The sequence below is a fragment of the Prosthecobacter sp. genome (assembly GCF_029946185.1).
Lineage (GTDB): Bacteria > Verrucomicrobiota > Verrucomicrobiia > Verrucomicrobiales > Verrucomicrobiaceae > Prosthecobacter.
Genome location: NZ_JAQSEA010000085.1, coordinates 1 through 57,671, shown reverse-complemented (window position 1 = coordinate 57,671; position 57,671 = coordinate 1). Strand labels below are relative to the sequence as shown.

The 57,671-nt window shown below is 59.3% G+C and carries 48 protein-coding genes (1 of these 48 running past the window's edge); 15 read left to right on the top strand and 33 right to left on the bottom strand.

From position 1 onward, the window contains the following. From PSV43_RS06840 to ccsA, 3 genes are all read left to right on the top strand, one after another. Positions 1–414, top strand: partial view of a hypothetical protein gene (locus PSV43_RS06840; RefSeq protein WP_300194858.1) — the 3' portion only. Its footprint begins 264 nt before the window's first position; the window shows 414 of its 678 coding nt (coding positions 265–678); its start codon lies off the left edge, out of view; the stop codon is at positions 412–414. 74 nt (positions 415–488) lie between these two features. Then, on the top strand, positions 489–1,802 hold the full coding sequence (locus tag PSV43_RS06835) for a cytochrome c biogenesis protein ResB (RefSeq protein ID WP_300194856.1): 1,314 nt from the start codon (positions 489–491) through the stop codon (positions 1,800–1,802). A gap of 28 nt (positions 1,803–1,830) precedes the next feature. Further along, entirely contained in the window at positions 1,831–3,873 is a 2,043-nt protein-coding gene (ccsA, locus tag PSV43_RS06830) for a cytochrome c biogenesis protein CcsA (protein WP_300194854.1), read from the top strand. A 242-nt stretch (positions 3,874–4,115) separates the two neighbouring features. On the opposite strand, the gene PSV43_RS06825 is transcribed toward ccsA, so the two are convergent. The 4 genes from PSV43_RS06825 to PSV43_RS06810 all read right to left on the bottom strand — a co-directional run bounded on the left by PSV43_RS06825 (position 4,116) and on the right by PSV43_RS06810 (position 10,801). Next, on the bottom strand, positions 4,116–4,778 hold the full coding sequence (locus PSV43_RS06825) for a sigma-70 family RNA polymerase sigma factor (protein WP_300194852.1): 663 nt from the start codon (positions 4,776–4,778) through the stop codon (positions 4,116–4,118). A 1,005-nt stretch (positions 4,779–5,783) separates the two neighbouring features. Next, entirely contained in the window at positions 5,784–7,220 is a 1,437-nt protein-coding gene (locus PSV43_RS06820; protein WP_300194850.1) for a Gfo/Idh/MocA family oxidoreductase, read from the bottom strand. 108 nt (positions 7,221–7,328) lie between these two features. Beyond that, positions 7,329–9,110 (bottom strand): sulfatase, encoded by a 1,782-nt coding sequence (locus PSV43_RS06815; RefSeq protein WP_300194848.1) that lies wholly within the window; start codon positions 9,108–9,110, stop codon positions 7,329–7,331. Positions 9,111–9,325: 215 nt separating this feature from the next. Then, the gene (locus PSV43_RS06810) at positions 9,326–10,801 is read right to left on the bottom strand and encodes a sulfatase (RefSeq protein ID WP_300194846.1); all 1,476 of its coding nucleotides are present in this window, start codon (positions 10,799–10,801) and stop codon (positions 9,326–9,328) included. Between the two features lie 81 nt (positions 10,802–10,882). On the opposite strand from PSV43_RS06810, the gene PSV43_RS06805 reads away from it, so the two are divergent. Together PSV43_RS06805 and PSV43_RS06800 are read left to right on the top strand one after the other, a co-directional pair. Next, positions 10,883–12,397, top strand: a complete 1,515-nt coding sequence (locus tag PSV43_RS06805; RefSeq protein WP_300194844.1) for a Gfo/Idh/MocA family oxidoreductase — start codon at positions 10,883–10,885, stop codon at positions 12,395–12,397. A gap of 223 nt (positions 12,398–12,620) precedes the next feature. Then, positions 12,621–14,039, top strand: a complete 1,419-nt coding sequence (locus PSV43_RS06800) for a N,N-dimethylformamidase beta subunit family domain-containing protein (protein ID WP_300194842.1) — start codon at positions 12,621–12,623, stop codon at positions 14,037–14,039. A gap of 13 nt (positions 14,040–14,052) precedes the next feature. Here PSV43_RS06800 and PSV43_RS06795 read toward each other — a convergent pair whose 3' ends face one another. The 5 genes from PSV43_RS06795 to PSV43_RS06775 form a co-directional block, all read right to left on the bottom strand. Next, positions 14,053–15,399, bottom strand: coding sequence for a DUF1501 domain-containing protein (locus PSV43_RS06795; RefSeq protein ID WP_300194840.1), 1,347 nt, complete (start codon positions 15,397–15,399; stop codon positions 14,053–14,055). A gap of 15 nt (positions 15,400–15,414) precedes the next feature. Then, positions 15,415–17,367, bottom strand: coding sequence for a DUF1549 and DUF1553 domain-containing protein (locus PSV43_RS06790; protein WP_300194838.1), 1,953 nt, complete (start codon positions 17,365–17,367; stop codon positions 15,415–15,417). A 32-nt stretch (positions 17,368–17,399) separates the two neighbouring features. After that, entirely contained in the window at positions 17,400–18,866 is a 1,467-nt protein-coding gene (locus PSV43_RS06785; protein ID WP_300194836.1) for a pectate lyase, read from the bottom strand. Between the two features lie 216 nt (positions 18,867–19,082). Then, positions 19,083–20,867 (bottom strand): M56 family metallopeptidase, encoded by a 1,785-nt coding sequence (locus PSV43_RS06780; protein ID WP_300194834.1) that lies wholly within the window; start codon positions 20,865–20,867, stop codon positions 19,083–19,085. Between the two features lie 9 nt (positions 20,868–20,876). Further along, positions 20,877–21,281, bottom strand: a complete 405-nt coding sequence (locus PSV43_RS06775; RefSeq protein WP_300194832.1) for a BlaI/MecI/CopY family transcriptional regulator — start codon at positions 21,279–21,281, stop codon at positions 20,877–20,879. A gap of 138 nt (positions 21,282–21,419) precedes the next feature. Between PSV43_RS06775 and murA the strand changes: the two genes are divergently transcribed. The 7 genes from murA (at position 21,420) to PSV43_RS06740 (ending at position 29,570) form a co-directional block, all read left to right on the top strand. Further along, entirely contained in the window at positions 21,420–22,685 is a 1,266-nt protein-coding gene (murA, locus tag PSV43_RS06770) for a UDP-N-acetylglucosamine 1-carboxyvinyltransferase (protein ID WP_300194830.1), read from the top strand. Between the two features lie 191 nt (positions 22,686–22,876). Continuing rightward, entirely contained in the window at positions 22,877–23,782 is a 906-nt protein-coding gene (locus tag PSV43_RS06765) for a TIM barrel protein (RefSeq protein WP_300194828.1), read from the top strand. A gap of 12 nt (positions 23,783–23,794) precedes the next feature. Then, positions 23,795–24,301: a hypothetical protein gene (locus PSV43_RS06760; protein WP_300194826.1), complete on the top strand. Its 507-nt coding sequence runs from the start codon at positions 23,795–23,797 to the stop codon at positions 24,299–24,301. Positions 24,302–24,337: 36 nt separating this feature from the next. Continuing rightward, complete coding sequence (locus tag PSV43_RS06755) at positions 24,338–24,913, top strand: DJ-1/PfpI family protein (protein ID WP_300194824.1); 576 nt, start codon at positions 24,338–24,340, stop codon at positions 24,911–24,913. Between the two features lie 42 nt (positions 24,914–24,955). Beyond that, a complete protein-coding gene (locus tag PSV43_RS06750) occupies positions 24,956–27,049 on the top strand; it encodes a c-type cytochrome (RefSeq protein ID WP_300194822.1) in 2,094 nt (697 codons plus the stop codon). A 164-nt stretch (positions 27,050–27,213) separates the two neighbouring features. Further along, entirely contained in the window at positions 27,214–28,641 is a 1,428-nt protein-coding gene (locus PSV43_RS06745) for a hypothetical protein (protein ID WP_300194820.1), read from the top strand. A gap of 53 nt (positions 28,642–28,694) precedes the next feature. Then, a complete protein-coding gene (locus PSV43_RS06740) occupies positions 28,695–29,570 on the top strand; it encodes a DUF4159 domain-containing protein (RefSeq protein ID WP_300194818.1) in 876 nt (291 codons plus the stop codon). 782 nt (positions 29,571–30,352) lie between these two features. Here PSV43_RS06740 and PSV43_RS06735 read toward each other — a convergent pair. The 21 genes from PSV43_RS06735 to PSV43_RS06635 all read right to left on the bottom strand — a co-directional run bounded on the left by PSV43_RS06735 (position 30,353) and on the right by PSV43_RS06635 (position 51,561). Next, a complete protein-coding gene (locus PSV43_RS06735) occupies positions 30,353–32,416 on the bottom strand; it encodes a hypothetical protein (protein WP_300194816.1) in 2,064 nt (687 codons plus the stop codon). Positions 32,417–32,505: 89 nt separating this feature from the next. After that, complete coding sequence (locus PSV43_RS06730) at positions 32,506–32,724, bottom strand: hypothetical protein (protein WP_300194814.1); 219 nt, start codon at positions 32,722–32,724, stop codon at positions 32,506–32,508. 76 nt (positions 32,725–32,800) lie between these two features. Beyond that, positions 32,801–33,739, bottom strand: a complete 939-nt coding sequence (locus PSV43_RS06725) for a hypothetical protein (RefSeq protein WP_300194812.1) — start codon at positions 33,737–33,739, stop codon at positions 32,801–32,803. Positions 33,740–33,745: 6 nt separating this feature from the next. After that, a complete protein-coding gene (locus PSV43_RS06720) occupies positions 33,746–34,999 on the bottom strand; it encodes a right-handed parallel beta-helix repeat-containing protein (RefSeq protein ID WP_300194810.1) in 1,254 nt (417 codons plus the stop codon). Between the two features lie 16 nt (positions 35,000–35,015). Next, positions 35,016–36,002, bottom strand: coding sequence for a hypothetical protein (locus tag PSV43_RS06715; protein WP_300194808.1), 987 nt, complete (start codon positions 36,000–36,002; stop codon positions 35,016–35,018). A 60-nt stretch (positions 36,003–36,062) separates the two neighbouring features. Beyond that, positions 36,063–36,581 (bottom strand): hypothetical protein, encoded by a 519-nt coding sequence (locus tag PSV43_RS06710; RefSeq protein WP_300194806.1) that lies wholly within the window; start codon positions 36,579–36,581, stop codon positions 36,063–36,065. A gap of 19 nt (positions 36,582–36,600) precedes the next feature. Next, positions 36,601–37,524, bottom strand: coding sequence for a class I SAM-dependent methyltransferase (locus PSV43_RS06705; protein ID WP_300194804.1), 924 nt, complete (start codon positions 37,522–37,524; stop codon positions 36,601–36,603). Between the two features lie 229 nt (positions 37,525–37,753). Beyond that, the gene (locus PSV43_RS06700) at positions 37,754–38,308 is read right to left on the bottom strand and encodes a hypothetical protein (RefSeq protein ID WP_300194802.1); all 555 of its coding nucleotides are present in this window, start codon (positions 38,306–38,308) and stop codon (positions 37,754–37,756) included. Between the two features lie 34 nt (positions 38,309–38,342). Continuing rightward, on the bottom strand, positions 38,343–38,675 hold the full coding sequence (locus tag PSV43_RS06695) for a hypothetical protein (RefSeq protein WP_300194800.1): 333 nt from the start codon (positions 38,673–38,675) through the stop codon (positions 38,343–38,345). Positions 38,676–38,781: 106 nt separating this feature from the next. Continuing rightward, positions 38,782–38,916: a hypothetical protein gene (locus PSV43_RS06690; protein ID WP_300194798.1), complete on the bottom strand. Its 135-nt coding sequence runs from the start codon at positions 38,914–38,916 to the stop codon at positions 38,782–38,784. Between the two features lie 118 nt (positions 38,917–39,034). Further along, entirely contained in the window at positions 39,035–40,162 is a 1,128-nt protein-coding gene (locus tag PSV43_RS06685) for a site-2 protease family protein (protein ID WP_300194796.1), read from the bottom strand. A gap of 24 nt (positions 40,163–40,186) precedes the next feature. Beyond that, positions 40,187–42,850, bottom strand: coding sequence for a glucosidase (locus PSV43_RS06680; RefSeq protein ID WP_300194794.1), 2,664 nt, complete (start codon positions 42,848–42,850; stop codon positions 40,187–40,189). Between the two features lie 15 nt (positions 42,851–42,865). Further along, positions 42,866–43,732: an SDR family oxidoreductase gene (locus tag PSV43_RS06675; protein ID WP_345784653.1), complete on the bottom strand. Its 867-nt coding sequence runs from the start codon at positions 43,730–43,732 to the stop codon at positions 42,866–42,868. Between the two features lie 16 nt (positions 43,733–43,748). Continuing rightward, positions 43,749–44,033: a hypothetical protein gene (locus tag PSV43_RS06670; protein WP_300194790.1), complete on the bottom strand. Its 285-nt coding sequence runs from the start codon at positions 44,031–44,033 to the stop codon at positions 43,749–43,751. A gap of 39 nt (positions 44,034–44,072) precedes the next feature. Next, the gene (locus PSV43_RS06665) at positions 44,073–44,207 is read right to left on the bottom strand and encodes a hypothetical protein (protein ID WP_300194788.1); all 135 of its coding nucleotides are present in this window, start codon (positions 44,205–44,207) and stop codon (positions 44,073–44,075) included. Beyond that, positions 44,204–45,049: a DUF2934 domain-containing protein gene (locus tag PSV43_RS06660; RefSeq protein ID WP_300194786.1), complete on the bottom strand. Its 846-nt coding sequence runs from the start codon at positions 45,047–45,049 to the stop codon at positions 44,204–44,206. The genes PSV43_RS06665 and PSV43_RS06660 overlap by 4 nt, the downstream gene beginning before the upstream one ends. Positions 45,050–45,118: 69 nt before the next feature. Beyond that, positions 45,119–45,790, bottom strand: a complete 672-nt coding sequence (locus tag PSV43_RS06655; RefSeq protein ID WP_300194784.1) for a response regulator transcription factor — start codon at positions 45,788–45,790, stop codon at positions 45,119–45,121. After that, positions 45,768–47,621, bottom strand: coding sequence for a PAS domain S-box protein (locus PSV43_RS06650; RefSeq protein WP_300194782.1), 1,854 nt, complete (start codon positions 47,619–47,621; stop codon positions 45,768–45,770). The genes PSV43_RS06655 and PSV43_RS06650 overlap by 23 nt, the downstream gene beginning before the upstream one ends. An 18-nt stretch (positions 47,622–47,639) precedes the next feature. Further along, entirely contained in the window at positions 47,640–48,545 is a 906-nt protein-coding gene (locus PSV43_RS06645) for a DUF6268 family outer membrane beta-barrel protein (RefSeq protein WP_300194780.1), read from the bottom strand. Between the two features lie 302 nt (positions 48,546–48,847). Next, positions 48,848–50,542, bottom strand: a complete 1,695-nt coding sequence (locus tag PSV43_RS06640; RefSeq protein ID WP_300194778.1) for a PQQ-binding-like beta-propeller repeat protein — start codon at positions 50,540–50,542, stop codon at positions 48,848–48,850. 104 nt (positions 50,543–50,646) lie between these two features. After that, entirely contained in the window at positions 50,647–51,561 is a 915-nt protein-coding gene (locus tag PSV43_RS06635; protein ID WP_300194776.1) for a DUF6268 family outer membrane beta-barrel protein, read from the bottom strand. A 456-nt stretch (positions 51,562–52,017) separates the two neighbouring features. On the opposite strand from PSV43_RS06635, the gene PSV43_RS06630 reads away from it, so the two are divergent. Next, complete coding sequence (locus PSV43_RS06630; RefSeq protein WP_300194774.1) at positions 52,018–52,389, top strand: DoxX family protein; 372 nt, start codon at positions 52,018–52,020, stop codon at positions 52,387–52,389. Positions 52,390–52,402: 13 nt separating this feature from the next. Here PSV43_RS06630 and PSV43_RS06625 read toward each other — a convergent pair whose 3' ends face one another. Next, positions 52,403–52,732, bottom strand: a complete 330-nt coding sequence (locus PSV43_RS06625) for a DoxX family protein (RefSeq protein ID WP_300194772.1) — start codon at positions 52,730–52,732, stop codon at positions 52,403–52,405. Positions 52,733–52,976: 244 nt separating this feature from the next. Here PSV43_RS06625 and PSV43_RS06620 point away from each other — a divergent pair, with 244 nt between their 5' ends. Then, positions 52,977–53,459: a fasciclin domain-containing protein gene (locus PSV43_RS06620; protein WP_300194770.1), complete on the top strand. Its 483-nt coding sequence runs from the start codon at positions 52,977–52,979 to the stop codon at positions 53,457–53,459. A 179-nt stretch (positions 53,460–53,638) separates the two neighbouring features. Then, positions 53,639–54,883: an NAD(P)/FAD-dependent oxidoreductase gene (locus PSV43_RS06615; protein WP_300194768.1), complete on the top strand. Its 1,245-nt coding sequence runs from the start codon at positions 53,639–53,641 to the stop codon at positions 54,881–54,883. Positions 54,884–55,108: 225 nt separating this feature from the next. Here PSV43_RS06615 and PSV43_RS06610 read toward each other — a convergent pair whose 3' ends face one another. Next, the gene (locus PSV43_RS06610; RefSeq protein WP_300194766.1) at positions 55,109–55,480 is read right to left on the bottom strand and encodes an NAD(P)-dependent oxidoreductase; all 372 of its coding nucleotides are present in this window, start codon (positions 55,478–55,480) and stop codon (positions 55,109–55,111) included. Between the two features lie 64 nt (positions 55,481–55,544). Further along, positions 55,545–57,557 (bottom strand): M56 family metallopeptidase, encoded by a 2,013-nt coding sequence (locus PSV43_RS06605; protein WP_300194764.1) that lies wholly within the window; start codon positions 57,555–57,557, stop codon positions 55,545–55,547. Between the last annotated feature and the right edge of the window lie 114 nt (positions 57,558–57,671).

Below are 57,671 nucleotides of genomic sequence, written 5' to 3'. Positions count from 1 at the left end.
ACCACGCCAGACCCCATGGGCATGCGGGTGCTCGACTTGAGATTTGGTCCGAATCAGGAGGGTGAATGCTACATCTCCCTCATGCCCGGCCCTGCGGGTGGTCTGGAGGCCAATGTGAACCGCTGGCGTACGCAGATGGGGCAGCCGCCCTACACGGCGGAAGAAATCGCCAAGCTGCCGACGAAGCCCTTCTTCAATCGCGATGCCTCCTTTGTCGCGTTTGATGGCGACTTCAAAAGCTTCGGTGCCGAGTCTGCCAAGACCGGCTACCGCATGCTCGGCCTGATTCATTCCGCCGATCAGGCCACGATCTTTGTCAAGCTCACCGGCCCCAAGGCTCTGGTGGAGCAAAACGCCGCCGCCTTCGACGCCTTCTGCCAGTCGATCAAACCGAACCTGCCCAAGCAAGAGTAACGAAGCCTGCTGTCCCTGCGCTCGTCATTCATCGTTCTGATTTCGTCATTTCCCAGCCCCCCGCTCTTTCCGTCGTGTCCGACTCATCCAAATCTATCCCCGCGAAAATCTTCGCGTTCTTCTCCAGCTTCGGCCTCGCAACCTCGGTGCTGGCCATGCTGCTGGTGCTCACTTTTCTCGGCACGCTGGAGCAGGCGGAGCACGGCCTCGTCGCAAGTCAGGCACGCTACTTTGAGTCGGCCTTCATTGACCGCATCGACGTAGGCGCCTGCTGGCGCGCTCTCGGCTTCAACGTGTACTGGAACATCGGCGATGTCTCGCTGCCGCTCTACATCGTGCCCGGCGGTTACACGCTCATGTCGCTGCTCTTCGTGAATATGCTGTGCGGCGGCATCGTGCGCATCCGCAAGTCACCGAAGACCATCGGCGTCATCATTTCTCACTTCGCCATTCTCTTCATGATAGCCGCCGGTGCGGTGACGCATAAGTTCGCCATCGAAGGCAGCTTGAACCTGCGCGAAGGCCAGACGGGCGACGAGTTTCAGAGCTTCCATGATCGGGTGATCGAGATCGAAAAATTGCAGACAGATCCCAAGGCCAAACGCAGCGTGCTGGTGATCGATGAAGCGAAATACCGTGATGCCACAGCGGCCGGCCAGGGCCGCACCTTCACCCACGAAAGCCTGCCGTTTGATCTCATCATTGCTGGCTGGAAAAAGAACGCACAGCCCAAGCGCGATGCCAGTGGCAGCCGCGCGGATGCTGTGGACGGCTACTTCATTCAGGAGATGCCTCAGCTGGATAAAGAGGGTGCGGCCATGGCGGATGAGCAACTCGCCAGTGCCTGCATTGCCATCGCGAAAGATAAAAAAGGCGGGGCAGTGCACAATGGCATCCTCTGGGAGTTTGCCGCCGCCCCTTGGACGGTCACGGTCGGCGAGGACAAGTACCTCATCTCTCTGGTGCACCGCACCTACAAGCTGCCCTTCGCCGTGCGGCTGGATGAGGCGAAAGAGGAAAAACATCCCGGCACGGAGCGCGCACGGCTCTTTAGCAGCAAGGTCACCAAAATCACCGGCGACCATGAGGAGAAGCGATACATCACCATGAATGAACCCGTGCGCAGCGAAGGCTACGCGGTGTTCCAGAGCACCTTCAGCTCAGGCGTGCAGGACGGCACGGGCGTGAAAAGCTCCGGCTTCATGATTGTCGAAAATCCCGCCGACCACTGGCCGCTCATCTCCTGCATCATCGTCGCGGAAGGACTGCTGCTGCACTTCCTCATGATGCTCGCCCGCTTTATCAAGGTGAACCCCTGGTCTTTCGCCCTCAGTCTCATCGCTGCCTTCAATGCCGCCTTCGCCCTCGCGATGTGGAAGCTGCTCTAACCGCCCTCCGGCCCACGTATTTCTCTGCATGAATCCTCTTCGTTCCATTCTTCTCGCGCTGTTCACGCTCAGCGGCTTTGCTGCCGCGGCGGAACTGCCGCCGCTCGATCTCTTCCGTGACAAGGAGGTCGTCGAGACCTTCGGCTCCATCCCCGTGCAGGAGTCGGGCCGCATCAAGCCGCTGGAAAACGTCGCCAGCTATCGCCTGCTGCGCTTCCGTGCCCGCCGCAGCATCTGGCTGACGGACAGCGGTGAGATGGATGGCAAGCCGCTCGTTGATCCCGTCACGAAGAAGCCAATCGAAAAAGAAGGCAGCACACCCGATAAGCCCAAGCCGGTGAAGCTCAATGCCGTGGAGTGGATGCTGATGAGCTGGTTCCGCCCCGACATCGGCCGACTCGTGCCGCTGTTCAAAGTGGACAACTCTTCTGCCATCACCGAACTCGGCCTGACCGCCAAAGCCAAGCGCGACCAGTACACCTACGCCGAGATCGAGCCTGCACGTCAGGTCATGATGGAAAAGATGGGTGAGTATCGCGATATTCCATCCCGGAAGCAGACTCCGGAGCAGCGCATGATCGTGCAGCTCGCCGCCAACTTCCTCGATTACGAAATGATCATGGGTCACTTTGATTTCATCCGTGAGCCGATGGGCGCAGCGCCGAAGGATCTGCCAGCGGGCGTGACCCCTCCCGTGCGTTTGTCCAAAAGCCTGAACACTCTCATTGCAGCCGTCCGGGCCAACACCGGTCCGCCCATGCAGATCCCGTGGTTCCGCGATTTCGCCAAAGCAGCACTCGGTGCCATGATGAGCGGCAATGCCGAGCAGCAGTTTCGCATCTTCCCGCCTGTGCCCGGAGACGACAACGTGTGGACCGGACCCGGTGAAATGATCTTCAGCTCGATCAACAGCGACAAAGTGGTGCCTGCCGATCAACTCGCGTGGCTGGGTTTGTATGAAGACGTTTACCTCGCCCTGCCTGATGCCACCAAGTTCAAGGCCGCCTCCAAGACCCTGCTGAGCAAAATTCAGGATGCCGCCAAACTGCGTGGGGAAGGGCAGTATGTCGCATTGGAACGTCACTCCATGCGTGCGGATTACTTCTTCTATGCGCAGTGGATTTTCCTCGTCGGATTCATCGCCGTGGCGTTCACTTGGATTTCGCCCGGCTCACGTTTTGAAAAAGGTGCCAGACTTAGTGCATGGCTCCTGCTGGGTGCGGCCACCGCGCTGGCAGTCACTGGCGTCGTCATCCGCTGCATCATCATGCAGCGTCCGCCCATCACCACCTTGTATGAAACCATTCTCTTCATCGGTTCTTCCTGTGCTCTGCTGGGCTTGTTGGCAGAGATGATCACAAAGCGCGGGCTGGGCCTGCTCGTCACCGCCATTGGTGGCACGGCCTGCATGTTCCTTTCCATCCAGTTTGAAGCTTCGGAGGCCACTGACACGCTGCAACAACTGCAGGCCGTGCTGATCACGAACTTCTGGCTCTCCACCCATGTGCCGATGATCAACCTCGGGTATGCGGCCTGCATGGTCGCGGCTTTGATTTCGATGATCTATTTCGTCCAGCGCCTGTTTGGCGTGTTTAAAACCGGGGAAGGGGATGCGCGTCTGCTGACCCGCGTCGCCTACGGTTTCATCGCCACAGGCCTGTTCCTCTCCCTCGTTGGCACCGTGCTCGGTGGCATCTGGGCGAACTATAGCTGGGGCCGCTTCTGGGGCTGGGATCCGAAGGAAAATGGCGCGCTCATGATCGTGATCATGTGCCTCGTGATTCTGCATGCGCGTCTTGGTGGCTACATCCGCGAAATAGGCCTGCACTGCTGCAATCTCATTCTGGGCTGCATCGTCATCTTCTCCTGGTTCGGCGTGAATCAGCTCGGCGTCGGCCTGCACGCCTACGGTTTTACCGATGGCATCTGGCCCAAGATCTACGGCTACTGGCTCAGCCAGTTCGTGATGCTCGCCTATGGTGTGTTTCTGGCCCTGCGCGAACGCAGAGTCAAGACGCTCAAAGTGCCTGACGCCACGGCGGAAGGGCTGGAAAAGTCACCCGCTAACTGAGTCGAGCGCCAAGGAACGCTCCCCACGGAGCGTCTGTTTTTAACCGGTTCTGGCGTCAGCCCCCTGATTCACCAACCCCGGTCGCCTTGCCGCCAGCTTCATTCGCTGTCGAGGGCGCAGGGGACGTTTGCCCAGAGCCGATGGAACATCGGCGCTCGTGCGGCGGGCTGCTGTGGAACCGCCTCCGGCATCAGTGTCCTCATCCCAAGAGTGTACTTGACCGATCCCTCCTCGTCCAAGCCTTACGCCGCCTGCAGCGTATGGACTGCATTGCGCGTGCGGAACACCTGACGCAGCTTTTTCAATCCAAGTTCCATCCGGGTTTTTACCGTGCCCAGCGGCGTTTGCGTGGCCTGGGCGACTTCGCGTTGGCTCATGCCCTTCAGGAAAGCCAGCTCGATCACCTCCTTCTGCGCCACGGGCAGCAGCGTCAGGTGCTCACCCAGCACGCGGCCCATATCTGCCTGCTCGCAGTCGTCCGTGGTGCCGTACGTGAAGGTCTCGGTTTGCTGAATGGAGAGTTCCATGCGGTCCATGGCGCGACCGTAGGCCATCGAACGGCGCAGGTGATCAATCGCCCGGCGTTTGCACATCGTCATCAGCCATGAAAGGGGGCGGCCCTTGGCCGGTGTGTAATGCTGCGCCTGCCGCCACAGTCCAAGAAAGCACTCCTGCAGCACATCTTCAGCGCCTGCATCATCCGTGATCGTGCGCATGATGGAGTTCTTCAGCAGACGGCGGTGGCGCTGGATCAAAGCTTCCAAGGCCGCCACATCGCGGCGCTGGATGCCCGCCATGAGTTCCTCGTCCGGAGGTTGCTGGGTGTCGGGGCTATCAGTCGGAGCCTGTGCCTGCTGCTGTCCGTTGTTCCAAGCAATAGGGCGGCCAAGTTCGAGAGTGTTCATGTTGCAGATAAGTTGGATTCGTTGCCAGCGCGGCGGGTACTGACCCCGTTGCTTACCCGCCCATATTGCAAAGCCCGCATGCCCTTCACCATGGGGTGAAACCCTACAATGCACCGCCGCCCCCACCTCACAGGTTCTGCCCGCATTGCCGGAGTTAGATACGAAGGCACTCCTTTGCCGCCGCGATGGATAGTCAGCGCTGTTTTAAAGGATGGAACAAGATCCATTTCAGACCTCTGTGTTTCATCGTGCCGCAGTGCTGAATTTGATCGTTTGTAAAAACCAGCCGAACTCGCGCCTTATTGCGGTTCGCAAAACTCATTTCCGTTTAGCAGGCTGTTTCTTGGTAGCAGATCATGAGCTTCCTTCTTCGCTCTCCTGCGTCGAGCTACGAAGGACAGGTCGACGGCGGCTGGCTGAGGACAGCCAGCCCTACCTGCGCTGGGCATGCCAGCGCAGGTAGGGCGCTTGGTCCTCCAAGCGCCGTCGAGCGTCGCCATGCGCCTCTATCCGGAAATCTGTTTTGGAAGACGCCATAAACAACTGCCATTCCACACGCACCCCATCGACTCGCCGGACCGGCGCCGCAGCATACAGGCTCATCAGTCATGCTCTGTCATACCATAGCCTATGGGGGCGATTTTCCAGACGAGCTGAAGCTCTGAACTACTTTCCTGCGAGGCGCGCTGGAAGGTGGTTCAGAGCTTCAGCTCATTCCATCGTCAAGCTATAGCGGTTCGCAAAACTCCTTTCCGGCTAGCAGGCTTGTTTCTTGATCGCAGATCATGGGCTTCCTTCTTCGCTCTCCTGCGTCGAGCTACAAAGGACAGGTCGACGGCGGCTGGCTGAGGACAGCCAGCCCCACCAGCGCTGGGCAGACGCGTGGCCATGCGCCGCTATCCGGAAATCAGTTTTGGAAAACGCTCTAGCGCCATGATTGAGAACAATCCTACCACTGCGCCACGACATGACCCCGCTTGATCTCTTGACCTCCGAGTCCACTCCTCACCCCAGCTTCCAGCCCTCACGCGGCACACGGCTGAGGAAACGATTCGCCCCCTCGTTGTTGGTGATCCGCATCGCTTGGGCATCCCAGAGGATTTTGCCACCGGCTCGGTAGGCCACGTTGCCCAGATGATTCGCTTCAGTGAGCGGTCCAGCGTAGCTGAAGGGGCTTCCCGTGGGCGTGCCATTGCGGATGGCCGCGAGGAATTCAGCGTGCTGGCCGGGTGAGTCGGCGATGAAGGGCTTGGGTGCCAGAAAGTCTTTGAAGGTCGCTTCGGGCAGCAGGACGTGCTTGCCGTAGTCGGAGAGCAGCATGCCTTTGTCGCCAATGAAGAGCACACCGCTGCTCCACTTGCTGATGATGGGGTCATTCTTCCAGACGTCAGGTTTGTGTGCGCCCTGATGCCAGTGCAGCTTGCACGCAGGCATATCGCCACGCGGACCATACTCATACACCGCATGCATCGTGGCCGGGGCGATCTCGGGATGCGCCGGCGGGCCGAAGGCTTCGATGCTCAACGGGGCATCGAGCTTGAGCGCCCAAAAGGGCAGGTCGTTCCAGTGACTGCCGAGGTCGGACATGGTGCCATTGCCAAAGTCCCACCAGCGGTACCATTTTGGCCCAGGGAAATACACGCTGCTGTAAGGCCGCATCGGCGCCGGGCCGATCCACAAGTCCCAGTCAAGATACGGCGGCGGTGTTTCTGCAACGGTGGGACGCTCCGTCACATGGATGATGTCGCCGTTCTTCTTCGCGTCTTCCTCACTCTGCAAACCCCAGGCGCGTGAGACGCACACGTGCGCCTCGGTCACCTTGCCAATCGCGCCGCTTTGAATCAATTCGACCACGCGGCGGTAGTTTGGCATGCCGTGAATCTGAGTGCCCATCTGCGTGGCCACACCCGCCTTGGCCGCAGCCTCGGTGATGAGCCTCGCTTCCGCGACGTTGTAGGAGAGCGGCTTTTCACAGTACACCGCCTTTTTCATCAGCAGCGCAGGCAGCGTGGCGTAGGCATGCGTGTGCTCCGTGGTGCTGACCACAACGGCGTCGATCTCGCCCTCGCTGAGCGAATCATAGAGCTTGCGGAAATCGCGGAACTTCTTCGCCTTCGGAAAGGCCGACCCGGCGCGGTCGAGGTTTTCGCCATTCACATCGCAGAGCGCGACAACGTTTTCACGCGACTCCGTGACCGCTGGCGGCTGCACTCCTGCGCCGGGTTTGTCAGCGTTCTTGCCACGCGGCGGCGAGTACAGCGCCACACCGGTGAGTTCCTTTATGTTCGACGCAGCGCGTCCGCCCACCCCGATGAAGACCAGGTTCAGTTTCTCGTTCGGCGAACGCGAACTGACAATGGCAGGAAATCCCAGGGCCGCAGCGGCAGTGGCGCTGCGAGCAAGGAACTGACGACGGGAGGAGACGGGTTGGCTGGTGCTCATGGTTGTTGCATTACAACGCTCCACACAGCCAGAGTTTCAAAAGAAACGTCAGGAAGGTGACGGTCAAGGGGTCAAGGGGTGACGATCTTGACTGCCCAGCCCCTCCGCCTATTCCACCTGCTTTTTCTTCTTCCCTTCACCCGGCTTCTTCGGCTCATTGAGCGGCTTGTCGGGATCATATTTCGGATTGCTCTCCGGAATCTGTGCGCCGGTGTCTTTGAGCCAGGCGTTGAGTTTGTCCCGCAGTTGCAGGGCGCGGATGGAGTCAAAGGGGGCGCGGTTGTCCACTTCACCGGCGTCGAGTTTCAGATTGTAGAGTTCGACGTGGTTGTCCTCGTAGAACTGGATGAGCTTCCAGTCGCCTTCACGAATCGCGCTGTAAGGCGTGGCGCTGCCGGGGTGGTAATGCGGGTAGTGCCAGTAGATCGCTTCGCGGGCCAGCGTGTCCGTGCCCCCGAGCAGCGGCAGCAGGGACTCGCCATCGACGACCTGATCTTTTTTGAGCGCGGTTTGCGTGGCGGCGAGCAGAGTGGGAACGGTGTCGTAGGTGATCACGGGCACGTCGCAGGTGCTGCCCGGTTTCACCAATCCGGGCCACGTGACGATGAGCGGGATGTGCACGCCGCCTTCAAACGCGCTGCCTTTGCCAAGCCGTGCGGGGCTGTTGTCCGTGGGGCCGCGTGCCCAGCCATTCGGGCGCACGAGATGGCTGAGGCCGCCATTGTCGCTGGTGAAGATGAACAGGGTGTTTTCCGCGAGCTTCAATTCAGCAAGCTTGGCGCGCAGTTTGCCCACGCTGTCATCGATGCTCTCCACCAGCGCGGCATACACAGGATTGCTGTGACCACCGGCGGCTTTCTTGGCCTGATACTTCGCGATGACTTCCGGCTTGCCCATGATCGGCGTGTGCACTCCGTAGTGCGGGAGGTACACGAAGAACGGTTTGGCCTTGTTCTTATCGATGAATTTGACGGCTTCATCCGTCAGGCGGTCGCTCAAAAATTCATCCTTGGGGCCATCCGGCAGCGTGGCGATCTTGTAGGGTGAAAAGTAGCTCGGCGGGGAGCCGATGTGCGCGCCGCCGATGTTCACATCAAAGCCCTGCTTGGTGGGATAAAACTCCTCTTCGCCGAGGTGCCATTTGCCGATGCTGGCGGTGGCATAGCCGCGTGTCTTGAGACGTTCGGCGATGGTTTCCTCCTCCAGCGGCAGTTGCATCGTCCACTTGGGGACCAGCAGGCGGCCATTGTCCGGCACGTGTCCGGCGATCCAGTCGGTGAGGTGCAAACGCGCAGGCGCTTTGCCCGTCAGCATGGCTGCGCGTGTGGGCGAACACACGGTGCATGCCGCATAGGCCTGCGTGAAGCGCATGCCGTCCTGCGCCAGTTGGTCGATGTGCGGTGTCTCGTAATATTTGGAGCCGTAGCAGCCCAGATCTGTCCAGCCCATGTCATCAACGAGCATGACGATGATGTTCGGCGGCGGGCCAGCAGGCAGCGGCGGCAGCACAGGAACCTTCACCAGAGGCGGCTGGATGGGGGGCAAAGGGATTGGCTGGGGTGGCTCCGCAGCAGGTGCGGGTTCAGCCGCTGCTCCTGGTGCCGTGCTTGCTGGCATGGCTGCAGCACCGGGGGCCGCAGAAGGCGGAGCAGCAGCAGGCACCGCATCTCCGGCTGCGGCAGGCGTAGGGGCGCTAGGCGCAGAAGCTGCCGTTGCTGCTTCAGAGGGAGCCGCAGGCGCGGGAGTTACCTGGGCAGTCGGAGGCGTTGGCACCGCGATGGCAGGCCGCGTTTCAGACGATGCTGCTGCCGCAGGCTCTGGTGCTGCCGAAGGAGTTTGTGCAGTCAAAAGACCGGTCAGGCAAAGGAAGGAGACGAGAAAGCGGTGCATGAAATATCGGCTGGGAAATGAAATGAGACGCTGTCTCATCTTCGATTCCTTTACAAGAACTTATGTGGATTCGGAGTGGAATTTTGGGGTGAACGGAGGTCAAGGCGCAGTGGGGTGCCAAGAGGTCAAGAGGGCGAGTAGGTGGCATCTGGACGATCTTGACGGCACAGCCGCCTTGACGTCTTGACGACACAGTCACTTGACCTCCTCCCACCTCATCGAATCTTCGCATCCGGCAGCTCGCTCTTTACCCCCTCATCCATCGGCATCTTATCCGTCTGCGCATTGAGGCCAGTGGCGAGCATGAGTTTGGCGAGTTCAGCCTGCAGTTCCTTCACCTTGCCGGCCAGGTCAGGCTTGCTGATGAGGTTCTTGGTTTCACCAGGGTCGTTCTTCAGATCGTAAAGCTCGGCCATGTGTTTGTCGGGGCTGCCATCGCCATGGGGGTAGTGGATGTACTTCCAGTCGTCGGTGCGCACGGAGCGCACATTGGGAGTATAAGGGAACTGTTTCTCGTAGTTGTAGTAGTAGAACCAGCTTTGACGCCAGTCGGGATCGCCGCTCAGCGCGAGCTTGACGAAGGATTTGCCGTGGATGTTTTCTAAGGCGGGCGCACCGCAGAGTTCGAGGAGGCTGGGGGCAACATCAATGGTGAGCACCTGTTGCGTGATGGTCTTGGCTGCCCGCTTGAGCTGTGGCGCGCGGATGATGAGGGGGATGCGCAGACTGGCCTCATGCGCGGTGCGTTTGTCCACCATGCCGTCTTCGCCTTCGAGCAATCCGTTGTCGCCCATGAAGACAATGACGGTGTTGTCGAGTTGCTTTGTTTCCTCCAGCCAGGCGCGCACACGGGCGACGCTGTCGTCCACGCTCAGAATGGTGCCCCAGTAGCCGTGCACCATGTTTTCGAAATCTTTCACTGCGGCGGGGCTGTCATCGGGGAATTTTTTCCGCCATTCAAACAGCGGGCCGTAGATGCCATGCCAGGTGTAGAGCCTTTGTTTGATCCACTCAGGCTTGTCATCCAGCATAAAGGCTGTGGCGGGGTAGGGGACACGCACCTCATCAAAGCTGTGCTCATACTTCGGCTCGGGTGTGTAGAAGCTATGCGGAGCCTTGTGGCCGATGCAGGCGCACCACGGCTTGTCTTTGCCCTGCTCCTTCAGCCAGTCCAGTGCGAGATCCGTGACCACGTTGGTGTAGTAGCCCTTGATCACCTCGCGCTTCTTGCCGTTCAGATTCCACTCGGTGTCGTAGTACTTGCCTTGGCCTTTGTGCGTCACAAAAGTGTCGTAGCCGGGGCGCGGGTCGTCATTTTCCTCCCCCATGTGGTACTTGCCAAAGTAGCCCGTGGCGTAGCCCGCATCATGCAGCACCGAGGGAAAGCTGCGCAGCGTGGCCGGGAATTCGGTGAAGTTATTGGTGACCCCATGCGCATGCGCATAAAGACCGCTCAGGATTGAGCCACGGCTCGGCGAGCAGAGCGAGGTGGTGCAGAACGTATTGGCAAAGCGCACGCCCTCATTTGCGAGGCGGTCGATGTTCGGCGTCTTCACATGCTTCGATCCGTAGCAGCCGAGCGCATCTGGGCGGATGTCATCACAGAGGATAAAGAGGACATTCGGCTGCGCTGCAAAAGACGAGTGCAGCAGGACAAAGGATGAAAACAATAGCGCAAGGAGTCGGATCATGGTGGGATTATCAACGAAGGGATGCACTCGTCTTTGTCAAAAAGGAAAGGCGGGGCCGTGCGTGACGTTCTTCTTCACGCCATGATCCAACGCCGCTCCTTTATCAAACAGTCCGCCGCCGCTTCTGCTGGCGTGTTCTACATCGCCAAAACTTCCTGGGCCCAGAAGAGCCCGGGCGACACCGTGAACGTGGCCGTCATCGGCTTTGGCGGTCGTGGTGGCTCACATATCAGCGGCTACAATAAGCTCAACGCCGACGGCTCGGGCGTGCGCGTCGCCGCTCTGTGTGACGTGGACAGCAAGACGCTGGGCAAAGGACTCGCATCCTACGACAAGGAAAAAATCAAAGTCACCGGATACTCCGATCTGCGGAAGCTTTTGGAAAACAAGGACATCGATGCCGTGAGCATCGCCACGCCGAACCACTGGCATGCGCTGGCCACGATCTGGGCTGTGCAGGCGGGCAAGGATGTGTATGTGGAAAAGCCCGTGTCACATTGCGTGTGGGAAGGCCGGCAGATGGTCAAGGCCGCGCGCAAGTACAGCAAGATCGTGCAGACAGGGACGCAGTCGCGTTCCAGCCGCAAAGGCCTCGCGGAAGGCGTGAAGTACGCGCAGGATGGCAATCTGGGGAAAATCCTCCTCGCACGGGGCCTATGCTACAAACGCCGCCCCAGCATCGGCAAGACCGAAGGTGCGCAGCCGGTTCCTGAATCCATCGATTACGATCTCTGGTGCGGCCCCGCTCCGAAAGGTCCGCTCATGCGCGAGAAATTGAAATACGACTGGCATTGGACCTGGGACTACGGCAACGGCGACCTCGGCAACCAGGGCATCCACCAGATGGATATCGCCCGCTGGTTCCTCGGCGAGTCGGAGCTTTCCCCCAGCGTGTGGAGCGTGGGCGGCCGCCTCGGGTATGAAGATGACGGCGAAACTGCCAACACGCAGATCATTTACCACGGCTACGAAAAGGCCCCGCTCATCTTCGAAGTGCGCGGCCTGCCTGATGCGAAGGACGGCAAGAACATGGACAAGCTCATGCAGACCAGCAAGGGGGTGAAGTTTCAGCCTCTCCCCGGCAAAGATGGCAAGGAGGGCGTGACCGGTGCAGGCGTCGGCGTCATCATCGAGTGCGAAGGTGGCACCATCGTCGTGCCTAACTACTCAGGCTGCGTGGTCTTCGACAAAGAAGGCAAGGAGATGAAAAAGTTCGAAGGCAGCGAAGACCACTTCAAAAACTTCATCAATGCCTGCCGCAGCCGCCGGGTGGACGATCTGAACGCCGACATCCTCGAAGGCCATCTTTCCAGCGCCCTGTGCCACACGGCCAACATCAGCCACCGCCTCGGCCAGAAAGAAAAGCCTGAGGCCATTCTCGAAAAGATCAAAGGCGACCGCTTCGCCACCGACAGCTTCGAGCGCATGCAGGAGCACCTCGGCAAAAACGAAGTCGATCTCACCAAGAACCAGCTCACCCTCGGCCCCGTCCTCAAGATGGATCCCAAGACCGAACGCTTCATCGACCAAGACGCCGCGAACGCGATGCTGAAGGACAAGTATCGCGCGCCATTTGTGGTGCCGGAAGAGGTCTAGTCGGTAGCCAGTGTGTCACCACAAAAAAGTACCAGCGAGCTTCAGCTCGGTCTGGGAAAGGAAGTCCCATGCCCCACCCCAGCCCCGGTGCACGCGCATACCCAGCCCTGCTAGGGTTGGCTGTCCTCAGCCAGCCGCCGTCGGAGCCCAAAACCTGCGAAAAACAAACCACCTCCTAACCTCCTCGCCGAACGATTTGCCTTGCCAGTCGCGTACTAAAAAAATGTCCCTGATCACCGCAGAAAACTCCAAGCCCGGCTCGCATGACTGGCAGCTCACACGCATGCGCCTCGACAAGAACGACGGCGTGCGCACTTCCTTCATTGAAGGTTACTGCTCGCGGCAGTCGGTCAGGGCAGGGGAGGCGCTCGACATCCTTGTCAGCACCAAGCCGGCGGCACGCTTCAAGCTCGAAATCTTTCGCACCGGCTACTATGGCGGCTGCGGTGCACGTTTGATGGCGGAGCTCGGCCCATTTGAAGGCAAGGAGCAGCCGGTGCCCGTGATTGGCGAGAAACGGCTGCGCGAATGCCGCTGGGAAAAGACGACGACGCTCACGATTCCGCAGGACTGGCTGAGCGGGGTCTATCTGGGGAGGCTGACGACGCTGCCTGCCTCTGCGGACGAGCCGTACTGGCAGAGCTACATCGTGTTCATCGTCACTGATGAGCGGAAGGCGGACATTCTCTTTCAGTGCAGCGACAACACCTGGCAGGCCTACAACAAGTGGCCGGACAATTACTCGCTCTACACCGATCCGAAGGGCAATCAGGGTTCGTCGTCGGATGTGAGCTTTGATCGTCCGTATGGGAAGTATTCGCAGATCTACGAGAATCCGCAGTCCGTCGGCAGCGGCGAGTGGCTGTGCTTTGAGTTTCCAGCCGCCTACTGGCTGGAGAAGGAAGGCTACGATGTCACCTACTGCTCGAATGCCGACATGATCACCCCAGATCACGGCTTGAAGTGCAAGGCCTTCATCAGCATCGGACACGACGAATATTGGGACATCTGCCAGCATGACAGCGTGGCGAAGATGCGCGATGCTGGCGTGAACCTGCTCTTTCTCTCCGGCAATTCCGTCTGCTGGGTCACGCCTTTTTCACCGAATGCCGACGGCGTTCCCAATCGCCGGATCTTCCGCGGCGGACCGTACGGGGGTGACTACAAGTATGCCGTGGATCGCGAGAAGGATTACGGTCCCTATCCGCATCGCGGGCCGGACGAAGGCTATCTCATGGGCGTGCGCAACATCGACCCCGTGAACGGGGGTGGCGACTGGACCTGCACCAAGCCCGAGCACTGGGTGTTTGAAGGCACGGGCATGAAGCAGGGGGACTGCATTCCTGGTATGATCGGGTGGGAATACCACGGTGATGCACCCAAAGACTTGCGCGGATTGGAGATCGTGGCCGCTGGCACAGCCTTCCAAGGTGGAAGCAATCCTCAGCAGTGGCAGGCCGTGATCTTCGACGGGCCGAAGGACAACTTTATCTTTAACGCCTCCACGATCTGGTGGGCGCAGGGCCTGAGCAAGCCGCCGGGCCAGATGCCGGTGTGGAGTCACTACTCACGACCGCATGGAACGGATGCGCGGGTGCAGCGTATAACGGCGAATTTGCTCAAAAAGGCAATCGGAGGTTAGCCCTCCGCGCAACTCACACCAAAATCGCCTTCGCCACCTCGCCGCTCACATCCGTCAGCCGGAAATTCCTTCCTGCATACCGATACGTCAGCCGCTCGTGATTGATGCCCAGCAGATGCAGCACCGTGGCATGCAGATCATGCGTGCCGATGATGCCCGTCTCCGCTGTATTCCCCATTTCATTCGTGCTGCCGTAAGTGAAGCCACCCTTCACGCCGCCACCGGCCATCCACATGGTGTAGCCGCCGCCGTTGTGACCACGACCGTTGTAGGGTTCGTTGTCGTAGCCGCTGCCGCGACCGAATTCGCCGCCCCAGATGATGAGGGTGTCTTTGAGCATGTCGCGCTGTTTGAGATCGGCGATAAGTCCGGCGATGGGTTTGTCGATGGAGGTGCACTGCCGCGCGAGACCCTCTCGAAGGTTGTTATGATGATCCCAGCCAGGGGAGCCAAGCTGGATGAAGCGCACGCCTTTTTCCGCCATGCGGCGGGCCATGAGGCATTGCGTGCCGAAGCGCTCCGTTTCTGACTCGTCGAGCCCGTACATGTCACGGATGTGCTGCGGTTCTTTGTCGAGATCCAGCATTTCAGGCACGCTCGTCTGCATCTTGTAGGCCAGCTCATAGCTCTGGATGATGCCCTCGATCTCCGGATTGCCGGGATCACCACTGAGCAGCTTCCGATTGGCCTTTTGGATGAACTCGATCTGCTTGCGCTGCTGCGCATCACTGAGCCGTCCATTGCTCAAGTCGGGCACTCCACTGCCACCGCTGACGAGGCGCGTGCCTTGGAAGGACGCGGGCAAGAAGGCGCTGCCGTAATTCATCGCACCACCGTCGCCCACGGGATTGATCGTGACGAAGCCCGGCAGATCCTCCGCCTCCGTGCCGAGACCATAGACAATCCACGCGCCCATCGAAGGCCGCACAAAGGTCTCGCTGCCGATGTGCAGCGCCACCGTGGCCATCTGGTGCGCATTGGTCCGCGTCTGCATGCCGTTCAGCAGGCACAGATCATCCGCCTGCTTTGCCAGCTCAGGAAACGCTTCCGAAATCATGATCCCGCTCTTGCCGCGCGGTTTGAATTCAAACGCCGAGCCCATGTATTTCTGCACCTTGTTCGCCTCCGCCTTCGCCAGCTCCGGCTTGTAGTCAAACGTGTCCAGGTGGCTCGGCCCGCCCTGCATGAACATGAAAATCACCCGCTTCGCCTTCGCCGCAAAGTGTGGCGGCTTCGGTGCCAGCGGATTGATCGTCTTCGGCGGTGCTGCTGCATTCGCCCACTGCTGATGCAGCGCATTAAACGCCAGCCAGCCGAAGCCGGTGCTGGTGGATTGGAGTATGGAGCGACGTGTGGTCATATTGAAATTGAAAGGTTAAAACACATATCGAAATTCCGCCGTGCCCAGCAGGGCCTGCACAAGCGTTTGCATATCCAATTCGGCCGCATCGCGAGTTTCTTCGCTGGACGGCTCTCGACCCAGGACAAGTCGATAGACGGCTTTGACATCCTTTCCGCTTTCGCCCGCGATCTCAGCAGACAACTCTTCCACCATCGGGTTGTTCATGAAAAACAAGGCCTGCGGAGCCACCGTGGTGACATCGCGCTGCCCCTTGATCTGCGTGGGTCCAGGGAAGTCAAAGGTGCTGAAGAGTTCAGGAACATTGTCACGCACCACCGGCAGGTAGATCGTGCGATAAGGATCCTCGGGGCTGAGCAATCCACGCGTCACTCCATGCCGTCCTTTACCTCCTGTTCCCACCACCTGAACACCTTCGGGACGCTCAAACGTGAGCTTGCCCGCCAGTTGCAGCAGAGTATCCCGCAGCGGCTCCAATTCGAGGCGCTTGGGATTCATCCGCCAGCGCAGCTTGTTCCCAGCGTCGGGATGTTCAGGATTTCCCGTGCTCGCCAGGCGATACGTGCGACTGAGCATCAGCGTGCGGATCATCTTCTTCACGGACCACCCGCCCTCAACGAAACGAATCGCCAGATGGTCGAGCAATTCCGGATGCGTGGGATCGCTGCCCGTGGTGCCAAAGTCATCCACCGTGCGCACGATGCCCTCGCCAAATAAATGCTGCCACAGGCGGTTCACCGCCACCCGCGAAGTCAGCGGGTGCGTAGCCTGCGTCATCCATTGCGCCAGCTCCAGCCGCCCGGAGGACTTCGCCGGGATCTTCGGCAGCGGGGGCAGAGAAGGCAGGCCGAGCACCCCCCGGTCCGGAGCGGCTTGGCGGTCAAATGGATCACCACCCACCGCGAGTTCGCAGTCCTTGATCTCCCCCTCGATCACGCCCATGCAAAAATGCGGATCGTGATCGTAGCGGACGGTTTCCTTGGGATTGCCCAACGTGCGGATGTCATCCATTGAATGAACGCCCGCAGGTAGTTGTGTGGGCGGGCCCACGGCCTCATCCAGCGCGGTGGGCAAATCCACCAGCGCCTCCGCGCTGACATAGCCACCGCGGGCCTCATCATTGCGGTTCGGCGTGCCAGTGAGCGTGCGGCTGCTGTAAAAGATCCCCGCCAGCGCATAGTAGTCCTTCTGGCTCACCGGCTCGGTTTTGTGATCGTGGCAGCGCGCGCAGCTCAGCGTGAGTCCCAGAAACGCGCGTGACACCACATCGATCTGGTCATCCACCTGATCGAGCAAGTGCTGCTCGTAGTTGCCTTCCTGCAGGTTCATGCTGCCGAGTGCGAGCATGCCCGTGCCGACGATTTGATCGCGGCGCTGGAGAACCGTTTTCGCCGCAAGCAAATCACCCGCGATCTGCTCTGCCAAGAAGCGATTGTAGGGCTTGTCCACGTTGAGCGAATCAATCACCCAGTCCCGATACCGCGCAGCATACAGAAACGGCGCATTCCACACCCGGCCCACGCTGTCCGCATACCGCACCACATCCAGCCAGTGCCGCGCCCACCGTTCGCCAAAACGTTCGCTTAGCAGAAACGCATCCACCACCTTCGCAAACGCCACATCATCCGCCGCTGCATCCTTCACAAAACGCTCCACCTCCTCCTGCGTCGGCGGCAGCCCGCGCAGATCAAACGAAGCCCGGCGGATGAGTGTCACACGCGGGGCATCGCCAATGGGGTGCAGACTGTCTTTTTCCAGCCGTGCGAGAATGAAACGATCAATGTCATCCTTCGGCCATGCGGCGTCTTTGACCGCAGGCACCGCTGGACGCATAATGCGCTGGTAGGACCACGGCGTTGCGTTTTCGTATTTCTCGGAAGCGGGAAGAGGCAGAGCTGAGAGGAATATCGCAGAGACGAGAGCGCCGCAGAGGCATGATCTTCTCAGGCTTGGATGGTGGATGTTCATGGCCGATGGTTGAAAAAGATTGCTTCGCCTCACTACCTGGCCTTGAGCCAGGTGGTCAGCGCTTTCACATTCTGCACGAAATCGAGACTGTAAATCACACCACCGGCGGGTTTGGTTTTCTTGCCGCTCGCATCGCGCATCCAGCCGCGCTCTTCATCGGTCACAGGCCAGGAGCCATCGTTTTTTTGCTCTTTTAAGATCGTTGCGATGTCAGCCTCAGTCGGTGGCGAAGCCCAGCGCTCTTTCTCAACCCGGGGGAAAATCACTGGCTCGCTGCGCTCGATCTTTTGCCAAAACGCCCCCAGCGTCTCCAGCTCGCTGTCCCACTTCCAGCCGTAGTTGGAGGAGGCCTTCGTGTCCGAATAAGTCAGCACAAACCCCTTGCCGCCTTCGCCACGCTCAAAGTACAGCGGCTTGTTGGTCTGCAGCTCATAGTAGCGTGCGATCCTCCCGTCCGGCAGCAGCGACTTGCGCAAATACGCCAGCGCACGCGGCAGCGGAGCCAGGTATCTCTTGTCTCCCGTGGCCGACGCCAGCTTCAGCAGCGCCCACATGGCCGACTGACTTTCGCGTCCACAAATCGCGCTCGGTTCAAAGGCCCGGCTCCACGCCGGGTGCATGTCCGCATCATACTGCTGCGCCCACGCTGGCTGCGAGCCCGGCATCTGCGCCGTGATGAGAAAATCCCCCCCGCGCTTCGCCGCATTCAGACACTTGGCATCACCGCGCAGCTGCCATGCGAGAAGCAGCGTGCTCATCAGCGTTGCGTGCGTGTTGTCGTTGAGCACATAGCACCCGGTGAAATCCTTCGGCCACTTGCGCGGCCAGTCGGCGGGATAACTGCCCGTCTTAATAGGATACATCGCCACCGGTGGCGGCGCACTCGGCCACGAGTCCCAGTTTGCGCTCCATCCACCCGCCGGATACTGCGTGGCCATGATCGCGCTCAGCGCAAACTCCGCCGCCTCCTTGATCTCACCATCCTTGCCACCAAGCGCGTGATCCACCCGCACCAGCAGCCGCGTCGCGGCCTGCGAGACATCATCATCAAACGTGGAGTAGTTGTTCTTGTTCTGGTGCCGCTTCCAGGCATGCCAGCCACCTTCACCCTCCGGCACCTTTTTGCGCTCGACGAGCTTGCCATCTGAATCTCGACGATAAAGCTGCGCCGCCCGGTTCTTCTCATCGAAATGTCCCGCATAATCCCAGCCGCCTGAAGCCAGTTGCGTACGCGATACCGCATGTGCCGCCTCAACCGCCGCCGCGAGACACTTTGCATCCTTCGTCGCTTCGTAAGCATCCAGCATCGCCATGCCGACCGCCGGTGTGCCCGGAGGCTGGATCCAGATCGTGTCCGGCGCGGGAATGCCTTCGGCCTCACGCAGGGCGAAGTCGGCGCTGTATCTATAGACATAGCCGCCATGAGCCGCCGCTTTGGAATGGTAGAAGGAAACAGCCTTGGTGACCGCAGCACGGACTTCAGCAGGAGTCGCTGCCATTGCGAACGACCAAATGCCGAATGCCGAAATGAGAACGACAAACAAATGACGAGGGCCAAATGACGAACCCTGCATTCGGCGGTGGTTGGAGTCTGCGTTCGACATTGGGTGTTATTTCGTCATTCGGATTTACTCATGCGTCATTTGGCCGAAACGCTGCGGCCAGCGCGGTCATGATTGTCCAGCCAATGATCTTTGCGCGCCTCCCGCTCCCGCTCACTCCACCTTGATCCCGACCTTCTTGTTCCCGTTGTCACGCACGGCATCGACGGTGTTGTGAAGTGCGCTCAGCGGGATGTTGTCGTCGCCGGTGACGACGACTTTGGCTGCGGCGTGGTCGGGAAGGAAGGTGCTGAGGTGGCCTCGGAGGCGGCTCATGGAGACTTCTTCTTCACCCACCAACACGGCCTCGCCATTTTTGATCACGCGGAGAGTGATCGTCTCGCTCGAGGTGTCGGACTTGTCGCCGTCGTTGGCTCCCGTTTTCTTGCTGCCTTCACCATCTCGTGCGCCGGTCTTTTTGCCGCCTTCACCATCACGCTCTCCTGTGCGCGGCTTTTCTCCATCGCGGGCACCGGTTTTATTGGTGCTTTCCCCATCGCGTGCACCGGGTTTCTTGGTTCCGCTGTCACCTTCGCGCATGCCGGGCTTCTTGCTGCCTTCGCCCTCACGTTCTCCAGTGCGTGGTTTTTCCCCATCACGAGCGCCAGGTTTCTTCGCTCCGCCTTCGCCGTCACGCATGCCAGGCTTCTTCGTGCCGCCATCACCATCGCGTGCGCCGGTTTTACGAGTGCTTTCACCGTCGCCTGTTCCGGGTTTCTTGGTGCCACCGTCTCCTTCACGTATGCCGGGCTTTTTCGTTCCGCCGTCACCCTCGCGGGTGCGTGCAGGGCTGCCCTCTTCACTTGCGCCGGTCTTGGGCTTTTCAGCTTCGGGAGCGCGCGCGCCCTCACGGCTGCGCTCTTTGGCGGGGACTTGTTTTTCCGCCGCACGCGCGGTGGTAAATGAGTAGCAGACGAGTGTGCTCAGCGTGAGGACGAGCAGCAGTTGCAGTACAGGCTGGCGGGCGGTTGGGTGGGCTATCATATGGATGCGTTGGCGCAGGGTGGGGTGGTTGCGCACGCATGGGGCCAACCCTGCCATGGCCGGTGGTGCGAAAAAGGTTTCCTGAATGCGGAGAAGGGTGTGGCCGTAGTCGAGGCGCTCGGTGGGGGAGAGGAGTGCGAGCACGCCTGCATCGCAGCGGAGTTCGCGGTCTGCCTGAAAGCGTGAGACGACGAACCAGACGAGCGGATTGAACCAATGGAGCGCCTGCACGGCGATGGCGGCCCAGTTCCAGATCAAATCATGCTGCTTCACATGGAGGAGTTCGTGGAGCAGGACGTGGCGGAGGCTGTGTTCGTCAAAGCGTGTCTGCCAATCTTCGGGGAGAAGGATGCTTGGCTGAGCGATACCGACGACGGCGGGGGTGGTGCCTGGTGGCATCAGGATGATACGCGTGGACGGATGGATGCCTGCCTTTTGAGAGAGGCTTGCGATGAGGGCACGGAGGAGGGGCGCGGTGGCGAGTGGGCGCTGGCGGAGAGTGAGATCGAAGCGGCGCTGGCGGTGAAGTGCAGCGGCGAGAACGAAGAGGGTGCCCGTCAGCCAGAGGGCGAGAGCCACTGTGTATGCAGAAAGGATTCCCGCAGATTCAGGGGCAACACGGGTTGAATCAGAAAGAATCTGCGGGTTGCCTGAATCGGTGGGGGAAACGAAAGCTGCGGGAGCGGGGGAAATTTGTGCCACTGCATCCTGCTGAAACCAGGCTCCGAGGCCGAAGCCTGCGGGGATGAAGGCGGGGAGAATTAGCTTGGCCCCGACGAGGAGCCAGAGGCCGATGCGCCATGCGGGACTGAGGCGTGTGCCGAGCATGAGGCGCAGTCCCAGCACGGCGAGGATCAAGAGGCTGGCCTCAAGCGAGGTGCGCAGCAGCCAGTGGAGGAGGGTGTCGGCATTCATGGGATGGGACTACTTTTTGAGTTTTTTCTCAGCCTGATTTAGCACTTCACGCAGCGCGGCGAGGTCATCTTGCGAGACATCTTCACGATCCATGAGCCCGGCGACGAACGGGGTGAGGCGGCCATTGAAGACGCGATCCAGGAAACTGCGGCTCTCTTCGTGCTGGCATTGGTCCTGGGCCACGGCGGGGGTGTAGCGGAACTCGCGGCCCACGGCTTCGACGGCGAGCGCCCCTTTGTCGGTGAGGCGGCGGATGAGGCTTTGCACCGTGCGCGGCTTCCAGTGCAGTCGGCCTTCGAGATCTTTGACGACTTCGGCCAGAGTGCTGGTCCCGCGTTCCCACAGGACCTTCATCACCGTCCATTCGGCATCGGAAATCTTCGGGGCGGGAGGTGTTGGTGTGCGGCGTGCCATGGTCGGATTACAAACGTGATCCACGGATTACGCATGTAATCCAAATGGGCAAGAGCTTTTTTTAAAGAATCTATTTGGTCGCAGGAATTCGAAGAATGGCTTGCCACTGCCTCTTTTCGCAGCACAAAGCATTCACTCATGGAAAAACTCATCGTTCACGGCGGCGCACCTCTTAAGGGCCGCATCAACATCAGCGGTTCAAAGAACTCCTCGCTGCCCATTCTCGCGGCGACGCTGCTCACCAAAGACACCTGCACCATCCGCCGAGTGCCTGATCTCAGCGATACCAACTACATGGTGCGCATCCTCGGAGAACTCGGTGCGGAGGTGGAGCGAGCCAGCGGCGTCGTGGTCGTGAAGGCGGAGAAGATCAAATCCGTCGCGCCTTATGAACTGGTGCGCAAAATGCGTGCCTCCATCTGCGTGCTCGGCCCGCTCACGGGGCGGCTGAAGGAGTGTACGGTTTCTCTGCCGGGTGGTTGCGTCATCGGGGACCGTCCAGTCGATCTCCATCTCAAAGGTCTCGAAGCACTCGGCGCACAGATCCTCGTGGAAGGTGGCGACATTTTTGTGAATGCCAAAAAAGGCTTCAAAGGCGGCCCGATGAATCTCATGGGCAAGCACGGCTCCACCGTGCTCGGCACGGACAATGTCATGATGGCCGCAGTGCTCGCCAAAGGCACCACCACGATTGAAGGCGCAGCCGCTGAGCCGGAGGTCGAAGATCTGGCGAACTTCCTCATCAAGATGGGCGCGAAGATCGAAGGCGCAGGCACGAACCGCATCACCATTGAAGGCGTGAAGGAACTGCATGGCGCAGAGCACATCGTCATTCCTGACCGCATCGAGGCCGGCACCTTCCTCGTGGCTGGCGCGATGCTGGGTGACGGCGTCACCTTGAAGCGTGTCATGCCAGAGCACATGAAGACCATCACGGATGCGCTGATCAAATGCGGCTTCCCCATCGAAATCACCAAGGACAGCATCACCGTCCGGCCCAATCCGAATGCCAAAGGCTTCGATCTTACCACACTCTGCTATCCCGGCTTTCCCACCGACATGCAGGCGCAGATGTGCGCGCTCGCCTGTGTCATCAATGACACCAGCACCATCACTGAAACCATCTTCCCGCAGCGCTTCATGCACTGCGCCGAAATGAAGCGCATGGGAGCCAACATTGATCTCCAGGGTGCTACCGCCCGCATTCGCGGTGGCAGTGTGATGAAGGGCGCTCCTGTGATGGCTTCAGATTTGCGTGCCTCAGCCGCGCTGGTTCTCGCTGGGCTGGTGGCTGAAGGCAAGACCGAGATTCACCGCCTCTATCACATTGATCGTGGTTACGAGCATCTGGATGACAAGCTGGCGGCACTGGGTGCGCAGCTTGAGCGGGTGCAGGATAAGTGAGGGGAGGTCAAAGAGTCGTCAGGAAGTCAAGAGGTCAAGGTGCTGCCCTTGACCCTCCTTGACAAGCCTTGCCCCCTTGACTTCTCCGCTTCCCCCCACCCACTTCCAGGTTCTTGCCACCCGCCGCAAAACCTGAAGAAGGTAACCCAAAGTCTGAATGAACTGCACCTCATGCCAGCGTTTATTCACACATGAGCAACCGTCGCCGCTTCCTGCAATCCCTGTCCGCTCTTGCTGTCGCGCCCTCGTTCGCCGCCGAGCCGCCGTGGAAGCTGAATTACATGCTCGCCTCCGCGATGTATGGGAGCCTCCCACTCGCTGAGATCCTCCCCGAAGTGAAGAAGACCGGTGCCACAGCCATCGAACTCTGGCCCAAGAAACACGGCACGCAGCGCGAGGAGATGGATGCCATCGGCCATGAGAAATTCGCCGCCATGCTCAAGGAACAGGGGCTCAGCTTTGGCGGCAGCACCCGGTATGATCTGGGACCGTTCAAGCTGACGGACGAGATCCCGGTTGTGAAGAAGATGGGTGGCACGTTTGTCGTCACGGGTGGTGCGGGGGACTACAAGGTGTCACCGCAGCAGCTGAAGGTGAATGTGAATGCTTTCGTGGAAAAGATGAAGCCGCATGCTGCGCTGGCTGCGGAGAACGGGGTCACGATTGGCGTTGAGAACCACATCAACAACCTCATCGACACCCCGGACTCACTGCGCTGGCTGGCGGATGGCATTCGCGGCATTCCTGGTATTGGCATCGCACTCGCTCCCTATCATCTGCCACAGGACTCCGCGCTGCTGGCGGATCTCATCAAGCACATCGACCAAAAGATGACCCTCTTTTATGCCTGGGAGTACGGCATGGGCTGCATGAAGGCGATGCCGAAGGATGAGGAACTGCAGCAGATGCCGGGACGTGGTAAGCTCGACTGGAAGCCGCTGCTGATAGCTCTGAAGGACATCCGTTTTAACGGTCCCACGGAAATCTTCATGCACCCCACACCGCGTGGTATTCCGATCATGCCGACAGCGGCGGAGACGACGGCGGAAATCGTGCGGGGCAGAGATTATTTGGATTCAATCGTCACGCAGATGTGATCTCATCAAAAGATGACTTTTAAATTCAAGCATTGGGGACTTTGGATATCGACGGCAGTGATCGTGCTTTTCGCGGTGACTGCTGCCAGATGTGCCAGGCCGACGATTAAGCGCAATGATGTGCCAATGTCGCGTGATGAAGCTCTCAAACAAGGAATCCGTTTCCCTTTGCCGAGCACTGCTCACAACATTCAGATCGCACAATACTCATTTGGATTTGCCTACGAATTACTGGTGCGCTTTGAAGCCCCGGTTTCTGTTTGTGAACAGCATGTCGCTGAGGTTTTGAAATGGGACGAGAAGAACCGGCATGACAAGGGCATGCCGAAGCAAGACGAGTTATCGACCGAAAAAGTTGATCATGTTGGTTACATCGAAAATTCCACGCTCAAGCCAACGCCTTGGTTTGCCCTGGGTACACTCAAGCGAGGACTGCATGTAGGGAAGCCCGGCTGCTCCGTTCCCGAAATTTGGATCGACCAGGAAAAAGGCATTTTCTATTTCAGAGAGACAGATTAACCCACGCAACTACACTCAACCACCACACTACAAACCATGTCCGAAGCCAAAGTCCTTATCATCGTCGGTGACGCCACTGAAACCGTTGACACGCTGTATCCTTTTTACCGCCTCATTGAGGGCGGCTACACGCCGGTGGTGGCTGCGCCGGAAAAACGGAAATACCAGATGGTGCTGCATGAGGTTAAGCCCGGCTGGACCATCACCAAGGAGTGGGAAGGTTACAGCATCGATGCCGACATCGCTTTCAAGGACATCAACCCTGAGGAATACGTCGGTATCTTTTTCAGTGGTGGTCGCGCCCCTGAGTACATTCGTGAAGATGCTGATCTCATCCGCATCACCAAGTGGTTCTGGGAGCAGAAGAAGCCCTGCGCGAGCGTGTGCCATGGCGTGGAAATCCCTGCGCGTGCGGACATTGTGAAAGGCCTGCGCATGGCCACGGTGGCCAAGTGCAAATTTGATCTGGAAATCTGCGGCGGCATCTACGTGAATGAGCCCTGCGTCATCGACCAGCACATGTATTCGGGCCGCACTTATCATGATTCCGGGCATTTCATTGCGCCTTGGATCAAGGCCTTGGATACCGAGCGTGCGAAGATGGGAGTTTAATCGGATTTTGAATGGCCGCAAAGTGACGTAAAAAGCGCAAAAATGAATTCATCAAAACTCTGGACCCTTTTTGCGATCTCTGCGTTATTTTGCGGCCAGCTCCAGGCCCATCCTCTCCAGGCAGAGCCGATCAACCACGCGTTTGTTTACACGTTTGATCAGTTCCACATCCCCGAAGACCCGGACGAGTCGCTGGTAAACGGCGGCCTGCTGCTGCTCGGGGAGCTGAACTGCACCGCCTGCCACGCGGTGCCGAAGTCCTGGGAGGAACGTCTCAAGCCCAAGGCCGGACCTCATCTGGGTGGCGTCGGTTCACGGCTGGATCCCGACACGCTGTGGCTCATGATTCGCAGCCCGCAGTCGCGAAAAAAAGGCACGCAGATGCCGGGTTTGTTTGCAGGCGCGGAAGGCGATGATGAAAAGGTCGAGGCCTTGGTGGAATACCTCAGCAGCCTGAAACAGGACGTCCCGCAGGTGCCCGCCGGGGACGTGGAGCGTGGCAAGGAACTCTATCACAAAGTCGGCTGCGTGGCCTGCCATGAGCCCGCTCAAGACGCGCGTCCCCCGAAGGTCGCGGCAGAAGCCGAGGTCGATAAGCCGGGCAATGCGTCTGTGCCGATTGCTTTGGCGGATGCCTATGCCTTCACCGCCCTTTCGCATTTCCTCAAGCACCCCCTCACGCTCCGCCCTTCAGGCCGCATGCCGGACATGCGCCTCTCAGCCCAGGAGGCCTCGGACATCGCGGCCTATCTGCACATAGGCCGCGTCGCAGAGAAAGCTGAAGCACGTGCCGCTTTAAAAATCCCGCGCCAAGGCGCTGAGAAGGGTCGCAAGATTTTTCAGGAGATGAACTGCGTGGCCTGCCACAAGCTTGATTCACCCGTCACCGCAACAGCCACCCCCACCCAGCCCATGAAAGACCTCTCGGCTGATCTGGGATGTCTCGCGGAAAAGCAGCCCTCCGGCACCCCGCGCTTTGATCTCAACGACCTCGAAAAGCGCGCGCTCAAACTCGCACTGGCCCTGGTGCAGAAAGGGGACGCCCCCAAGCTGACCGCGCACGAAAAAGTGGACTGGCAGATGACGCGGCTGAACTGCTACGCCTGCCATGATCGCGATGGCAAGGGCGGCCCCGAAGACCCCCGCGCGCAGTACTTTGGCGTGAATGATTCTGGTGCTGAGTCGCTGGGGCAACTGGGAAATCTGCCGCCGAATCTCGACAAGGTGGGGCGCAAGCTGACGCGTGGGTGGTTTGAAAAAATCTTGTGGGGCAAGGACGGCAGCGTGCGGCCCTACATGGACACCCGCATGCCGAGCTTTGGCAGCGAGCAGACGGAAATGATGATCGCGTGGCTGAATGCGGCGGATGCTTTGGAGAAGCCGCTTGAGATTGATGTCAGTGGGCTGGCGAAGCACCACCGGGCGGAGGCGGGGCGGCAGCTACTGGGTGCGAAGGGGCTGGCGTGCGTGGCGTGCCATGGACTGAAGGATCGTAAATCGCTGGGGCCTCCGGTGATCCGCCTCACGCATACGGTCGAGCGTTTGCAGCCGGAGTATTTCAAGGAGCTGCTGCTCAATCCGCAGGTGACGCAGCCTGGGACGGTGATGCCGCCGATGTTTGTGGGCCGAAAGAAGGCGGATCAGGAGATCGAAAGCATTTGGACATATCTGCGTGAGGTGGAAGGGCAGTCGCTGCCGGAGGGGCTGATGTCGTCGGCGGATTTTGAACTGAAGCCTGGTAAGGAAAAGCGAGTCATCATCTTCCGAAGCTTCATCGAAGGTGCCGGTTCACATGCGATTGGTGTGGGTTTTCCGGGTGGACTGAATGCGTTGTTTGATGCGAAGACGAGCCGCTGGACGGTGATTTGGAAAGGACGATTCCTGGATGCGATGAGCAACTGGCAGGATCGCTCGATGCCTCCGATCAAGCCGCTGGGGACGAATGTGAAGGAGATGCCTGCGGCGACGGGTGCGCGCGTGTTTGGCGGCTATACCCTGGGCAAGGATGGGGTGCCGACGTTCCGATATCGTGAGGATGGGCAGCAGGTGGAGGACACGCTGCGGGTGGTGAAGGGTGGATTTGAGCGTGTGATCAGCAAAAACGGAAAGCTAACGAAGGAGATCTTGTCATGGTAGGAGCGAAAGTTTTGGGACTGCGGAGAGGCGAGGGAAGTCCTGCCTTGATGAGGGTGTTTGGATTTGTCGCTTCGCTGGGGCGATGGGTGGGCGAGAGTTTCGTGGCGTGTCGGAAAGCGGTGCTGAAGGGCACCGCACTCCGGGACGCTCTCGCGCTTTTGTTGATGGCATCTTCAGTGGTGGCGCAGGAGCAGGCTGAGTACTACAGGACTGAAACCTATGAGCTGCCGAAGGGCGTGAATTTTGAGGCGAGCGGTATCGCGGTGCTGCCGGATGGCAGGCTGGCGGTGGGACTGCGCAAGGGTGAGGTGTGGATCGCGCAGAATCCGGGGGATGTGGCGAAGCCGGAGTTCAAGCTGTTTGCGAGCGGGCTGCATGAGATCCTGGGACTGGCCTGGCATGAGGGGGCGCTGTATGCGACGCAGCGTTCTGAGGTGACGAAGCTGCGGGATGTGGATGGCGATGGCAAGGCGGATGAGTATCTCAGCGCAGCCACGGGCTGGGGGGTGTCGGGGGCTTACCATGAGTATGCGTATGGGCCGGTGTTTGATGCGGCGGGGAATCTGTACACCTCGCTCAATTCCAGCATGGGCAAGGCTTGGAAGGGTGCGGGCGATGAGGAGAAGCATCCGCTGTGGCGCGGCTGGGTGGTGCGCACGACGCCGGAGGGCAAACTGGAGCCGTGGTGCGCGGGATTTCGCAGTCCGTGTGGCATTGGCCAGAATGCGGAGGGGGATATTTTTATCACGGATCAGCAGGGCAACTGGATGCCGACGACGCCGCTGATGCATGCGCGCAAGGGGGCGTACTTTTCACATGCGGAATCCATCCCTGATGCGATGCGGCCGGAGTCGCCGGTGAAGATCGCGGCGAAGCAGCCGGATGGGATCACGGTGGCTGAGGCGATGAAGACGGTGCAGGGGTACACGCCGCCTGCGGTGTGGCTGCCGTATGTGAAGATGGGGCAGAGCGGCACGGGGATCGCCTGTGATAAAAGCGGCGGTAAGTTTGGGCCGTTTGAGAAGCAGATGTTTCTCGGGGAGTTTGTGCTGAGCGGGGTGAATCGTGTGTTTTTGGAGAAGGTGGGCGGCGAGTATCAAGGGGCGTGTTTTCCGTTTGTGGATGGGCTGCAATGCGCGGCGCTGGGGCTGAATTTTTTGCAGGATGGATCGCTGGTGGTCGGGCAGTCGAATCGTGGGTGGAACAGCAAGGGGAATCGGCCGTTTGGTTTGCAGCGGGTGGTGTGGACGAAGAAGACGCCGCTGGAGGTGGAGAAGATGGAACTGACGAAAGCGGGGTTTCGCTTTACGTTTACGCTGCCGGTGGACACGGCAAGTGTGGGTGAGCTGACGGGGCAGAGCTACACGTATCCGTTTCAGAGCAAGTATGGTGGGGATGAGCTGGATGCGAAGCCGCTCAGTATTTCAAGCGCGAAGCTATCTGAGGATGGGCTGGTGCTGGAGGTGGCCTGTGGGGAGCTGCGCACCGGCTACGTGCATGAGTTTGAGCTGCCAAAGCTCAAGGCGAAAGATGGGACGATGCTGTGGCATCGCATGGCCTATTATACGGTGAACAAGCTTCTTGCTGACTGAACTCGGTCAAAAAGATCTGGCTTTTGATTAGTCGCTTCGGGTAAAAGAGGCTCATGAAATTCTGGAAATGGGTGCTGCCATGCCTTGGGCTGCTGGCTCTGCGGAGTTTGCTTTCCCAGGGCGTGCCGGAGGTTCGTCGTGGGATTTACCGGGGCAGGGAAATCCAGTTTCCGCGTGATGCGCGTCAGTTCAATGGCTGGCGACACTTCGGGCAGAATGCGCCGCTGTGGAAGGTGTCTGAGGAACTGCCGGAGGATGTTTTTACCTTTGCGCGGCTGTGCTATCCGTTTCGGCGTGGTTTGCGATGGACGGCGGATTATCCGGAGGCTGATTTGAATTTTTCGTTTCGTCTTCATCAGCTCACTTCGGTGGAGGTGAATCCGTATCCGGTGATTCTTGATATTGAAGTGGAGCAGCTGCGGCACCATCCGCTGATTTATGTCTCTGAACCAGGGAACATGGACATCAGTGCTGAGCAGGCGCGGGTGCTGCGTGAGTATATGCTCAACGGTGGCTTTCTGCTGCTGGATGATTTCTGGGGCGGGGATGAGTGGAAGGGGTTTGAGCCGGTGTTTAAGAAGATCTGGCCGGACAGGGGCTACGAGGAATTGAAGCCGGAGCATCCCATTTTTCACTGTGTGTTTGATCTGCCGTCACCGCCGCAGGTGCACAGCAATGTATACTGGGAGGAGATGCGCAAGCATGGCAAAACGAACATGCGCAATGAGATCCGGACGGACTCGGCGACGCCGCGATTTCGGGCTGTGTTTGATGATCGTGGCCGCATGGTGATGCTGATCTGCCTGAACAATGATCTGGGCGATGGGTGGGAGCAGGAGCAGAGTGATCCGTGGTATTTTAGCAACGTGTCGGAGAAGCATGCGTATCCGCTGGGCATTAACATTGTGTTTTATGCGCTGACGCATTAGAGCGTCTGGAGTGGTGGCGTGATGGGTGGAAGATTTGTGTGAAGCGAGGTGAGGTGGGTACGCTTGTCGGTCTGGGGTGGTTGGGGGGCGCTGATCGACAGACAGGAGTGTCCTATTACATTAACGGCAATTCGCTCTGTTTTACCTGTATAAATGAGGTTCTACGCAGTTCTTTTTGCAGATTAATACATCTGTTTTATACTTCCTCGACTCAATCCCCGTCGGACAACTCGTCGATTTGTACTGCATCATCGACCTCGATCTTCGAATGAGTGCCGCCACCATTACGCAGTCTGATTTTGACGTTCGAGTATCGGGGTTTCTCGACCACAGCATCCTAATTCACATCGAACTCCACAGAGGTTAGCGTCATGTGGCTGAGTTCGCCAAAGTGTTTGCCTATCAATGCACGGCATCTGACCCGCCCGGATGGCGGTGGCTTCGGGGTTCCTCGCCTGCTTTTGGATCTCTTACTCCAGCTCTTGGGGCGGCAGCCTTGCCTTCCTTCACTGCTTCGGTAGCCCTCACCTTCCCGGCGACCTCAGGCTAATGCCAGCAGGCTTCGAGCGCGGTGTCAGCACTCGCTTTTAAAGCCCTCTTCATGCGCTCAACGAGCTTCTTCACCTCAGGCCGCACCGGCGTATCATCTGGAGCCAAGAGGGGGTGACAACAATGAGGAGAAGTGAAACGATTTTTATGCGCTCAAGACCCAGCCGGATCGAGCGTCGCAGTGCAGGCGGCTCGAATAGTAACTCTCTTTTCCAACTTATAGCGTGCTCTCTTTATTCATACAACCGCACCGTGCGGGCCATGTTGCCGAACATGTGATAGATCACGCTGCCGGGTGTGCCGCCGTAGGTGAAGCCTCGGACGGTGTAGCTGGGGGCGTCGTGATGGAAGTCATGCCAGCTTTGGCCGCCATCGGTGCTGCGGAGGATCCCTTTGCCACCATGCAGGGTGCTCATGAGCATGATCTCGGGCTTCACGGGGTCGATGTAGAGCGGGCCGCTGTCGAACGCGACGAGTTCAGTCCAGGTTTGACCGGCGTCGGTGCTTTTGAGGAGGTTCGCCGGACGTGCGCCTTTGTAGCTCCAGTAGTTTTCGTGCTGGCCGTCGGAGATAAAGAGCGTGCTTTCTTCCTTCGGATGATGAGCCATGCCGTCGATGCCATCGGCTGCATGGGCGACGGCCCAGGTCTCGCCGTGATCATGGCTGGCGTAGAGGCCGGTGCGCTTGAGGCATTGCAGATACACATGCTGGCCGCTGGGGCTGGTCATGAGACTGAGGGCGTTCTTGGTTTTCAGCGTGTGCTTCCACGTCTGGCCGCCATCGCTGCTTTTGAAAACGCCGAGCTGGTAGTTGCAAAGGTGCATCACCTCCGGGTTCGAGGGATCGAAGCACAAATCGCCCATCTCGCTGTCGTCGAGCCACTTGCCCCACTCGCCGCCGAACTGCTCCTTAAGGTCGAGCACGAGCTTCCAAGTCTCGCCGCCGTCATCGCTGCGGTGCAGACGCGGATGCCGCGTGCCTCCGTGGCCGTGAATGATGGCAAACCAAGTCTTCGACAACTTCGGATGCGCTTTGACGACGCTGCCGTCGTGGTTTTGCCACTTGTCATTCCACCACTCGGGCTGGATGCGCATGGGCTGCCATGAAGCACCGCCATCGTTGGTTTTGAAGACACCTTGATCCAGCGCGGCGACCATCGTCTGCTTTGGATCGTGCGGGCTTATGGCGGGGCCTTGGAAGTAGCAGAGCACTTGCAGGCCCGTGGTGCTGCCGGTCCAGCTCACGCCGTCATCCGTGCTGCGACACATGAGCGAGCTGTCGCACTTCAGCCACGTTTTGCCATCGGCAGTGACGGTGAGTGTGCTGCATTTGCCTTCGGGCGATGCATGGCGGTTCATGCCGGGATAGCTGCCGCGATCCCAATGCGTCTCGATGCGATGCCGCGTCCACGTAGCGCCCCAATCGTTGCTCACGACGAGCTGGCCCAGTGACCAGAGCATGACTTTTCCCTCCTTTGAAACCGCGAGACCACCCGCGAAACGCGTTTCCGGCTCCCACTGATGAGGCGACTCTTTAACGACGATGAAAGTGCTGCCGCTATCGCTGCTGCGATGCAGTTTGCCCGTCGAATCAAACGCGAAGACGCCACCACCTGTTGGCGCGGCGCGCGCGGTGAGGATGATGCTGTCTGGCAAGGCCATGCTCCAGGTCTTGCCGCCATCTTTGGAGATCGCGAGGCCCGGAGATGGCCGACATGCGACGCAAAGTGTGCCATCGGCGAGGAAGAAAGGAAACGCGGGTGTATAGGACGAATTCTTCGCGATGGGGGGCGCAGTTAGTTCACTCCAAGACGCACCGTGATCGTGAGAGACACGCAGGATACTATCGTGATCCAGAGCATGTACACTGCCATCCGCTGAAACGGCGATGGTATGACCGATGCCGGGTGTTTTGTCATCGCCGATAGCAGGTGGTTTGCCATAAACGGCCTGCCATTTCACACCGCCATCGTGACTGGCCCAGATCATGTTGCAGGTGCCCCAGTAGAGATGCTGCGGGTTTTTTGGGTCGATGGCAAACTGCCGGCCACGCGAAGCGATTTGTTTGCGAGCCATGACACCACGCTCGACATCGGCAGACATTTTTCTCCACGTCAAACCGGCGTCTTGGGAGCGAAACAGGCCGGACAAATCCGTCATCGCCCAAACTTCCTGGGGATTCGTCGGATGTGCGACCACATCCTCGATCCAACCACCGCCTCCCGGGCCAAAAGGATGCCAGGTGGAGTTTTCCGCTTTGAGGAGTGAGGTGAGCAGAAATAGGAAGAGGAAGCGCATGGGGGGTGTAAAACGCCCGATTTTCGCAAAGGTGTCTCAGCAATCGGCTGATACAGCCTTCTTTACTGGCGGGCATGCCCACAGCAACGTCAGCCCGCGCTGTCCATCAGCACCCACCCCAGCGGCAGCGGGCATTGCAGATCAATGGAGAGATAAGCCGGACCAGCGATCACCATGATCAAGCCACTCACACGCACCAGTGGCTGGTAGCGCTGCAAATCCCGCGAAATGGCCCAAAAGAGGAAGCACAGCTTTAACCGAGTGCCATTCATGTCGGGCAACAAGGCACCCGACAGACCGGTAAGCATGAGTGCAGTCATCAGGCGCAGCGTTCAGAGCTGCACGCGAGGGCGCGGAAGGCGGGTGGTGGACATCAGCTGCGTCTTATCGTGTCGTCATCGGTCCCATTTTCACGACTTCGAGGTCTTTTCCCTTCACTTTGCGGATGGGCAGCAGTTCTTCGTGATTCCAACGATCATCCGGTGCGCCGCTGATGAACCAATCGCCGCCGTTGTCTGCCAAAATCATGCCGTGGGTCTTGAGGCCATCGAGGATCACTTTGGCGGCTCCAGTGAACTTGCTGGTGTCAAAGTCTGCTTTGAGTCGCACACGCATGCCCATCGGCGGCAGGTTTTCATCCTTGTGCGGACTGGCGAAGTGCGTGGCAGGAGGCACATAGGCGCGACGTGATTTTTTGACCGTGAAACGCAGCGCATGTGTGAGCTTCTTCGCGCCGCAGATTTCGTCGTAGCGGGCGAGTCCGGGCAAAATGGGCAACCCCGCCGCATCAGCGCTCGTCCAGCCCGCGGGGCGTGGTTTCGGTGCTTTGAGATCGAAAACGGCTCCGCTGCTCGCCTTCCAACTTTTGCCGCCATCGAGTGGGAAGGAATGAAACAGCTCGTAGAGCTTCCAGTTGTCCTTATCGAGCACCAGCACATGGCGGTCGCCCTCCGCCTGCGGACCGCCTTCGATGTGAGCTTGCGGAGGGATCGGATACGGGCCGGGATCACTCTCATCCGCGTATTCAAAGGTGATGGGCACCTTCGGCTGATCGCCGCTCACGACGTAGTAAGGAATGCCGCCCGGCTGTCCCTTCCAGACGATGCCAAAGTCTTCATGCAAGCCCGTCTCCACACCGATGGAGGCAATGATGGCATCGCTGAGCGGATCGACCTCATCCTTCGACACATCGCGGTTCCATTCATCATCGGCAGGCATGAGCAAAGCACCACCGAGATCGGCATTGGGTCCTGGCTGGAGCTGCTGCTGCTGGGCGAAGGCACAGAGGGTGAATGTGCTGAGGATGAGGATTTGCGTTTTCATCGTGGATTAGGGAGCGATGGCACCGCTGGTATTCTGAGTGCGAGTCTTGCCCTGAAAATCGGTAGGCAGGAGATGTTTCGGATCGGCGTGGTCGAGTTTCGCATCGCGGGCGGGAGTGGCGTCGTGCTTGCTGCCATCGAGGCTGACATTGGGGAAGTCCGCGAAGCCGCGGCCTTTCACGCAGCCGTCTTTGGGACCATCGCCAAAGACGACGTTGCCGCTGCTGATGACAGCTGCGTTGCCGTTGGCGTAGTGCAGGGCATTGGCATCACGGGAGTAGAGGATATTGTTGGCCAGGATCATGCCTTCGCGGCCATTCCATGAGCCGCCGCGAAATGCATGGGCGCTGTTGAGGATGGTGTTGTGGATGACTTGGAGGTTCAGCGTCTTGCCCTGATGATCGGTGCTGGCGAAACCGGCACCTGCGCCGTTGATGAGCACGTTGTTGCGCACGATGGCCTCGCCCTGAACCTGCATGACGTTGTCGGCGCTGTTGTAGCAGAGATTGCGCTCGATGATGTTCACGGGCTTGCCTGCGGTGCCATAGACGGTGATGCAGGGATACTGCGTGTCGTGGATGTGGTTCTCGGCGATGAGGTTGCCCCAGGAGCCTTGCTTCACCTCGATGCCGTCGCCTTGATCACCTCGGCAATCGTGGATGTGATTCAGCGCGATGACGCTCTCGCTCATGATGTGATCGCCGTTGTTCGCGCCGAGATACATGCCTTCGGCGTGACCGGCTCCATGATGGATGTGATTGCGTGTGAGATGCAGGTGATTCGTATCCGCGCTGTTGGCACTGAGGCAAACCTGGCCGGTGTGGTGGATGTGGCATTGGTCGATCCAGAGGTGGCTGCAATGCCCGAGCCTCATGCCGTGACTGCCGCCGGTGAACTCGATGCCGCGCAGACAAAGATAACTCACCGGGCCGCCCTGACCGATGTTGATGACGTTTTGTTGGTCATCGGGCCGCGTGATGATGACCTTCGCCTCTTTCGCCGCGACAATCCAGATCGGCGCGTCCGCCGTGCCGCTGACCTGGATGTCCCACATGCGGTCCACACTGTAAGTGCCGCTGGCGAGTTCGAGCCTGTCGCCTGGCTGCAAGGCCGCCACGGCCTTCACCAGTGCGGCACCATTCGTGTTGTTGTGTTGAATGAGACGCTGCGGCGGGATCGCCGCCCACGCTGGATCATAGCTAGCAGCTTGCAGGGTTTGTAGCAGGCAGAGCGTGGCAAAGAGTAGTTGGATGGTTCTCATTTTATGGGATCGGGGTTCATGGCGCATAGCCCAGACTCAGCCAGTCGGGGGTGATGGCGGTCTTGATCGGCATTGGCAAAGCGTAGGGGCTTGCCGTTGCTGAGTGGGTGGATGACTCGAAGGGCGACGGTGTGGCTGGTGAGCTTTGACTCGGCGTCGAGTTGGACGGACCCCTTTCGGGCAGTGTCTCCGGGGAGCATGCCGGTGAGCTTCCAATCGACGGGCCAGCGTTGGGTGATGCTGCCCTTTTCATTGATGGCGGGTAGAACCAACGGTGCTCTTCTTTGCCTGTGTCGAGCGTGCCCCAAGCAAAGGAATCATCATGGTAGTCGAAGGGCTTTTCGGCATTGCTGGCGAGGTCTTCGCGGTTAGGGCCCACAGGATAGCGGAGCAACACGGGCGTCTTTTTGAAGGCTTTTGCATACGCAGCGAGCACACGCTTCCGCGTTTTCTCGGAGGCAAAGAGATCCTCGCGCGGATAGGTGTGCCACTCTCCCCATGAACCGAGCAGACCGGCAGTGATGTAGCCGATGCGGGCATCGCCATCGTAGCGCTTACCGAGCGCTGCGATTAAGACCTCCATCGCACCGATCAGCCGCTCGTCTTCATAGCCGGGTGTGTAGCAGATCTTTTCGCGCGGCTTCTTTTCCGTTTCCGTCCATTCGGTGATTTTGACACCCTGATCACGCAGGAACTTCGGCAGCCCTGACTTCTGATCTGGATACTCGATCCAGACTCGAAACACGGCCTGATTGCCCCGCGAGACGATTCCATTCAGCAGCTTTTCAAAAGGTTGCCAAACAAAGCTGTCAACTCCCTTCATGAGGTCGCTGAAGCGCACATAGTTGAATTCCAGACTGTGCGGAAAACACCCAGACTCCGGCTCCGCATACGGCACCAGTCCCTTGAGCGGATTGTCCGCTGGCGATGGCCCTGGAGCCAGCTTGACCGGTGCCGCCGTGAGGCAAAGCGTGGAAAGGAACAGAACAAGCGCGGTCTTCATGCAAGGATGGATCAAGGCTTCGCGATTGGCCCGATGTAGTCGGTGGCGATCACGATGTCATCAAACCATACGCGGTTCAGCATAGGCGGACTTTCCACCTTGTTCTGCTGGTAAGCGTTTATCGCCCTCCGCATGGTCACCAGCAGTGCCCTGCGGCCAATTCGTCAGCGGATTGTAGCCGCCGAGTCCGCTGAAGTGATGCAGGTAAGGCGCATCTTCCGCGAACTTCACATAGAAGCGTGAGAACACCTTGGGCTGGATAGGATTAAGCCGCTTGAACAAATGCCCGCCCGTGTTCTCGCCAAGCGTGGCGGTGACTTGAAGGCATTGGGTCCCCACACTTGCCGCTGGATGATCGCTGACGAGTTTGAGCACACGACCGTCTTTATTCTCCATTTCGTTCCAGCGAGGTTTGACCTCGTCGAGAGCACCGACCTCAAAATTCTCCGCGAGCAGCACTGAAGGATGTTTTTCGATGCCGGAGTCGCCGGGATTTTTTTTGGAGATGCCGTGGCCTTGCGGCAGTGGATCGAGTGCGTTGGCAATCGTCGAGAAGGTGAGGAAGAGCAAGTAACGCATGGTCCAGAACGAATGAGATTCAAACCTGTGCGAGCTTTACTGTTGGCGTTGGGTGTATGGCGTGACGGTTTGGGCGCTGGATCTCGCGAGCGAGGCATTGAAGAAGCGATTTACCATCTGTGAAATGGGCGATGGCTTGGCGCTCATTCCACTGGCGGCGGAGTTTCTGCAACGGGCGCACATAGGGATGCGGCGTGACGGCATGCGCAAGAGCAGTGTGCTTGCGAAGGATGTGGCTCACGCGTGTTGCATTTCCAGGGAGTGGCTCTGAGGCGGCCTCGGTGCATGTCTCCGTATTTTCAAAAATGGCGGTCACATTGCCGCCGTCCTCAGAGGTGAATGTGGTGACGACTTGTAAACCCGCGCGGCGTCCAGCCTGGGCGAGTGTGGCGGCATTGAAGTTGTAAAGATGCGCTTGGTGAAAACGGCTGGAGGGCCAGATGCACTGACTTTCCACATTCGGCACCTCGACGTAAAGCAGGCCGCCTTCGCGAAGCCACTGGGAAGCTTGTCTGAAGGCCCCGACCGGATGCTCCAGATGCTCGGCGACGTGGAAGAGCGTGACGAGATCCAGGCTGCGCGGCTCTACCTGCGCCTCCGCGAAGCCGCCGATCTGCACTGGGATGCCGAGCACATCACGCGAGTATTCGGCGTAGCCGATGTTTGGCTCGATGCCGCGCGCCTCATGGCCGAGCTCACGCAGGATGAAAACGAGCTCGCCGCCGCCGGAGCCAAAGTCGAGCACGCTCGATTCGGGTGCGAGCAAAGGAACGAGGTGGCGCATGCGTTCCTGCGCGACTTTTCCAGCGCGATAGGTGTGCTTCAGACGTGGCTGCCAGGCCTGCTTGTAGGCTACACGGTAGCCCTCGCGATAAAAGTCATCGATCTGGTTGGTATTGGGCCGTGGATCGGAGAAAACGAGGCCGCAATCTTCACACAACATGGTGCGGAGAGGCTGACCATCGCGGTCCTTAGCTGCCACTTGGGTGAAATGGTTGCTGTGGCAAAGTTCGCAATGCTGGACGGGCGTGGTACTCAGTTTATGGAGAGGCATGAGGTTGGCTGCTGTAATGAAAGACAGGGGAATGGGTTCACGGATGGGCGATCGCGGCCTATTTTTTCATCTTTTTTAAGTAGGTACGCTCTAAACCTGACAGTGATGGTGGTGTGGTTCACTTGATGGCTAGATCGTGCTCCACCGTTACTTTTTGCCAGACTGAAGTGATCATCTTGTAGGCTGCGGGCGGCAGGATAACCCCATGAATAAGCAGGCGGTGTATTTCACGCGCTGTTACCATGTCCATGTCGTAGTACCACCTTTCTCCCAGCATGCCATTCACATCAGTGAAGGCAATGTGACCGACCTGGCTGCCTTCCGAGTGCTTAACGGCGGCAATCAAAGCGAACACGACCCATGCCTGCCGGACTGTCTCAACCTCAAAGCCGGGCTCCTCAAACAGGGGGCGCTCGCTACCAATGAAAATGCCCATCCGCCCTTTGGAATCACGCACACCATGAGGCCAAATGAGTGAAGCGTGACTGACGACTGACATCATTTCAACCATGCGACGGGAGATATTCTCCAAGCGGTGGAGTTCAATGCGGTTCAGCGGAATATCGGCACGGTCCAGGGATGAACCAAATGCATTCACGTTTGTGGAGTGCAGTGCCATCAAGACTGTTGCAAGGCATGACAGGGCCTTTGAATGGTTATAGTGGATCTTCATGATTGGATAAGGGTGAGAATTTCAAGATGTTCCGTCAGCCGCGATGCATGGCCTTCACCCCGCGAGCCGCTCCATTGAGCCTGCGGGCGTTCAGGGCACGGGTTGCCAGAGTTTTGCGAACGGAACTGGAGAGCTTCAGCAACGCCTCATCAAAGGTGTGGCCGGTGCTGCGGGCCAGCACGTCCGGCCCGGGGATTCCAAGTGCCATGGACAGGTGGTAACGCGGAGCGGAATCCGCCAGATGCTCCACGCGGACGACGGCGCGGGAGACAGGCTTCAGTGCGGCGAACTGCTCGAGCGTTTGATGGATCTGAGATTCCCATTGGGTGCGAGGATCGCAGCCGAACCAGTCGAGTTGAATAATCATGAGCGTGTTTGTTGGTGTGGAGTGGAAAAGGATGCCGACAGGAGCCGCCAAGGTTTTTTCACGTTGGGTCGGGCCCGGCTGTCTCCTGTCGGCGGTTGCGACAGCGTCAGGTGTTCTGGGGAAGCCAGTTCCAGGTGCTGTAACATGGATGCTCCTCGTTTTGAGCCGATTTGATTTCATAGCTGCTGCAGGAGGAGAGCAGGCCGGCGAGGAGGAGAAAGAGGGCAAGGCGTGTTTTCATCGAAGGCGTTGTGTTGTTGTTTCCGAACTAACGAATGCTGCCATGTGCCTGTGACCGCGCCAATGAGCATGTTGTCTGGACGAGTCTCAGCAATCTGCTGAAAGGCTCTCAGGCCGGCTCACACGGCGGAATTGCGCACCACGCGCACACCTCGGTTCCAGAGCAGCTCAATGCCGCGATGGGCCTCGTGAATGATGAGATACTCGTGGATGTTTTCAGCGGTGAGCAGTCCGACGAGCACACCGTGCTTCAGAACGGGCATGGCGGTCTCATCGTCTCCCCGGTTACGCAGCAGCAGATCATCGAGCATCTCGTCCTCATTCAACATGGGCACATCCGTGCGCATGAAGGTGATGACATTTGTCTCCAGTGGGCTGGTTTGCATGGCGCGCAGCAGGGCGGCATGGGAGAGCATGCCAATGAGATGCCCGCGCTTCATCACTGGATAGTCACGCTGCTCACCGGAGAGCATGAGCGCGGCCATTTCCTGAAGCGTGGTGCTGGAGGTCACGGTGTGAAAGTTCGTCACCATGGCATCGTGCACGCTCGCACCGGAGACGACGGATCTCACCTGCGCCAGAGCGGACTCCTGGGTCGCGCCGGACCAAACAAACACGGCGATCAGGATGAGCACCGGGTTCGTAAATACGCCGTAGATGGCAAACAGAATCGCCATGACCTTCCCCACCTTGGCGGCAAGGAGCGTGGCTCGTGCATAGTCCATTTTAATCGCCAGCACGGCACGCAGCACACGCCCACCATCCATCGGAAAAGCTGGCAGCATATTGAAAAGCACAAGACCGATGTTCACCGCCAGCAGTCGCTCGACCATTCCACCATCAGCAATGCCAAGGGTGCCAAGTGGCTCCCAGGCATGAGCCAGCGTGAGCCATGCGGCCAGACCAAGCGAGATGACGACATTCACCGCCGGCCCGGCCACTGCCACGAGCAGTTCTTGAGAGGGCTTTTCCGGCATTCGCTCCAGCCGCGCCACGCCGCCGATGGGCAGCAGCGTGATGTCATGCGTGCCCACGCCAAAGCGCCGCGCCATCAGCACATGCCCATACTCATGCAGCAGCACGCAGAAAAAAAGCAGCGCAAAGAACAGCGCACCACCAAGCGCTGCTGCGAGGCTGCGCTCCGGCATCCAGTGGGCGAATCCGATCACCGCGAGCAGCAAGAGAAAGGTGAAGTGAACGAATACATCGACACCGAGGAAGCGACCGAGCTTGAAGGACCATTTCATAAGTGTTGGGGAGTGTGTTTTGAATCAGCCTTTGCGGATCAGTCGTGCTACCAGCGCCGTCCAGCCAGTCTGGTGCGAGGCCCCGCAGCCACGGCCGGTGTCGGCATGGAAAAACTCGTGGAAGAGCACGAGGTCCTTCCATGCCGGATCGCTCGCGTAGCGTTCGTCACCACCGTGACAGGGGCGATGACCCTTGGCATCCGGTTCAAAGAGCCGCGTCATGCGGCGGGCAGTCTCGTGCGCGGCCTCCAGCAGCGTCACGCGATTTCCGCTGCCCGTGGGCAGTTCCACGGTGAAGTCTTCGCCATAGAAGTGGTGGTAACGTTCCAGCGCCTCGATGAGCAGGTAGGTGATGGGAAACCAAACCGGGCCGCGCCAGTTGGAGTTCCCGCCAAACATGTGGCTGTCACTCTCGCCGGGCACATAGCGCACCACTTTGTGCTCGCCCTGCACATGAAGTGTGAAGGGATGCGCCTCGTGATAGCGCGAGAGCGAACGGATGCCGTAGGGCGATAAAAACTCACGTTCATCGAGCAGGTAAGCCAGCAGCCGCTCCAGCCGCTTTCGGGAGGGAATCGCCAGCAAGCGATGGCCGTGCGCACCTCCGCGCTGGCAGTAGCTCACATGCACCGCGAGGTCACAGCGATGAGCGAGGAACCAGTCCATGCGTTTTTTAAAGCCCGGCAGCGCCATGATGCGTTCTTCGTCCAGCAACTCCACCGCGATGAGCGGCAGCAGGCCGACGAGCGAGCGCGTGCGCAGCGGCACGGGTGGCTTTCCATCATCGAGAATCTGGTCGTAATAAAAACCGTCCTCCTCATCCCACAGTCCCTGGCCACCGAGATGGTTGATGGCATCCACGATCTGCACGAAGTGCTCGAAGAATTTCGACGCCATGTCCTCGTAAGCTGAGTTCACACTTCCATCTGGCCGCCGCGCCAGCTCCAGCGCCATGTTCAACATCGTCAGCGCATAAAAGGCCATCCAAGCGGTGCCATCCGCCTGCTCGAGCCTTTGTCCCTCTGGTAGTGCGGTGCTGCGATCAAAGATGCCGATGTTATCCAGACCCAGGAAACCGCCTGCGAAGAGATTCCGCCCCTCGCTGTCTTTGCGGTTCACCCACCAGGTGAAGTTGAGGAGCAGCTTCTGAAAGCAGCGTTCCAGGAACTCGCGGTCACGCTCACCCGCAGGGGCAGTGATCTTGTAAATGCGCCAGCAGGCCCAGGCGTGCACGGGCGGGTTCACATCGCTAAATTTCCACTCGTAGGCCGGGATCTGGCCGTTTGGATGCAGATACCATTCGCGAAGGAAGAGCAGCATCTGGTCTTTGGCGAAATCTGGGTCCGTCTCCGCGAATGGCAGCATGTGAAACGCCGTGTCCCAGGCCGCGAACCAGGGGTACTCCCACTTGTCTGGCATGGAGAGAATGTCCCGGGCGAAAAGATGCTTCCAGTTCCGGTTCCGCCCGCTCCAGCGAGCCTCCGGCGGTACTGGAAACGCCGGATCACCCTCCAGCCAGTCTTGCACGACGTATTGATAAAACTGCTTCGTCCAAAGCAGCCCCGCATGTGCCTGCCGCTGGATTTGAGCATGCACCGGATTCGCTTCGACAATCGTCGCGTAAAATTCGTCAGCCTCGTCAATCCGGCCAGCAAACAACGCACTCGATTTAACCGCAGGATTCGATCCATCAACGCACAGCCTCAAATCCAGCGTCACCGAGCCTCCAGCCGGAATGACCATCGAATAGTGCGCGGCGGCCTTCGTGCCCATTTGGGCCGGATTCACCGCTCCGACCTCTTTTTCGACCACATGGCGGTGAAACGCATCTTTGGTGAATGCTGAGGCATTGGGCGATCCGAAGAGCTTCTCGTGATTCGTCTCGTTTTCCGTGAAAAGCCACTGCGGAGCCGTCCCATCGCTCGCTGGAGCCGCGTAGAGCCTATAGAGTCCCAAATCCTCCACGATGTCCGATTCCAAGCCGCGATGGTCGATCTCCAGCACCTCACCATTGAGGCTCAGGCAAGGCTTTGCGGCGGCTTTTTGCCATGACCACACATTGCGAAACCAAATCGTCGGCAGCACGTCCAGCGGCGCGTCCGCGGGACCACGATTGTGGATCGTCACGCGAATGGCGATGTCCTCCGGCCCAGCCTTCGCATACTCCACAAAGATATCAAAGTAGCGCCCCTCATCAAACACACCGGTGTCAGCCAGATCAAACTCCGCATCTGCCAGACCGCGACGGCGGTTCTCCTCCACCAGCCGCTCATAGGGAAACTCTGCCTGCGGGTATTTGTAGAGCCCCTTCATGTAGGAATGCGTCGGCGTGGAGTCCAGGTAGTAGTACAGCTCCTTCACATCCTCCCCGTGGTTCCCCTCCGGCCCGCTGAGTCCAAAGAGACGTTCCTTCAAAATCGGATCGCGATGATTCCACAGCGCCAGCGCGAAGCAGAGCCGGCATTGCCAGTCCGTGCTGCCCATGAGTCCGTCCTCCCCCCAGCGATAGGCTCGTGACCTAGCCTGCTCATGCGGGAAGCTGCGCCATGCATCACCCGTGGCGGAGTAATCCTCCCGCACCGTGCCCCACTGCCTTTCGGAGAGGTAAGGCCCCCAGCGTTTCCAGTGAGCGGCGCGTGTTTTGTCCTCGATGAGGCGGTGATGTTCGGCGGTGGTTGCTGTCGGCATGATGAAAAGTGAAATTTAGCCCCCAGTCTCAAAGCCGGGATAAAGCGTCATGCCGCCATCAACGAAGAGCGTGATGCCGTGGACATAGTCGCTTTGATCCGAGGCCAGCCACACGGCGGCGCGACCGATCTCCTCCGCCTCGCCGATGCGTTTCTGCGGGATGAGTTTGAGCAGGTCATTGCAGGCCTCGCGGGTGCTCCAAGCGGCGGTGTTGATGGGGGTGCGTATGGCTCCTGGGGCGATGCTGTTCACGCGGATGCGCCTCGGGGCCACCTCCTGTGCGAGGCTTTTCATCAGCAGCATGAGGCCGCCCTTCGACGCGGCGTAGTTCACATGCCCGGCCCAGGGGATGACCTCATGCACGGAGCTGATGCAGATGATTTTGCCTGCGGCGCAGGAGAGCGCGGGTTTGACCCCCTGCTTCGTGAAGAGGCGCACAGCCTCCTGGGCGCATAAAAAGGGGCCGGTGAGGTTCACATCCATTACGCGCTGCCATTGATGCAGGGTGAGATCCTCAAACGCCGCGTCGAGCTGGACGCCCGCGTTGTTCACCAGGATGTCGAGGCCGCCAAACTCATCCACCGTGCGCTCAAACATGACGCGCACCTGCTGTGGGTCAGACACGTCCGCCGGCACGGTGATGGCGCGCGTGCCACAGCGCCGCACCTCCTCAGCCACTTCGAGAGCCTTGTCCGGCTGGCCGAAGAAATTGATGACCACATTCGCCCCCGCTTGACCGAGCGCGATGGCGATGGCACGCCCGATGCCGGATGAAGCGCCGGTGACCAGCGCGGTCTGGTCTTTCAGCAGCTTCAAGGCGTGACAGGAAGGTGGCGGCGGTTCAGCCGATGGCTGAGGAGTAGATGCAGTCGGCGGACTCATTTGGAAAAGAGCATGTTCAGGCTTTCTGGGCGTATGCGGAGAGCATTCCCTGCGCCACCGAGGTGAGCTGATGCAGCGCATGTTGAAAGCTATGCCCACGCCCATGCGCCAGCACATCCGGCCCGGGCATTGACAGCATCAGCGTCAGATGAAAGGGCTCGGCAGACGCCTCCTCTTCCTCGACCCGCAAGCTAGCGCGAGCAATGGGCTTGATCTCAGAGAGCATGTGCAAGGTTTGATGAATCTGGATTTCCCTGGCCGCATCAGGCGTGCAGCCGAACCATTCAAGTTTAGTGATCATAACGTGTGATTTTTCGCGTGTTGAAGCAGGTCTAGGTCTTCAGTTGTTCTTTGGATACGGATGCCAAGTGCTGTAACAGGGGTGGTCGTCCCCCATGACGGAGGTGAGTTTGTAATGGCTGCATGAACTGAGCACTGCGGCGGTGATGGCTAGAATGAGGAGGCGTGTTTTCACTGGGTGCGTTTGGGGGTGGATTTAGTTTTCTTGACGACTGATTTTGCGACAGGTGCCGCGTTCAGAGTGGTTTCACGCGCTGCTTTCTCATCAGCAGCCTGGATGACCTGCTTTTCAGCGGACAGCCAGAAGTCGATCTCTTTGCCAGAGGGCCGGTCTGCTTGAAGCCAGAGATGGTAGGCGATATCTCGCACTTGCTGAATTTGCTCCGGACTCATAGCTGTTTGATTTTGATTCATGATCTGGTGGATGGTGAGAGGGATGTTTTCGGGCTGCTTCACATCTTCAGGTTCGGGAACAGCGCCAGGGGCGTGATGAAACCGGTCGTTGATAAGACGGAGAATGGATTGGCGGCTTGGCGGATGATGGATGTCTGCGCAGCAGATGAGGCTGGCTTGCCATCGCGCCGCCCACTGCTGTAGTTCCACGCAGAGTGTGCTGATGCGCGTGCCGGGTGAGTGGGCATCTGGCTCGAGGGCGAGGACCAAGGCTCTGTTCTTGTGCTGCTGGCAGATGATGGAATCCAGCCATCGCTTGATATGTTCTGGCAACGGCTCGCCGCTGGAAGTAGCTACGATGATAACGTCCGCCTTTGTACCGATACGGACTGACATCGCGCGGATGTCGAGAGCGGCCACCAGCTTTTCAAAAGTCCACGCACTGAAGGACATCCGCAGATCAAATCGAAAGGATTGATGCAGCCATGTGAACGCGTGATTCACCTGCATTTCCGCCTGGTAGCCATCATGAATAGCGATGACGGAAAAAGGGGCAATGGTATTATCCCTGGCGCGTGGCGTTGTGTTTATGGTTGGTCCACCGTTTTCCATGAAGGGGATCATGTCCTGTCATGCTCCCCCCCTCAATTGGCAGACTTGCCCTGCGATTCTCAGCAACGGGCTGAGTGCTTTTCAGCCCTGTTCCGCCGCCCAGCGCGTGGCGTGGTGGATGAGTTCGGTGGCATTACGAATGCTGAGCTTTTGGCGGATGTGCATTCGATGTGTGTCCACGGTCTTGATGCTAAGGTGCAGCATTCTGGCGATCTCGTGCGGCTCCTTGCCCTGACCTAGAAGGCGATACACCTCGAACTCACGATCTGTTAGCGTGGAGACGGAGGCCGCGCCGCTTTTGGTGCCTGAGAGCGCATCAAGAATGAGCGCGGCCATGCGCTCGCTCACGGCAATGCCGCCGCTGAGCACTTTGCGGATGGCGTGGATGATTTTTCCCGGCCCTTCTTGCTTCATGATGTAACCGCGACCACCTGCCCGGATGACTCGCTCGGCGTAAAGCGTCTCGTCGTGCATGGAAATCACGAGCAACGGCGTCCGCGGCGCGATGGCGCGGATGTCCTTCAGCAATTCGAGGCCGCCTTTGCCGGGAATGCTCATGTCCAGCAACACGAGGTCGGGCTGGAGCTTTTCAACGGCCTGCATGGCCTGCGCGGCATCGTGCGCCTCGCCGCAGACGGTGAGTTCAGCCTCCAGGTTCACAAGGCCGGTCAAGCCGGCGCGGAAGATCGGATGATCATCGACGATGAGGACGCGCTTTTGGGCGGCTGTGTCAGGGGTGGTTTTCTTCGGCATGGCTGAGTGTTGATGGAAATTGGCAGGTGACCACGACGCCTTTTCTGCGCCCGCTTTCGACTTTCAGCGTACCGCCGGTCATTTCGGCACGGTAGCGCATGATGCGCAGGCCCATGCCTTCGGTCTTTGCCGGAGATTGCAGGCCGCCGCCATCATCGGTGATGGTCAAAGTGGACTTGGTAAGGCGGATTCGAATGGTTGCGGCCCTGCCGTGCTTCACGGCGTTGCTCACGGCTTCCTGGGCGATGCGGTAGAGGTGCATCATCGCGGGTTCGCTTTCGATTTGGACGGCCTCACGGCCTTCAAAGCGGCATCTCACGCCAAACAGCTCGCTGGACTGCGCGGCGAGGTTTTCCAGCGCACGCGCAAAGCCGCCCTGCTCCGGTGCCACGGGGTGTAGGCCGCGGGCGAGGCCGCGCGTGTGGGCGAGCGCCTTTTGCAGCAGCCCGCCGATCTTTTTCACCTCGGCATGACGCGGTGATTTTTCGGCCTCCAGGGTGCGCTGGAGCACTTCCGCCATCATCCACGCGCCTGCGAGCTGCTGGCCCAGATCATCATGCAGATCCTGGCCGATGCGGCGCTGCTCGCGTTCGCTGATCTCCAAAATCTCTGCTTCAAGCTGCCGCCGCGCCACGATCTGCTCCATCAGCTCCGCGGTGCGCTGCTGCACACGTTGCTCCAGTTCGGCATTGAGCAGACGGATCGTTTGTTCGGCGGTTTTGCGCTCGGTGATGTCCGTGATGTCGATGATGATGAGGGTGCCCTCAGGCGTCTCCACCTGGCTGAGACTGATCTCCATCGGGAACTCGCCGCCGTCTTTGCGCAGCCCGGCCAGCTCCATCCCACGAAACCGCTCCGCATGCACCGGGAGTGCCAGGAAGTCCGCGCGCAGCTTGCCAAAGCGGTGGCGCTCCTGCAGGGGGAGCAGCAGCTCGAAGCCCGTGCCGATCATGGCCTTGCGCGGGATGCCGAAGAGGCTTTCCGCACGTGCGTTGGCCAGCCACACGAGGCCCTGCGCATCGAGGATGACGAACCCATCCGGTGCGGCCTCCAGCAGGCGGTCAAATATGCGCCGGCCCACGTTTTGCTGCGTGATGTCGCGGGAGATTTTGGAGAAGCCGGCCAAGTGGCCCGCCGCATCCATCAGCGGGGAGATGGAGAGCGAGATGTCGATGACGCGCCCGTCTTTGCGAACGCGCTGCGTCTCGTAATGCTCGATGCGCTTTCCCCGGCGGATGCAGCGGCGGAAGAAGGCCTCATCATCCGCCGCCTCCGGCGGGCGCAGGATCGACACCGGCCTCCCGACGGCTTCTGCGGCGGAGTATTGAAAAATCCGCTCTGCTCCGGCATTCCACGTCTGGATCACGCCACCAAGATCAAGCGTGATGATGGCGTCGTCTGAGTTCTCCACCACGGCGGCCAGACGCTTGCGCGTGGCCTCCGCCGCCTCTCGCTCCGTAATGTCGCGTGCGATGCCGCCGATCTGATAGGGCTTGCCGTTCTTGCGGCCCAGAATGATGCCGCGATCCGCCAGCCAGCGCACCTCGCCATTCTTGCCGATGACGCGGTAGTGCGCCTCGTAGTCGGCCTTTTCGCCACTGAACCACTGACGCAGCGCCTCACGCACGGCCTTGCGGTCCTCGGGATGGATGCCATCCTCCCACAAGCGCGGCTTCTTTTGCAAAGCCGCCACCCCATGCCCCCATATGCGCTCAAACGCCGGGCTTACATAGGTAAAGCGGGCTGGATCGAGTTCCTTAAACCACAGCACATCACCAATGTTCTCGACGAGCAGACGGAAGCGGGCTTCATCGGGGAGCGCAGAGGTCATACGTGCGGATAATGGGGATCAAAATTGCCAGCGCAGATTCAGCGCCCCGAAGGGAGCCGACTCCAGCGTTTCATTCGCCAACACGTTGTTGTTTCCATCGCGAAGTTCAAGCTCGCCGCCGACATTCATACCGGCGCGCAGGGAGATCGAGAAGCGGTCGGTGGCCTGATAAATCACCGATGCGGCCGTCTGCCAGCCATTCAGCTCGACGCGATTCACATTAGGATCTTCCACATCCCACGAGCCACCGCTCGGATAAGCACTGAGGCTCAGTGTGACGCGATCCGTGGCACGCCAGCCGAGCACCACAAAAGGTGGCGTGACCTGCACGATGAACGGGTCTGGCTTCCAGATGAATCCGAGCGCCGGAACGATCATGCCTTCCTGTGCTCCATACTGGGCGAAGAAGCCGCCCGCGAGGCTGAACGTGTCCGTGAAGCTATAGCCCATCAGCCCGAGCGCGGAGACTTCAAAGTCATCCAAGGACAGGCCCTGGAAATCCGTGCCGATGCCCGGCGTGAAGAAGCCCAGGCCCCACCAGCGCGACTGCTCCGGCCGCCAGAACAGGCTCACCTGCGCCTCCAGCGTGTGCAGCGTCTCGCGTTGCAGACCGAGGAAGCCATTGAAGTCCAGCTCGCTCAGATTGTAGCTCAGCGAGGCGCTCAGGCGCAAGGCATTCACCTTCTTCGTCCACAGTGGTAAAATCGTGCGCACCTCCATGAAGTCGAGCCCACCCGGCAGGTTCGCAAAGTCCTGCGTGTCGATGAAGGTCGTGTCCACCATGTAGCCCGGTCTTCCAAACCCAAACGCCGCCGGATCGATGAGATCGACGGAGCGTGCTTTGGTATCAGGGCTGGTTTGAGCGGAAAGGCTGAGGCCAGTGGCGCAGAAGAGGAGGGTGAGTTTTTTGAGATGGGTTTTCATGGGGGGATGTGTGACAGCTGGCAGACTACGCGGCAGCGAGTGCGGCGGACTTGCTTTTCGATCATCACGAACACGGCAGCCAAGACGCCGGTCGTCTTCGAGAACAAAGCCCAGCATGGCAGACGTCCCACACCTTGCCATCAGCGAACGGCTGAGATGCCCGCAGCGGCATTCGTGGATTCAAGTGGGAGGTGGGGATATCCCTTTGGTTTTTTGAGTTCGCCAACTATCAAGTCATCACTCACCACACTTCACTTGGAATTTCTAACCGGCCTGAGAATGCCGATTTTGACGCTCTTAGTTTACTTCAGGAGTGGTGAGGTCGGCAGCGCATAGCAGGCTGCTTCGGAGCTATTGCGCAGCAGCAGCTTATCGCCGACGACCACAGGATGATTCCAGGTCTTGCCTTGGAGGGCTTGAAAGGAGGTGATCTCCTGGTGGCCCGTTGGATCGGCTTGCAGCAAGACCACCCGACCGTTCTCGGCAGAGATCAGGATCTGATTCCATGATTCAAGCAGCAGGCCCTGGCCTTTGCCATAGCGCCCGTCCTTCCACACTCGCGTGCCGGTCTTGAGATCGACGCAGCTATAGACGGAACCGTCAATGCCATAGAGGTAACCTTGGTGGGCGATCAGCTCGCTGAAGTCGGTCTTCATCTGCATCGAGGTCCAGAGTTCGTAAGCCACGAGCTGATCCTCTTTTCTGCTGAGGCGGATGGCGCGTGTGCCCTCCGAATTGGGCGTGGGTATCAGGATGACATCTTCGCCGATGACCGTGGGTTGCAGGGCGCGGTATCGGCTGTAGCTCCACTCGTAGTTCAGCCGCACTTTGCCGGTCGCCGGATCGAGCAGGAGCAATCCGTCGTTGGTAAGCATGAGCACGGATTCTTCTCCGAGCACCTTGCTGAGCTGTGGCGAGCTGTAGGAGTCGGCACCGCAGGCTGCGGACCATCTCACCTGCCCGGTGGCGGCATCGAAGGCCATGATTCCATGATCGCCAGCACCGCCAGCGAAGATGATGACGAGCGAGTTTGTCACCAGCGGCGATGCGGAGTAGCCCCAGTTCGGCAGTTCGCGACCGGCGAGTTTTTTGAAGTCCTGCTGCCAGACGACTTCGCCTGTGCTCGCCTTCAATCGTATCAACACGCCCGTGGCACTCGTGACAAACACCGCGCCATCCGCTAGTGTCGGCGTCGCTCGTGGTCCTGGGCCGCCCATCGTATCATCGAAGCGTGCTTCACGCTGGTGGGTCCACATTTCATCACCCGTGGCGACATCGTAGCAGGCGACGGTCTCGTAGGCGCCGCGCTGCTCCTGCGTGAAGGCGAATGAACCCGCGACTGCGAAGGAGGACCACCCCGCACCGACGGGCCGCTTCCAGAGCAGCTTCGGCGGATTCGTTTCCCAATTCGTCATGAACTTCGGAGTTATCACATGCCCCATGCGGTCCGCGCCACGCAGGCCCGGCCACTCAGCCGTGGCGATGGCTGACTCAATGGCAGCACCTGCGCCTGAGGGCTTTGCTGGAGCCGCTTTGTCTGGAGTCCACGAATCCGTGGCCGAAGCAGCCCAACGTGCTTTCATTTCAAAAGCGTAATCACCTGCGAGGCCCTGATTTTGCAGCAGGAGCGTGGTGGACATCGCCAGCATAGCCCAGAGCAGGATGGCAAAGACGCGCGGCCTTGGCTGCTTTCGACGGTTCGCCAAGGCGCTCAGGCCGAATGCGATCATACCGAGTGGCAGCGTCAGGTAGCTGGTGACGGGGCCGCGCATCGTGGGATGACTCAGCATCACGATGACTGCCGCCGTGATGATGAACCCAAAGAACGCAGTTGCCTTCTCACGCCCCGTAGCACGGCTTCCTGTCAGCCACCAGATCAGCATCAGCAGGCTGCCCAGCATCGGGAAGAATACTGGCACCGGCCAATAACGACTGCTGGCACCTTCGATAAAGATGGGCACATAACGGCACAGCACGATGAAGGCGATCAGGATCACGGCAGGCCATAGCCGCAGTGGCTGGTGCAAAGAAGGTGGGGGGGGCGGCTCAGATGACATAGCGAGTTAAGTTCAGAGCTACTCGGAGCGAGGCGTGGCCTCGATCAAAAATTATAGCGCAGGTTCACTGCGGCGAACGGCGCTGCATCCAGATCTTCAGTGGCGATGGCATTGTTGTTGCCGTCGCGCAGTTCCAACTCGCCACCCACATTGAGACCTGCTCGCACGGAGAAGGTCACATGCTCCGTGAGTTTATATTGTACGGAGGCTGCTGTCTGCCAGCCGGAGAGCGTGATGCGGTTCACATTCGGACCCTCGACATCCCATGAGCCACCACTGGGATAAGCGCTGAGGTTAAGGGTCAGGCGCTCGGTTGCTTTCCAGCCTATGACGGCAAAAGGAGGTGTCAGCTGCACAACGAATGGTCCCGGCTGCCAGATAAAGCCGAGCGCGGGTCCGACCATAGCGTCTCCCGCACCGTATTGACCAAACACACCACCGGCTAGGCTGAAGGTCTCAGTAAAGCGGTAGTTCAGCAATCCGAGACCGGCGATCTCCAAGTCATCTGCCGAGATGCCTTGGAAGTCCGTGCCGAGGCCCGGTGTCAAAAAACCAAATACCGACCAACGTGAATGCTCTGGACGCCAGAACATCGTGATCTGGGCTTGGATCGTGTGGAGGCTTTCGTTTTGAAGACCCGCAAAGCCATTGAAATCCAACTCCGTGAGTGTGTAACCGATGGAACCCGCGATGAGGAAATCGCCAAACTTTTTGGCCCCAACCGGTGCGATGGTGCGCAGCTCAAAAAAATCCAGACCACCTGGGCGATTCGAGAAGTCCTGAGTATCCATGAATGTGGCGTCCATTATGAATCCAGGCTGACCCACGCCGAAAGCTGCAGGGTCGATGAAACCAGCACGTTTCGTGGTTGTGGTGGTCTCAGAAGTCTGAGCATGTAGCAAGGTGGCTTTGTCTAGAAAGAGACAAACCGTGAGAAGGAGGATGGAACTGGATTTCATGAGCGATTAAATATTTGAATGACCGGGTTGAAAAACCGGCTTTTTTCCGCCTAGGCCGACAACCTGGATTCAACTAAATATCCGAAGCTCGATTTTTTTTCGCTGACGTTAAACTCACGCATCAAGGCCTTCGGCGCTTTGCTTCACAACGTTCCACCAGGTGCTCATAGCCGCGATGAGACGGCATGGAGTGCGGCGGGTGTGACGCCCTTCTTGGGCAGGACAGGCGACCGAGTCTCCCCAACGCCCTGCTCGCACACCTCCCGCCCAAAACGGTGTGGCGCTGCGCTTTCCACCCCGTTCCAAGACGCTGCTGCGCTCCCGCGGCCCGAATGGTGAAAGCCCTGCGCCCTCATGAAATGAGGTTGTGAATCGTCCGACAGCAGGGCATTCTGTGGCGCCCCAAAACAGTCAATCACTCCGACATTTCATCACTCCGACATTCCAGCACTCATCATGGACCCCTCTCTCATTCTCCTCATCACTTTGAAGGTCATCGTCGGCCTTGGCATTTTAAACGTGTGGCTGCTCCGCTCGGGTAAATCCACCGCGTATCGCGGTGGCGCTGCTAAAACGCTTCGGGCCGAGTTTGCCACCTATGGATTACCCTCCTGGTCTTTTGTGGTGATTGGTGTGCTGAAGGTCGCGCTCGCTTTGGCGCTGCTGGCTTCGATTCAGTATCCAAGTGCCAGTCAGCCAGCAGCCATCGGACTCGGACTGCTCATGCTGGGTGCGTTTGTCATGCATCTCAAAGTGAAAGACCCCATGTCGAAAGCGCTGCCAAGTCTTGCAGTGCTCGCGATGTGCACTGCCATCGTGCTGCTCTGAGTTTAACTGTGGGTCAGAACCCCGCCACCGCAAGGTAGGCGTTCAGTGCCAGATAAAGCAGCGCGGGCAGCGTCTGGAGCAGGCTGTCCTGAATTCGAATCCGCACTCCGACGGCGACGAGCATCATCAAAGCCAGGCCTGCGGCAGCCAACTGCCCCATCCAAGGTTGACTCATTCCTGCCAGCAAACCTACCGTGGCCGCCAATTGCAGCCCACCCACCAAACGGAGTTGCGGCCCGAAGCGGTAGCGCTCGAACTCACGCTGGATGTAGGGCGAGACAAAGCAGGACACACCATAGGCGCCGAAGGAGAGGGCGGAGAAAACGATCAGGGCAGCATTCAATGGTTGAGCCTAGCATCATGAGAGTGGGGATACAAGGCTGTCTGGCTTTTGAAGATCAATCGCCCAACTCAGTCACGACGTTGCATCGTCGTGCTCGTAAATTGCGCTTTTAGGTCAGCACGTTTTGTCGAAGACGATGGATGCAGTCGCCACGCGAATATAAAAAACTAAACTTTGTATCCCTGTGAGCACCCCTCTCGTTTTCAACCATGCCGCTTTGAGCGGCACCAACATCAAGCCACCCATGAAAAAACTACTCGTCATCGCAGCCGCCGTGCTGTCCATCACTCCGCTCATCACTACCACTGCGAAAGCAGCTGATGAAACGGTTGTCGCTATTGCTGCAGGCAATGCAGACTTCTCCACCCTCGTCGCCGCCGTGAAAGCTGCGGGCCTCGTGGATACCCTCAACGGAGCAGGTCCGTTCACCATCTTCGCCCCAACCAACGCCGCGTTTGAAAAGCTGCCCAAAGGAACCGTCGAAGACCTGCTCAAGCCTGAAAACAAGGAGAAGCTCACAGCGGTCCTTACCTACCACGTCGTCGCTGGCAAAGTGATGGCCGCTGACGTGAAGACCGGCATGGTCAAGACCGTGCAGGGTGGCGAGCTTGATGTGAAAGTCGCGGACGGTGGCGTCACGGTCAATGGAGCCAAGGTCGTGAAGACAGACATCGTCGGAAGCAACGGCGTGATCCACGTCATCGATACAGTCGTGCTGCCAAAGTAATTCAGCGAACGCGAATCGAATGAAGACATCTACTGCCCAGGGCGAAAGCTCTGGGCAGTTCTTTTGTGCTGCAGCAATCATCTCTAAAGACAAAGAGAGGCGGAACTAAAAAGAGCGGGAGCATACTGTATCCAATGACGAACACTTATACGATGACACCAGCCACACATTCAAAGACGATGAAGCATGTCCTTATCCTCGGCGGCGGGTTTGCGGGTTTGGAATGCGCCAAGCGGATGCGCGATGAAAACATCCGCGTCACCTTGGTGGATCGCTGGAATCACCACCTTTTCCAGCCCCTGCTCTATCAAGTGGCCTCGGGAGCACTGGCCATGGCAGAGATCGCCCAGCCGCTGCGCAGCATCCTCTCCAGTCACAAAAACGTGGCCACCCTCATGGATGATGTCGTTCACATCGACCTCCCCAACAAACAAGTGCAGCTCAAAGGACGCGTGCTCGACTACGACTTCCTCGTCATCGCGCTGGGTGCCAAAACGAGCTTCTTTGGTCACGACGACTGGGCGCAGCACACGCTCGGTCTCAAGAGCCTCGACGATGCGATGGCGATCCGCAAAAAAGTGCTGCTCGCCTTTGAGGAGGCGGAGTCCGCCCCGGATGCAGCGGTAGCCGAAAAGTTGCTCACCATGGTCGTTGTCGGGGGCGGCCCCACTGGTGTGGAAATGGCTGGATCATTGGCTGAGCTGGCCCAGCGGGTGCTCAAAGACGACTTCCGCCACATCGACCCCACACGGGCGAAGGTTCATCTCATTGAAGCCGGACCGAAATTGCTTCCCATGTTTCCCGGTGGACTTCCTGACTACACCCGAGAGCGCCTGGAATCCATGGGCGTCACGGTTCATCTCAACTGCCCCGTCAAAGAAGTCGGTGAGGGCTACGTCATCGCCGGAGATCAGCGCATTGACAGTGGCATCATCATTTGGGGTGCAGGTGTCGAGGCGAGCGCGGTGTCACGCACCCTGGCCGGTGTCACGCTCGATCGTGCCGGCCGCATCGAAGTGCTGCCAGACTTGAGCCTTCCCGGTCATCCCGAAGTCTTCGCTGCTGGCGACATCGTGGCTTTGACAGACAAAAATGGCATCAAAGTGCCCGGCGTCTCTCCGGCGGCGATTCAGATGGGCTCATTCATTGCGCACAGCATCCAAAACAAACCCGTCAGCAGTACACGCCCGGCCTTTGCCTATTGGGACAAAGGCAGCATGGCGACCATCGGGCGCAGTGCCGCCGTGGTCAGCTTTGCAGGCGTGCAGATGCGCGGATTCATCGCCTGGCTGATGTGGCTCTTTGTGCATCTGGTCTTCCTCATGAATATGCGCAACCGCGTCTCTGTTTTCCTGCATTGGGCCTGGTCCTACTGCACCTGGCAGCGCGGTGCGCGCGTCATCCAGTCGTCGAGGGACTCTTGATGAATCCTAACATTTCCCCCGACATCATCTTACCCATCCCCACATGCCAACGATGGACCTCGAATTTATTCGGGAGGTTAGAAAACCGCAGAGCCCCGCCTCCACCACTCATCTCTCGCGGTGCCAAAGCTCTGAATAAAGAGTGATGGCATCCCGCCATCATTGGTTTGAACATGCATGGCGGGATCATCCTCGCGGTGACGTGTCGTGTGTGCATTTCAGTCATCACGAGGTGGCTCGGTCACAGCGAAGTTCAGCTTGAATTCTCCGTTCGACCAGCTTGCCACGGCTCGTGTTGACCAGATAGGCTCCGGGCTTCATCCGGGCAATGGTGGCGACATTGAGCAGATGATGCGTCTCCGGCATGAGTGGCAGATGCAGGCTCACCACGACACTCTCCGCCAGCAGTGTTTCCACGCTGGTGTAGCTGACCCCATGCTCCGCCGCCCATTCAAGCATCGGCTGCGGATCATGCGCGAGGACACGGCAGCCGAAGCCCCGAAAAATCTGCGCTGTCACACGCCCGATCTTGCCAGTGCCGAAGATTCCGGCGGTCTTGCCATGCAGATCAAAACCGACTGCAACGCAGTGCAGCATTATGGAATACAACAGGAGTGTCTGTCGTACTTCAGAGGGTGCGCCTAGCGACTTTACTCAAACCTCACTTCTCCGGCACGGTGAGGGTGTCCCCGGCTTCGAGGGGTTTGGTGATGGTGTGGGAGAGATCGAGCACGATGGTGCGGGGGGCGAGTTTGGGGCCGCGTTTGAGTGCGGCTTGCGTGGGGTCGGCGCGGTCGGTGAGGCCTTGGGCTTGGTCGAGGAGGTCTTGGATGGTCATGCCGGGCTTGAAGGGGTAGGCGCCCTGGCGTTTGACCTGGCCGTAGATGACGACCGAGGGGGCGGCGGGCTGGGAGATGAGGGGTTCTTTGTCGATGGTGATGGGCTTGCCGGGCTCGACGGTGTTGGCCTGGATGATGAAGAAGACGAGGTCCTTCGTTTTGGGCATGCGGCTGGTGAGCGGGGCGGCGGCTGGGCTGCCGAGGCCGCCGAAGACGATGCTCTGGCCGGACTTCAGGTGGAAGCTGGCGGTGGTCTTCATCGAATGGAAGATGGGTTGCTGGATCTTGTTTTCGGAGACGACTTTGCCTGATTGGGTGATGGGGGTGCCGTAGTCGATGAAGCCTTCGAAGCTGGTGACTTCGGGGGTGACGGTGAGGTCGATGTCGTCTTGGTAGGCCAAGGTGGGTGTGACTTCCATGCGGACGCCGACGGGTTTCATTTCAAAGGCGGTGGGTGTGGTGGGGATGATGGGCTGGTCTTGGGTGGCCTGTTTGGGTGGATCAAATTCGGTGGGGTAGATGAACTCGCGCATGACTTCCATGGTGGCTTTTTGGCCGCTGCGTGTTGTCACGGAGGGTGCGCTCATGAGATCGACGCCTTTTTGCTGGCTGAGTTTGCGCAGGAGGTTTTGGGTTTGTTCTCCATTGAGGATGCCGAGGTTTTGCAGGGTGGGATTGCTGGCATCGAGGGTGAGGCCGGCTTCTGCGAGGATGGGCGAGTCCATGGGAATGCTGATGAAGCGGCTGGAGATCCTGATCTGCGGCTGGGCGGTGGGGTCGGGTTTGCGGCAGGCGGTGAGTCCGGCGAGGGTGAAGGCGGCGGCGAGGGCGGGCAGCAGGAGGGTGAGCTTTTGCAGGTGGGAGTAGGTGTGGCGGCTGCGGTTGGGGTGGATGAGATTGGCGAGGCGCTGGTGCATGGCTTTGGCGCTGGCGGAAACGGACATGGCGAGGGCGAGTGGGAGCCAGGGGCGGGAGGTGGTGCCGAGGGATGCGACGGCAGCGAGGAGTTCTTCGGCGAAGTCGGCGGCGGTTTGTGTGCTGTGGGAGAGGGCGAGATCATCGCAGGCCTGCTCACGGGAGCGGTGGCTGGCGCGCAGCATGAGCCAGGCGAGGGGGTGGAACCAGAGCAGCAGCGCGGCGAGTGTGGTGAGGAGGGTGACGAGGATGTCTCCGCGTGCGATGTGGGCGAGTTCGTGCCGGAGGACGAGGCGGAGGCGTGTCTCTGACCAGGTGGTTGACTGCTCGGGCAGGAGGACGGTTTTGTGGGCGAGGCCCCAGGTCATGGGGACGTGGCAGCGGGGGCTGATGCGCAGGCTGGTATGTGGTAGTGGGAGATGGTAGGCGGCGGCGGCTTCCTGAAAGATGCGCTGGATGTCCGGGGACTGAACGGGGTGTGAGGATTCGCGCAGGCGGCGCAGGGTGAGGGCTGAGAAGGCGAGGGTGAGTGCTCCGGCGCTGATGCCGGTGAGCCAGAGCAGGGCCCACAGCGGGGAAGGGGGCGGCGTAGGTCTCGCCACCGACACATGCACCACGGACTCCACCGTGGGCGGGACGTCTCTTTGGTTGAGGACCACGGTCGTCTCCAGGCCGCCCGCTGGCTTCACATCGGCAGGCTGCGGGCTCCATGGGATGCGCCATGCGGGAGCGACAAAGCTGCACAGCATCACCACCGGGATCAGCATGAGCGCTGAAGCCAGAATGAAGTGCCGTCGCGCTGCGGAGAGGCGGGGCAGGCAGGCGGTGACTGCGGCGGTGATAGCGAGGAGCAGGGTGGTGTGCAGGGTGACATCGAGAAGCCAGCCCGGTGTGGAGGAAAGGAGGTGCTGGGTGCTCATGGGATGGGTGCGTGTGGGCTGGGGAGGCAGTGAGAAGACAATGAACCGCAGAGGGTGGGCGGACGCAGATGCCTGATTGAGGAAGGGGGTCCTATGGTGTGAATCGGAGGGGCT

Excerpts from the sequence above, each read along its gene's own strand:
- PSV43_RS06735 (WP_300194816.1), bottom strand. The coding sequence starts at position 32,416 with ATGCGCTTCCTCTTCCTATTTCTGCTCACCTCACTCCTCAAAGCGGAA.
- PSV43_RS06805 (WP_300194844.1), top strand. The coding sequence starts at position 10,883 with ATGATCCAACGCCGCTCCTTTATCAAACAGTCCGCCGCCGCTTCTGCT.
- PSV43_RS06760 (WP_300194826.1), top strand. The coding sequence starts at position 23,795 with ATGACTTTTAAATTCAAGCATTGGGGACTTTGGATATCGACGGCAGTG.
- PSV43_RS06605 (WP_300194764.1), bottom strand. The coding sequence starts at position 57,557 with ATGAGCACCCAGCACCTCCTTTCCTCCACACCGGGCTGGCTTCTCGAT.
- PSV43_RS06820 (WP_300194850.1), bottom strand. The coding sequence starts at position 7,220 with ATGAGCACCAGCCAACCCGTCTCCTCCCGTCGTCAGTTCCTTGCTCGC.
- PSV43_RS06765 (WP_300194828.1), top strand. The coding sequence starts at position 22,877 with ATGAGCAACCGTCGCCGCTTCCTGCAATCCCTGTCCGCTCTTGCTGTC.
- PSV43_RS06660 (WP_300194786.1), bottom strand. The coding sequence starts at position 45,049 with ATGATCCCCTTCATGGAAAACGGTGGACCAACCATAAACACAACGCCA.
- PSV43_RS06695 (WP_300194800.1), bottom strand. The coding sequence starts at position 38,675 with ATGATTATTCAACTCGACTGGTTCGGCTGCGATCCTCGCACCCAATGG.
- PSV43_RS06750 (WP_300194822.1), top strand. The coding sequence starts at position 24,956 with ATGAATTCATCAAAACTCTGGACCCTTTTTGCGATCTCTGCGTTATTT.
- PSV43_RS06740 (WP_300194818.1), top strand. The coding sequence starts at position 28,695 with ATGAAATTCTGGAAATGGGTGCTGCCATGCCTTGGGCTGCTGGCTCTG.
- PSV43_RS06755 (WP_300194824.1), top strand. The coding sequence starts at position 24,338 with ATGTCCGAAGCCAAAGTCCTTATCATCGTCGGTGACGCCACTGAAACC.
- PSV43_RS06655 (WP_300194784.1), bottom strand. The coding sequence starts at position 45,790 with ATGCCGAAGAAAACCACCCCTGACACAGCCGCCCAAAAGCGCGTCCTC.
- PSV43_RS06675 (WP_345784653.1), bottom strand. The coding sequence starts at position 43,732 with ATGAGTCCGCCGACTGCATCTACTCCTCAGCCATCGGCTGAACCGCCG.
- PSV43_RS06630 (WP_300194774.1), top strand. The coding sequence starts at position 52,018 with ATGGACCCCTCTCTCATTCTCCTCATCACTTTGAAGGTCATCGTCGGC.
- PSV43_RS06815 (WP_300194848.1), bottom strand. The coding sequence starts at position 9,110 with ATGCACCGCTTTCTCGTCTCCTTCCTTTGCCTGACCGGTCTTTTGACT.
- PSV43_RS06710 (WP_300194806.1), bottom strand. The coding sequence starts at position 36,581 with ATGCGTTACTTGCTCTTCCTCACCTTCTCGACGATTGCCAACGCACTC.
- PSV43_RS06715 (WP_300194808.1), bottom strand. The coding sequence starts at position 36,002 with ATGAAGACCGCGCTTGTTCTGTTCCTTTCCACGCTTTGCCTCACGGCG.
- PSV43_RS06610 (WP_300194766.1), bottom strand. The coding sequence starts at position 55,480 with ATGCTGCACTGCGTTGCAGTCGGTTTTGATCTGCATGGCAAGACCGCC.
- PSV43_RS06790 (WP_300194838.1), bottom strand. The coding sequence starts at position 17,367 with ATGAACATCCACCATCCAAGCCTGAGAAGATCATGCCTCTGCGGCGCT.
- PSV43_RS06620 (WP_300194770.1), top strand. The coding sequence starts at position 52,977 with ATGAAAAAACTACTCGTCATCGCAGCCGCCGTGCTGTCCATCACTCCG.
- ccsA (WP_300194854.1), top strand. The coding sequence starts at position 1,831 with ATGAATCCTCTTCGTTCCATTCTTCTCGCGCTGTTCACGCTCAGCGGC.
- PSV43_RS06810 (WP_300194846.1), bottom strand. The coding sequence starts at position 10,801 with ATGATCCGACTCCTTGCGCTATTGTTTTCATCCTTTGTCCTGCTGCAC.
- PSV43_RS06690 (WP_300194798.1), bottom strand. The coding sequence starts at position 38,916 with ATGAAAACACGCCTTGCCCTCTTTCTCCTCCTCGCCGGCCTGCTCTCC.
- PSV43_RS06825 (WP_300194852.1), bottom strand. The coding sequence starts at position 4,778 with ATGAACACTCTCGAACTTGGCCGCCCTATTGCTTGGAACAACGGACAG.
- PSV43_RS06795 (WP_300194840.1), bottom strand. The coding sequence starts at position 15,399 with ATGACCACACGTCGCTCCATACTCCAATCCACCAGCACCGGCTTCGGC.
- PSV43_RS06685 (WP_300194796.1), bottom strand. The coding sequence starts at position 40,162 with ATGAAATGGTCCTTCAAGCTCGGTCGCTTCCTCGGTGTCGATGTATTC.
- PSV43_RS06745 (WP_300194820.1), top strand. The coding sequence starts at position 27,214 with ATGGCATCTTCAGTGGTGGCGCAGGAGCAGGCTGAGTACTACAGGACT.
- PSV43_RS06725 (WP_300194812.1), bottom strand. The coding sequence starts at position 33,739 with ATGAAAACGCAAATCCTCATCCTCAGCACATTCACCCTCTGTGCCTTC.
- PSV43_RS06645 (WP_300194780.1), bottom strand. The coding sequence starts at position 48,545 with ATGAAAACCCATCTCAAAAAACTCACCCTCCTCTTCTGCGCCACTGGC.
- PSV43_RS06775 (WP_300194832.1), bottom strand. The coding sequence starts at position 21,281 with ATGGCACGCCGCACACCAACACCTCCCGCCCCGAAGATTTCCGATGCC.
- PSV43_RS06785 (WP_300194836.1), bottom strand. The coding sequence starts at position 18,866 with ATGGCAGCGACTCCTGCTGAAGTCCGTGCTGCGGTCACCAAGGCTGTT.
- PSV43_RS06780 (WP_300194834.1), bottom strand. The coding sequence starts at position 20,867 with ATGAATGCCGACACCCTCCTCCACTGGCTGCTGCGCACCTCGCTTGAG.
- PSV43_RS06635 (WP_300194776.1), bottom strand. The coding sequence starts at position 51,561 with ATGAAATCCAGTTCCATCCTCCTTCTCACGGTTTGTCTCTTTCTAGAC.
- PSV43_RS06680 (WP_300194794.1), bottom strand. The coding sequence starts at position 42,850 with ATGCCGACAGCAACCACCGCCGAACATCACCGCCTCATCGAGGACAAA.
- PSV43_RS06720 (WP_300194810.1), bottom strand. The coding sequence starts at position 34,999 with ATGAGAACCATCCAACTACTCTTTGCCACGCTCTGCCTGCTACAAACC.
- PSV43_RS06705 (WP_300194804.1), bottom strand. The coding sequence starts at position 37,524 with ATGTTGTGTGAAGATTGCGGCCTCGTTTTCTCCGATCCACGGCCCAAT.
- PSV43_RS06650 (WP_300194782.1), bottom strand. The coding sequence starts at position 47,621 with ATGACCTCTGCGCTCCCCGATGAAGCCCGCTTCCGTCTGCTCGTCGAG.
- PSV43_RS06670 (WP_300194790.1), bottom strand. The coding sequence starts at position 44,033 with ATGATCACTAAACTTGAATGGTTCGGCTGCACGCCTGATGCGGCCAGG.
- PSV43_RS06700 (WP_300194802.1), bottom strand. The coding sequence starts at position 38,308 with ATGAAGATCCACTATAACCATTCAAAGGCCCTGTCATGCCTTGCAACA.
- PSV43_RS06615 (WP_300194768.1), top strand. The coding sequence starts at position 53,639 with ATGAAGCATGTCCTTATCCTCGGCGGCGGGTTTGCGGGTTTGGAATGC.
- PSV43_RS06730 (WP_300194814.1), bottom strand. The coding sequence starts at position 32,724 with ATGCTTACCGGTCTGTCGGGTGCCTTGTTGCCCGACATGAATGGCACT.
- murA (WP_300194830.1), top strand. The coding sequence starts at position 21,420 with ATGGAAAAACTCATCGTTCACGGCGGCGCACCTCTTAAGGGCCGCATC.
- PSV43_RS06800 (WP_300194842.1), top strand. The coding sequence starts at position 12,621 with ATGTCCCTGATCACCGCAGAAAACTCCAAGCCCGGCTCGCATGACTGG.